Source organism: Candidatus Acetatifactor stercoripullorum (genome assembly GCF_944382095.1).
Taxonomy (GTDB): Bacteria; Bacillota; Clostridia; order Lachnospirales; family Lachnospiraceae; genus Acetatifactor; species Acetatifactor stercoripullorum.
Map to the genome: position 1 here is coordinate 1 of NZ_CALWMU010000012.1, position 57,671 is coordinate 57,671.

The 57,671-nt window shown below is 44.9% G+C and carries 52 protein-coding genes, 1 pseudogene and 1 other annotated feature (1 of these 54 running past the window's edge); of the genes and pseudogenes, 4 read left to right on the forward strand and 49 right to left on the reverse strand.

Annotation, left to right across the window (positions count from 1 at the left end):
* From SHK35_RS05150 to SHK35_RS05225, 16 genes are all read right to left on the reverse strand, one after another.
* The coding region (locus SHK35_RS05150; protein WP_318708921.1) for a GTP-binding protein at positions 1 to 466 on the reverse strand (466 nt) is incomplete at its 3' end.
* Between the two features lie 152 nt (positions 467 to 618).
* The gene (fusA, locus tag SHK35_RS05155; RefSeq protein WP_318703279.1) at positions 619 to 2,781 is read right to left on the reverse strand and encodes an elongation factor G; all 2,163 of its coding nucleotides are present in this window, start codon (positions 2,779 to 2,781) and stop codon (positions 619 to 621) included.
* Positions 2,782 to 2,825: 44 nt separating this feature from the next.
* Positions 2,826 to 3,296, reverse strand: coding sequence for a 30S ribosomal protein S7 (gene rpsG / locus SHK35_RS05160; RefSeq protein WP_318703278.1), 471 nt, complete (start codon positions 3,294 to 3,296; stop codon positions 2,826 to 2,828).
* A gap of 158 nt (positions 3,297 to 3,454) precedes the next feature.
* Complete coding sequence (gene rpsL / locus SHK35_RS05165) at positions 3,455 to 3,877, reverse strand: 30S ribosomal protein S12 (protein WP_318703276.1); 423 nt, start codon at positions 3,875 to 3,877, stop codon at positions 3,455 to 3,457.
* Positions 3,878 to 3,986: 109 nt separating this feature from the next.
* Positions 3,987 to 4,829 carry a dTDP-4-dehydrorhamnose reductase gene (rfbD, locus tag SHK35_RS05170; protein ID WP_318708923.1) on the reverse strand — a complete coding sequence of 281 codons (843 nt, stop codon included), beginning with the start codon at positions 4,827 to 4,829 and terminating at the stop codon, positions 3,987 to 3,989.
* Between the two features lie 87 nt (positions 4,830 to 4,916).
* Positions 4,917 to 8,627, reverse strand: coding sequence for a DNA-directed RNA polymerase subunit beta' (gene rpoC, locus SHK35_RS05175; protein WP_318708924.1), 3,711 nt, complete (start codon positions 8,625 to 8,627; stop codon positions 4,917 to 4,919).
* Between the two features lie 21 nt (positions 8,628 to 8,648).
* Complete coding sequence (gene rpoB, locus SHK35_RS05180; RefSeq protein WP_318703273.1) at positions 8,649 to 12,503, reverse strand: DNA-directed RNA polymerase subunit beta; 3,855 nt, start codon at positions 12,501 to 12,503, stop codon at positions 8,649 to 8,651.
* Positions 12,504 to 12,683: 180 nt separating this feature from the next.
* Positions 12,684 to 13,058: a 50S ribosomal protein L7/L12 gene (rplL, locus tag SHK35_RS05185; RefSeq protein WP_318703272.1), complete on the reverse strand. Its 375-nt coding sequence runs from the start codon at positions 13,056 to 13,058 to the stop codon at positions 12,684 to 12,686.
* Positions 13,059 to 13,120: 62 nt separating this feature from the next.
* Positions 13,121 to 13,654, reverse strand: a complete 534-nt coding sequence (rplJ, locus tag SHK35_RS05190) for a 50S ribosomal protein L10 (protein ID WP_318703271.1) — start codon at positions 13,652 to 13,654, stop codon at positions 13,121 to 13,123.
* 21 nt (positions 13,655 to 13,675) lie between these two features.
* Positions 13,676 to 13,816: a sequence feature (ribosomal protein L10 leader region), on the reverse strand.
* 61 nt (positions 13,817 to 13,877) lie between these two features.
* Entirely contained in the window at positions 13,878 to 14,567 is a 690-nt protein-coding gene (gene rplA / locus SHK35_RS05195) for a 50S ribosomal protein L1 (RefSeq protein WP_318703269.1), read from the reverse strand.
* Positions 14,568 to 14,629: 62 nt separating this feature from the next.
* The gene (rplK, locus tag SHK35_RS05200; protein WP_318703268.1) at positions 14,630 to 15,055 is read right to left on the reverse strand and encodes a 50S ribosomal protein L11; all 426 of its coding nucleotides are present in this window, start codon (positions 15,053 to 15,055) and stop codon (positions 14,630 to 14,632) included.
* 163 nt (positions 15,056 to 15,218) lie between these two features.
* Complete coding sequence (gene nusG / locus SHK35_RS05205; RefSeq protein WP_318703267.1) at positions 15,219 to 15,737, reverse strand: transcription termination/antitermination protein NusG; 519 nt, start codon at positions 15,735 to 15,737, stop codon at positions 15,219 to 15,221.
* 15 nt (positions 15,738 to 15,752) lie between these two features.
* Positions 15,753 to 15,956 carry a preprotein translocase subunit SecE gene (secE, locus tag SHK35_RS05210; protein ID WP_318708926.1) on the reverse strand — a complete coding sequence of 68 codons (204 nt, stop codon included), beginning with the start codon at positions 15,954 to 15,956 and terminating at the stop codon, positions 15,753 to 15,755.
* 28 nt (positions 15,957 to 15,984) lie between these two features.
* Positions 15,985 to 16,134, reverse strand: a complete 150-nt coding sequence (gene rpmG, locus SHK35_RS05215; RefSeq protein ID WP_318703265.1) for a 50S ribosomal protein L33 — start codon at positions 16,132 to 16,134, stop codon at positions 15,985 to 15,987.
* Between the two features lie 182 nt (positions 16,135 to 16,316).
* Positions 16,317 to 16,616, reverse strand: coding sequence for a type II toxin-antitoxin system RelE/ParE family toxin (locus SHK35_RS05220; RefSeq protein ID WP_318708927.1), 300 nt, complete (start codon positions 16,614 to 16,616; stop codon positions 16,317 to 16,319).
* A 3-nt stretch (positions 16,617 to 16,619) separates the two neighbouring features.
* Positions 16,620 to 16,868, reverse strand: coding sequence for a type II toxin-antitoxin system prevent-host-death family antitoxin (locus tag SHK35_RS05225; RefSeq protein WP_318703263.1), 249 nt, complete (start codon positions 16,866 to 16,868; stop codon positions 16,620 to 16,622).
* 173 nt (positions 16,869 to 17,041) lie between these two features.
* Between SHK35_RS05225 and SHK35_RS05230 the strand changes: the two genes are divergently transcribed.
* Positions 17,042 to 18,337, forward strand: a complete 1,296-nt coding sequence (locus SHK35_RS05230) for a flagellar filament capping protein FliD (protein WP_318708928.1) — start codon at positions 17,042 to 17,044, stop codon at positions 18,335 to 18,337.
* On the opposite strand, the gene SHK35_RS05235 is transcribed toward SHK35_RS05230, so the two are convergent.
* The 7 genes from SHK35_RS05235 to SHK35_RS05265 form a co-directional block, all read right to left on the reverse strand.
* Complete coding sequence (locus tag SHK35_RS05235) at positions 18,334 to 19,959, reverse strand: acyl-CoA carboxylase subunit beta (protein ID WP_318708929.1); 1,626 nt, start codon at positions 19,957 to 19,959, stop codon at positions 18,334 to 18,336. The two genes, SHK35_RS05230 and SHK35_RS05235, sit on opposite strands and share 4 nt — an antisense overlap.
* 97 nt (positions 19,960 to 20,056) lie before the next feature.
* A complete protein-coding gene (glf, locus tag SHK35_RS05240; RefSeq protein WP_318708930.1) occupies positions 20,057 to 21,181 on the reverse strand; it encodes a UDP-galactopyranose mutase in 1,125 nt (374 codons plus the stop codon).
* Positions 21,178 to 21,528: a helix-turn-helix domain-containing protein gene (locus SHK35_RS05245; protein ID WP_318703259.1), complete on the reverse strand. Its 351-nt coding sequence runs from the start codon at positions 21,526 to 21,528 to the stop codon at positions 21,178 to 21,180. Before SHK35_RS05245 ends, glf begins: the two co-directional genes overlap by 4 nt.
* A gap of 119 nt (positions 21,529 to 21,647) precedes the next feature.
* A complete protein-coding gene (locus tag SHK35_RS05250; RefSeq protein ID WP_318708978.1) occupies positions 21,648 to 22,034 on the reverse strand; it encodes a nucleotidyl transferase AbiEii/AbiGii toxin family protein in 387 nt (128 codons plus the stop codon).
* Positions 22,035 to 22,038: 4 nt separating this feature from the next.
* Positions 22,039 to 22,296 carry a nucleotidyl transferase AbiEii/AbiGii toxin family protein gene (locus tag SHK35_RS14175; protein ID WP_318708932.1) on the reverse strand — a complete coding sequence of 86 codons (258 nt, stop codon included), beginning with the start codon at positions 22,294 to 22,296 and terminating at the stop codon, positions 22,039 to 22,041.
* Between the two features lie 23 nt (positions 22,297 to 22,319).
* Positions 22,320 to 22,946, reverse strand: coding sequence for a DUF6088 family protein (locus SHK35_RS05260; protein WP_318708934.1), 627 nt, complete (start codon positions 22,944 to 22,946; stop codon positions 22,320 to 22,322).
* A gap of 58 nt (positions 22,947 to 23,004) precedes the next feature.
* Positions 23,005 to 23,865, reverse strand: coding sequence for a hypothetical protein (locus SHK35_RS05265; RefSeq protein WP_318708935.1), 861 nt, complete (start codon positions 23,863 to 23,865; stop codon positions 23,005 to 23,007).
* Positions 23,866 to 24,111: 246 nt separating this feature from the next.
* Here SHK35_RS05265 and SHK35_RS05270 point away from each other — a divergent pair, with 246 nt between their 5' ends.
* Positions 24,112 to 25,431 carry an ATP-binding protein gene (locus SHK35_RS05270; protein ID WP_318708936.1) on the forward strand — a complete coding sequence of 440 codons (1,320 nt, stop codon included), beginning with the start codon at positions 24,112 to 24,114 and terminating at the stop codon, positions 25,429 to 25,431.
* A 95-nt stretch (positions 25,432 to 25,526) separates the two neighbouring features.
* Here SHK35_RS05270 and SHK35_RS05275 read toward each other — a convergent pair whose 3' ends face one another.
* Positions 25,527 to 26,687: a glycosyltransferase family protein gene (locus SHK35_RS05275; RefSeq protein ID WP_318708937.1), complete on the reverse strand. Its 1,161-nt coding sequence runs from the start codon at positions 26,685 to 26,687 to the stop codon at positions 25,527 to 25,529.
* Positions 26,684 to 27,784, reverse strand: a complete 1,101-nt coding sequence (locus SHK35_RS05280; RefSeq protein ID WP_318708939.1) for an FkbM family methyltransferase — start codon at positions 27,782 to 27,784, stop codon at positions 26,684 to 26,686. Before SHK35_RS05280 ends, SHK35_RS05275 begins: the two co-directional genes overlap by 4 nt.
* Positions 27,785 to 27,860: 76 nt before the next feature.
* Between SHK35_RS05280 and SHK35_RS05285 the strand changes: the two genes are divergently transcribed.
* Positions 27,861 to 28,877 carry a hypothetical protein gene (locus SHK35_RS05285; RefSeq protein WP_318708940.1) on the forward strand — a complete coding sequence of 339 codons (1,017 nt, stop codon included), beginning with the start codon at positions 27,861 to 27,863 and terminating at the stop codon, positions 28,875 to 28,877.
* On the opposite strand, the gene SHK35_RS05290 is transcribed toward SHK35_RS05285, so the two are convergent.
* The 8 genes and pseudogenes from SHK35_RS05290 to SHK35_RS05320 form a co-directional block, all read right to left on the reverse strand.
* Complete coding sequence (locus SHK35_RS05290; RefSeq protein WP_318708942.1) at positions 28,863 to 29,795, reverse strand: DUF6492 family protein; 933 nt, start codon at positions 29,793 to 29,795, stop codon at positions 28,863 to 28,865. The two genes, SHK35_RS05285 and SHK35_RS05290, sit on opposite strands and share 15 nt — an antisense overlap.
* Positions 29,796 to 29,985: 190 nt before the next feature.
* The gene (locus SHK35_RS05295) at positions 29,986 to 30,390 is read right to left on the reverse strand and encodes a hypothetical protein (RefSeq protein ID WP_318708943.1); all 405 of its coding nucleotides are present in this window, start codon (positions 30,388 to 30,390) and stop codon (positions 29,986 to 29,988) included.
* Between the two features lie 21 nt (positions 30,391 to 30,411).
* Positions 30,412 to 31,027: pseudogene (locus SHK35_RS14270) on the reverse strand (transposase); the annotation flags it as partial.
* Positions 31,028 to 31,130: 103 nt separating this feature from the next.
* Positions 31,131 to 31,370 carry a hypothetical protein gene (locus tag SHK35_RS05300; RefSeq protein WP_318708945.1) on the reverse strand — a complete coding sequence of 80 codons (240 nt, stop codon included), beginning with the start codon at positions 31,368 to 31,370 and terminating at the stop codon, positions 31,131 to 31,133.
* 240 nt (positions 31,371 to 31,610) lie between these two features.
* The gene (locus SHK35_RS05305; RefSeq protein WP_318708946.1) at positions 31,611 to 32,729 is read right to left on the reverse strand and encodes a DegT/DnrJ/EryC1/StrS family aminotransferase; all 1,119 of its coding nucleotides are present in this window, start codon (positions 32,727 to 32,729) and stop codon (positions 31,611 to 31,613) included.
* The gene (locus tag SHK35_RS05310) at positions 32,726 to 33,298 is read right to left on the reverse strand and encodes a GNAT family N-acetyltransferase (RefSeq protein ID WP_318708947.1); all 573 of its coding nucleotides are present in this window, start codon (positions 33,296 to 33,298) and stop codon (positions 32,726 to 32,728) included. Before SHK35_RS05310 ends, SHK35_RS05305 begins: the two co-directional genes overlap by 4 nt.
* Positions 33,299 to 33,318: 20 nt before the next feature.
* Entirely contained in the window at positions 33,319 to 34,017 is a 699-nt protein-coding gene (locus tag SHK35_RS05315; RefSeq protein WP_318708948.1) for a WbqC family protein, read from the reverse strand.
* Positions 34,018 to 34,061: 44 nt separating this feature from the next.
* Entirely contained in the window at positions 34,062 to 37,241 is a 3,180-nt protein-coding gene (locus SHK35_RS05320; protein WP_318708949.1) for a glycosyltransferase, read from the reverse strand.
* A gap of 540 nt (positions 37,242 to 37,781) precedes the next feature.
* Between SHK35_RS05320 and SHK35_RS05325 the strand changes: the two genes are divergently transcribed.
* Positions 37,782 to 38,285, forward strand: coding sequence for a hypothetical protein (locus SHK35_RS05325; RefSeq protein WP_318708950.1), 504 nt, complete (start codon positions 37,782 to 37,784; stop codon positions 38,283 to 38,285).
* On the opposite strand, the gene SHK35_RS05330 is transcribed toward SHK35_RS05325, so the two are convergent.
* The 16 genes from SHK35_RS05330 to flgK (SHK35_RS05405) form a co-directional block, all read right to left on the reverse strand.
* Complete coding sequence (locus SHK35_RS05330; RefSeq protein ID WP_318708951.1) at positions 38,254 to 39,414, reverse strand: CgeB family protein; 1,161 nt, start codon at positions 39,412 to 39,414, stop codon at positions 38,254 to 38,256. The two genes, SHK35_RS05325 and SHK35_RS05330, sit on opposite strands and share 32 nt — an antisense overlap.
* Positions 39,395 to 40,591 (reverse strand): CgeB family protein, encoded by a 1,197-nt coding sequence (locus tag SHK35_RS05335; protein WP_318708953.1) that lies wholly within the window; start codon positions 40,589 to 40,591, stop codon positions 39,395 to 39,397. Before SHK35_RS05335 ends, SHK35_RS05330 begins: the two co-directional genes overlap by 20 nt.
* A gap of 1 nt (position 40,592) precedes the next feature.
* On the reverse strand, positions 40,593 to 41,387 hold the full coding sequence (locus SHK35_RS05340; protein ID WP_318708954.1) for a glycosyltransferase family protein: 795 nt from the start codon (positions 41,385 to 41,387) through the stop codon (positions 40,593 to 40,595).
* A gap of 8 nt (positions 41,388 to 41,395) precedes the next feature.
* Positions 41,396 to 43,255: a CgeB family protein gene (locus SHK35_RS05345; RefSeq protein WP_318708955.1), complete on the reverse strand. Its 1,860-nt coding sequence runs from the start codon at positions 43,253 to 43,255 to the stop codon at positions 41,396 to 41,398.
* A 75-nt stretch (positions 43,256 to 43,330) separates the two neighbouring features.
* Positions 43,331 to 44,143, reverse strand: a complete 813-nt coding sequence (locus SHK35_RS05350) for a flagellin N-terminal helical domain-containing protein (RefSeq protein WP_318708956.1) — start codon at positions 44,141 to 44,143, stop codon at positions 43,331 to 43,333.
* A 248-nt stretch (positions 44,144 to 44,391) separates the two neighbouring features.
* Entirely contained in the window at positions 44,392 to 44,865 is a 474-nt protein-coding gene (locus SHK35_RS05355) for a flagellar protein FliT (protein ID WP_318708957.1), read from the reverse strand.
* Positions 44,865 to 45,251, reverse strand: coding sequence for a flagellar export chaperone FliS (gene fliS, locus SHK35_RS05360; RefSeq protein ID WP_318708959.1), 387 nt, complete (start codon positions 45,249 to 45,251; stop codon positions 44,865 to 44,867). The genes SHK35_RS05355 and fliS overlap by 1 nt, the downstream gene beginning before the upstream one ends.
* A gap of 4 nt (positions 45,252 to 45,255) precedes the next feature.
* On the reverse strand, positions 45,256 to 47,388 hold the full coding sequence (gene fliD, locus SHK35_RS05365; RefSeq protein ID WP_318708960.1) for a flagellar filament capping protein FliD: 2,133 nt from the start codon (positions 47,386 to 47,388) through the stop codon (positions 45,256 to 45,258).
* A 20-nt stretch (positions 47,389 to 47,408) separates the two neighbouring features.
* Positions 47,409 to 47,831, reverse strand: a complete 423-nt coding sequence (locus tag SHK35_RS05370) for a flagellar protein FlaG (protein WP_318708962.1) — start codon at positions 47,829 to 47,831, stop codon at positions 47,409 to 47,411.
* A gap of 179 nt (positions 47,832 to 48,010) precedes the next feature.
* The gene (locus SHK35_RS05375) at positions 48,011 to 48,667 is read right to left on the reverse strand and encodes a hypothetical protein (RefSeq protein ID WP_318708963.1); all 657 of its coding nucleotides are present in this window, start codon (positions 48,665 to 48,667) and stop codon (positions 48,011 to 48,013) included.
* A complete protein-coding gene (locus SHK35_RS05380; RefSeq protein ID WP_318708964.1) occupies positions 48,664 to 51,552 on the reverse strand; it encodes an HsdM family class I SAM-dependent methyltransferase in 2,889 nt (962 codons plus the stop codon). The genes SHK35_RS05375 and SHK35_RS05380 overlap by 4 nt, the downstream gene beginning before the upstream one ends.
* Before the next feature lie 367 nt (positions 51,553 to 51,919).
* Positions 51,920 to 52,138 (reverse strand): carbon storage regulator CsrA, encoded by a 219-nt coding sequence (gene csrA, locus SHK35_RS05385; RefSeq protein ID WP_318708965.1) that lies wholly within the window; start codon positions 52,136 to 52,138, stop codon positions 51,920 to 51,922.
* A gap of 1 nt (position 52,139) precedes the next feature.
* Entirely contained in the window at positions 52,140 to 52,598 is a 459-nt protein-coding gene (locus SHK35_RS05390; RefSeq protein ID WP_318708966.1) for a flagellar assembly protein FliW, read from the reverse strand.
* Between the two features lie 21 nt (positions 52,599 to 52,619).
* Positions 52,620 to 54,173: a flagellin N-terminal helical domain-containing protein gene (locus tag SHK35_RS05395; RefSeq protein ID WP_318708967.1), complete on the reverse strand. Its 1,554-nt coding sequence runs from the start codon at positions 54,171 to 54,173 to the stop codon at positions 52,620 to 52,622.
* Positions 54,174 to 54,176: 3 nt separating this feature from the next.
* Positions 54,177 to 56,096, reverse strand: coding sequence for a flagellar hook-associated protein FlgK (gene flgK, locus SHK35_RS05400; protein ID WP_318708969.1), 1,920 nt, complete (start codon positions 56,094 to 56,096; stop codon positions 54,177 to 54,179).
* Positions 56,097 to 56,111: 15 nt separating this feature from the next.
* Positions 56,112 to 57,671 carry the 3' portion of a flagellar hook-associated protein FlgK gene (gene flgK / locus SHK35_RS05405; RefSeq protein ID WP_318705344.1) on the reverse strand. It continues 159 nt past the right edge of the window, so the window shows 1,560 of its 1,719 coding nt (coding positions 160–1,719); the start codon falls outside the window, past its right edge — the gene reads right to left on this strand; its stop codon occupies positions 56,112 to 56,114.

The following is a 57,671-nucleotide window of genomic DNA, read 5'->3' on the forward strand; positions in this document are numbered from 1 at the left end:
TAACTTCCATCTCAACCAGCTCGATCAGCTCAGGATCGTCTACCATATCACACTTGTTCAGGAAAACAACAATATAAGGAACGCCTACCTGACGGGACAGAAGGATGTGCTCCTTGGTCTGAGCCATAACGCCGTCGGTTGCAGCAACAACCAGAATAGCGCCGTCCATCTGTGCTGCACCAGTGATCATGTTCTTTACATAGTCAGCATGGCCAGGGCAGTCAACGTGTGCGTAATGTCTCTTCTCGGTCTCATACTCAACGTGTGCGGTGGAAATGGTGATACCACGCTCTCTCTCTTCGGGAGCCTTGTCGATGTTCTCGAATGCCACTGCCTCACCAGTGCCAAGTCTCTCATGAAGAACCTTGGTAATTGCAGCGGTCAGAGTGGTCTTGCCATGGTCAACGTGACCAATGGTACCAATGTTACAATGGGGCTTAGTTCTTTCAAATTTAGCTTTAGCCATTATGAATGTCCTCCTTAAAATGATAACACATATTATTTTTCCTGCCGGACCGTCATTTTCCGTATCCGGCAATCGTTAACTCGGCTACCTCTGATTATATTAAATAATCAGAGGTTTTTCAAGTTATTTTTCATATATTTGCCTGCTTTTATTTACTTGCTTTTTGCAGCCAAAACCTTCTCCTGTACGTTCTTGGGCACGGGCTCATATTTCTCGAAGAACATGGAATAGTTGCCGCGTCCCTGGGTTCTGGAACGAAGGTCTGTGGAGTAGCCGAACATCTCAGCAAGGGGCACGAAAGCTCTCACCATCTTGCCGCCTCCGATGTCATCCATACCCTCCACGCGTCCACGGCGGGAGTTTAAGTCACCGATTACATCGCCCATATATTCCTCAGGCATGGTAACCTCAACCTTCATGATGGGCTCTAAAAGCACAGGATTTGCTTTCTGCATTGCCTCTTTAAATGCCATGGAACCTGCAATGTGGAACGCCATCTCAGAGGAGTCAACCTCGTGATAGGAACCGTCGTACACATTTGCATGAATGCCAAGCACGGGGAAGCCTCCCAGGATACCTGCGCGGGCAGCTTCCTGGATACCCTCGCCAACCGCAGGAATATATTCCTTGGGAATGGCGCCGCCCACAACAGTGGATTCAAACAACAGAGTAGGCGGATCGTTGATCAGCACATTGGCCTTGGGATCAAAGTCAAACTTCTCGCAGTTTGCCTCCAGGGGCTCAAATTTCACCTTACAATGTCCATACTGTCCACGTCCTCCGGACTGCTTTGCATACTTGGAGTCTACCTCCACAGCCTTGGTAAAGGCCTCCTTATAAGCAACCTGGGGAGCGCCTACGTTTGCCTCCACTTTAAATTCGCGAAGCAGACGGTCAACGATAATCTCCAGATGCAGCTCTCCCATACCAGCGATAATGGTCTGTCCAGTCTCCTGATTTGTATGGGCACGGAAAGTGGGATCCTCCTCTGCAAGCTTTGCCAGAGCTTCACCCATCTTGCCCTGTCCTGCCTTTGTCTTAGGCTCAATAGCCAGCTCAATAACAGGCTCAGGGAATTCCATGGACTCCAGAATCACGGGATGCTGGTCGTCGCAGATAGTATCGCCGGTGGTGGTAAACTTAAAGCCTACTGCCGCAGCAATGTCGCCGGAGTAAACCTTATCCAGCTCTGCCCGCTTATTTGCGTGCATCTGCAGGATACGTCCCACACGCTCCTTCTTGTCCTTTGTAGCGTTCAAAACGTAGGAACCGGAATTCATGGTTCCGGAATATACACGGAAGAACGCAAGCTTTCCAACAAAGGGGTCCGCCATGATCTTAAACGCCAGTGCGGAGAAAGGCTCCTCGTCGGAAGAATGTCTCTCCACCTCATTACCGTCTAAATCCACGCCCTTAATAGCCGGGATATCGGTCGGTGCAGGCATATACTCCAAAATAGCGTCCAGAAGCTTCTGTACGCCCTTGTTGCGGTATGCGGAACCACAGCATACGGGAATCGCGGCACACTCACAGGTGGCCTTGCGAAGCACTCTCTTCAAATCTTCAACAGAAGGCTCCTCGCCCTCCAGATACTGCATCATCAGATCGTCATCCAGCTCGCAGATCTTCTCAATCAGCTCAGAGCGGTACAGCTCTGCGTCGTCCTTCATATCACCCAGATCATCGGTTACGGTAATGTCATCGCCCTTGTCATCATTGTAGATATATGCCTTCATTTCAAACAGGTCGATAATTCCCTTGAAGTCATCTTCTTTACCGATGGGCAGCTGAAGGATAATCGCATTTTTTCCAAGTCTGGTTCTGATCTGTTCCACTGCACCGTAGAAGTTTGCACCCAGAATGTCCATCTTATTGATGAAAGCCATACGAGGCACATTGTAGGTATCAGCCTGACGCCATACGTTCTCAGACTGGGGCTCAACACCGCCCTTTGCGCAGAACACGCCAACAGCTCCATCCAATACACGGAGAGAACGCTCTACTTCTACAGTGAAATCAACGTGGCCAGGAGTGTCAATAATATTGATACGGTGCTCCAGCGCGCCAGGCATGGGCTTGGTTTCTTTTTCCAGTGTCCAGTGGCAGGTGGTAGCAGCTGATGTGATGGTAATGCCTCTTTCCTGTTCCTGCTCCATCCAGTCCATGGTCGCAGTACCCTCATGAGTATCACCAATCTTGTAGTTAACGCCAGTATAATACAGAATACGCTCGGTCAATGTGGTCTTACCCGCATCGATATGAGCCATAATACCGATATTTCTGGTTCTCTCTAAGGGATATTCTCTTCCAGCCAAGATTTTTTCCTCCTATATTTTTAAAAAACCTGAAAATCTCCGCCCTAAAATCTGTAATGAGCGAAAGCCTTGTTTGCTTCTGCCATCTTGTGCACGTCTTCTTTTCTCTTAACGGCTGCACCGGTATTGTTGGCAGCATCCAGAATTTCGTTGGCCAGTCTGTCCACCATGGTCTTTTCACTTCTCTTGCGGGCAAACATAGTCAGCCAGCGCAGACCCAGAGCCTGACGTCTGTCAGCTCTCACCTCGATGGGCACCTGATAGGTAGCGCCACCGATACGTCTGGCCTTAACTTCCAAAACAGGCATGATATTGTTCATTGCCTCTTCAAATACTTCGAGAGCCGGCTTGCCGGACTTCTCTTCTACCTTGGCAAATGCGCCGTATACAATCTTCTGGGCAACCCCTCTTTTGCCGTCCAGCATAATGTTGTTGATCAGCTTGGTTACCACCTTGTTGTTGTATAAAGGATCTGCCAATACATCTCTTTTTTGAATATGTCCCTTACGCGGCACGTTTCTTCCCTCCTTATCAATGCGGCCGGCCATTTTGGCCGACATGAAATAGATCATCGGTACTCACATGTGTTTCCCCAAGTGTTCGCGCTGTTATATCTGCATTACAGAATTCCAACACTTTTCTTAGTTTCGTTGTTGTGGTACTTCATCATACCTTATTTCTTAGCGTCCTTAGGTCTCTTAGCGCCGTACTTGGAACGAGCCTGCTTTCTGTTGGCAACACCTGCGGTATCAAGGGTACCACGAATGATGTGGTATCTGGTACCGGGAAGATCCTTAACACGGCCGCCGCGGATCAAAACAACGCTGTGCTCCTGCAGATTGTGGCCTTCGCCGGGAATGTAGCTGGTAACCTCGATTCCGTTGGAAAGACGTACTCTGGCAATCTTTCTAAGAGCTGAGTTAGGCTTTTTAGGAGTCGCTGTCTTAACGGCAGTACACACACCACGCTTCTGAGGAGCGGAAACATTCGTCGTCTTCTTGTGAAGGGAATTGTATCCTTTCTGCAGGGCAGGTGCGGTAGACTTCTTTACAGATGTCTGACGTCCTTTTCTTACTAACTGGTTAAATGTTGGCATTCTGTTTCACCTCTTTCTGATTGTAATATTGGTTTATTGTTTGCGGCACACGAAAAAAGAATGCAGCCGCGTGCACACTATGATAGTATACTTGTTTGAGAATATGTTGTCAACTGATTTTTTTCAGAAACCGCTCTAACGCATCCTGCCAGGAAGGCAGCCTTTCAAATCCGTTCTCCGTAAGCTTTTCCTTGCTCATACGGCTGTTATGGGGTCTGGGAGCCTTGGCACCATACTCTTCGGTAGAAACAGGGATCACATTGACCTGCACTTTGGCCTTTCTGAAAATCTCACAGGCAAATTCATACCAGGAGCACACGCCCTCATTGGTAGCGTGATAAACACCGTATTTTTCTGTCTGCACCATGTCCGCCAGCAGCTTTGCCAGATCATAGGTGTAGGTGGGTGACCCGAACTGATCGTTTACCACTCTTATGGTGTCATGGGTTTTGGCAAGATTCAGCATGGTTTTGATAAAATTCTTTCCGTTGACGCCAAACACCCAGGCAATACGCACGATAAAATACTTGTCCAGGGTGTTTTTCACAGCCAGCTCCCCTTCATACTTTGTCTGCCCGTACACGCTCTTGGGATCGCAGGCGTCCTCCGGCTCCCAGGGTCTTTCCCCTTCTCCGGAAAAAACATAGTCCGTACTGATATACAGCATTTTTATATCCAGCTCTTTGCATATATTAGCTATATTCTGGGTTCCCTCCGCATTGACCCTGCGGCAGCTCTCCTCATTTTCCTCCGCTGCGTCCACCGCAGTATAAGCGGCGCAGTGAATCACTGCATCCGGCCCTGCTTCCTTGATCACCTTGTCCACGCTGGCCGCATCGGTGATATCCATCTGGTCGATGTCCACCCCCACGGCCTCAATGCCTCTTTCCGTAAGCTCGTTGACTACATCAAAGCCAAGCTGGCCCTTTACGCCGGTTACCAAAACCTTCATCCTGGTCTACCTTCCTTTCCCATAAGGCAACACTGCGGCAGTGTTTCTAACCTCCTGCCGCAGCGTTTCTCATTTTTTGTTTCCCTATTAAAGATTTTCAAGTGTGGACTCCAAAACAGCGTCCTCTGCCTCCGCAGTCTCATACTCATCCAGATCGGAAGGCTCCTGATTTAAGTCCAGACCATCGTCAAAGTTTAAGGTCTCCTCTTCCTCCGACAGATTTTCGTCAAACAAAATGGTATCTGTCTCGTCTGTGCTGAGTCTTGTATTGCGATATCGCTTCATGCCGGTTCCCGCCGGAATCAGTTTACCGATAATCACATTTTCCTTTAATCCAATCAACGGGTCTACCTTGCCCTTAATTGCTGCTTCTGTCAGCACCTTTGTGGTCTCCTGGAAGGAAGCGGCAGACAGGAAGGAGTTAGTGGCAAGCGCCGCCTTTGTGATACCCAGCATCACCTGCTTTCCTTCCGCAGGCTCCTTGCCCTGTGCAATCAGCTCCTCGTTCATATCCTCAAACTCCAGCACATCCACCAGGGTTCCGGGGAGGAAATCCGTGTCGCCGTTGCTTTCCACACGGATCTTCTTTAACATCTGACGCACAATCACTTCAATATGCTTGTCAGCGATATCAACGCCCTGGAGACGGTAAACTCTCTGCACCTCTCTGAGCATATAGTCCTGAACTGCGCGGATTCCTTTGATTTTCAGCAAATCATGAGGGTTTACGCTTCCTTCGGTAAGCTCGTCACCTGCCTCCAGCACCTGGCCGTCCACAATCTTAATCCGGGAGCCATAAGGGATCAGATATGCCTTGGTCTCTCCCGTCTCTTCGTTTGTAATCACGACCTCGCGCTTTTTCTTGGTGTCGCGAATCTCCGCCTTGCCGCCAAACTCTGCAATAATGGCAAGTCCCTTGGGCTTTCTGGCCTCGAAAAGCTCCTCCACGCGGGGAAGACCCTGAGTGATATCGCCGCCGGCCACGCCGCCGGTGTGGAAGGTTCTCATAGTCAGCTGGGTACCGGGCTCTCCGATGGACTGGGCCGCAATAATACCTACAGCCTCACCCACCTGCACTGCCTCTCCGGTGGCCATGTTTGCACCGTAGCACTTCGCGCAGATACCGTTGCGGGAACGGCAGTTCAATATGGTACGAATCTTGACTGCCTCCACAGGCTCTCCCTTTTCATCCACACCCACGCTCAATATCTTTGCAGCGCGGCTGGGGGTGATCATATGGTTGCGCTTCACGATCACATTGCCGTCTCTATCCTTAATCTCCTCACAGGAATATCTTCCGGTAATTCTGTCCTTCAGGCTTTCGATGGTCTCTTTCCCATCCATGAAGGCCTTCACCACCATGCCCGGAATCTCCGCCTTTCCTTCCGCACAGTCAACCTCACGGATAATCAGCTCCTGAGATACGTCAACCATACGTCTGGTCAGATAACCGGAGTCAGCGGTACGAAGAGCCGTGTCGGACAGACCCTTGCGGGCGCCGTGAGCCGACATGAAGTACTCCAGTACGTCCAATCCCTCACGGAAATTGGATTTGATGGGAAGCTCAATGGTCCGTCCCGTAGTATCTGCCATCAGACCGCGCATGCCTGCCAGCTGCTTGATCTGCTGGTTGGAACCACGGGCGCCGGAGTCCGCCATCATAAAGATATTATTATATTTATCCAGACCGGACAAAAGAACCTCTGTCAGCTCTTTATCCGTCTCATTCCAGGTTTCCACCACCGCACGGTATCTCTCCTCCTCGGTGATCAGACCCCTTCTGTAGTTTGCAGAAATCTTGTCAACCGTGGCCTGGGCAGCCGCCAGCATTTCAGGCTTCTTCTCAGGAACCGTCATATCAGAAATGGAAACGGTCATAGCTGCCTTGGTTGAGTACTTGTAGCCGATGGCCTTCACGTCGTCCAGAACCTCTGCAGTCTTGGAAGCGCCATGGGTGTTGATGACCTTCTCCAGAATCTGCTTCAGGCCCTTCTTTCCCACATGAAAATCCACTTCCAGCTTCAGGAAGTTCTCCGGAATGCTCCGGTCTACAAATCCCAGATCCTGGGGCAGTATCTCATTAAAGATAAATCTTCCCAGAGTGGATTCCACATTGCCCGTCACAGTCTCCCCGGCGGCATTCACCTTGGAAACACGCACCTTGATTCTGGAGTGCAGTGTAAGGGCCTGATTTTCATAGGCCAGAATGGCTTCATTCACATTTCTAAAGCTCTTTCCTTCTCCCAGGGCACCAGGTCTTTCCTGAGTCAGATAGTAGATTCCCAAAACCATATCCTGAGAAGGAACGGCAACGGGGCCGCCGTCCGAGGGCTTTAACAGGTTGTTGGGAGACAAAAGCAGGAAACGGCACTCCGCCTGAGCCTCCACGGACAGGGGAAGATGCACTGCCATCTGGTCTCCGTCAAAGTCTGCGTTAAACGCAGTACACACCAAAGGATGCAGCTTGATTGCCTTACCCTCTACCAAAATGGGCTCAAAAGCCTGTATACCAAGTCTGTGCAGAGTAGGAGCACGGTTAAGCATCACAGGATGCTCTTTGATCACCTCCTCCAACACATCCCAAACCTGGGTGTCAAGTCTTTCCACCAGCTTCTTTGCATTTTTAATATTCTGGCTGATGCCTCTGGCAACCAGCTCCTTCATCACAAAGGGCTTGAACAGCTCGATGGCCATCTCCTTGGGAAGGCCGCACTGGTAAATCTTAAGCTCCGGCCCTACCACGATAACGGAACGTCCGGAGTAGTCCACACGCTTTCCTAACAGGTTCTGGCGGAACCGTCCGGATTTTCCCTTTAACATATCAGAAAGGGATTTTAACGCCCTGTTGCCCGGTCCCGTAACGGGACGTCCTCTTCTGCCATTGTCAATCAGGGCGTCCACTGCCTCCTGAAGCATTCTCTTCTCATTGCGCACGATAATATCAGGCGCGCCCAGCTCCAAAAGCCTCTTCAGACGATTATTTCTGTTGATAATTCTTCGATACAGATCGTTTAAATCGGATGTGGCAAACCGTCCGCCATCCAGCTGTACCATAGGGCGGATATCGGGGGGAATCACCGGAATCACATCCATGATCATCCACTCCGGCTTATTTCCCGAGCCGCGGAAGGCCTCCACTACCTCAAGGCGCTTTATGATTCTGGCCCGCTTCTGACCGGAGGACTCTCTCAGTCCCGTCTTTAATTCCGCCGCTTCCGCCTCAAGGTCGATGGCCTGCAGAAGCTCCTTGATAGCCTCCGCTCCCATGCCTACACGGAATTTATTGCCCCAGGTCTCCCTTGCGTCCTGATATTCCTTCTCCGACAGCACCTGCTTGTACTCCAGATTGGATTCTCCGGCGTCCAAAACGATGTAGGATGCGAAATACAAAACCTTCTCCAGCACTCTGGGGGACAGATCCAGAATCAGTCCCATGCGGCTGGGAATCCCCTTGAAATACCAGATATGGGATACGGGAGCCGCAAGCTCGATGTGGCCCATTCTCTCTCTGCGGACACTGGACTTGGTCACCTCAACGCCGCAGCGGTCACAGACAACGCCCTTGTATCTGATTTTTTTATACTTGCCACAGTGGCACTCCCAGTCCTTGCTGGGTCCGAAAATCCTCTCGCAGAACAGACCATCCCGCTCAGGCTTCAAGGTTCTGTAATTTATGGTTTCCGGCTTCAGCACCTCGCCATGGGACCACTCACGGATTTTGTCCGGTGAGGCCAAGCCGATTTTTATGGCATCGAATGTCATGGGCTGATAGGTAGATTCATTCTTTGTTTCTGGCATTAATGGCACTCCCTTCTGATTTTAAAATTCGTCCTCATCGCCTGCAAAGCTGTCGTCCTCGTAGACTTCTTCAAAATCATCCTCGTCAGCATTTACAAGCTCTCCGCTCTCTTCGTCGAACTCCTGCGCCTGATAACCCATCTCGCCCAGGGAGCCGTTATCATAATCATCATATTTGCGGTCACCTTCCATCTCATAACGGTAATCCGTATCACCGTAATCAATGGTTTCCATAATTTCAACCTCGGTCTGGTCCTCTCGGAGCACTCTCACATCCAAGCCCAATGCCTGCAGCTCCTTCAAAAGCACCTTAAAGGACTCGGGAATGCCGGGCTCCGGAATATTATCGCCCTTGATGATGGCCTCATAGGTCTTTACACGGCCCACCACATCATCGGACTTCACCGTCAAAATTTCCTGCAAGGTGTAGGACGCACCGTAGGCCTCCAGGGCCCAAACCTCCATCTCTCCGAAACGCTGGCCGCCAAACTGGGCTTTTCCTCCCAGAGGCTGCTGGGTCACAAGGGAGTACGGTCCCGTAGAACGGGCGTGGATCTTATCATCCACCAGATGATGCAGCTTTAAGTAGTGCATATGACCTATGGTTACAGGGCTGTCGAAGTATTCTCCCGTACGTCCGTCCCGCAGGCGCACCTTTCCGTCTCTGGAAATAGGCACTCCCTTCCAAAGCTTTCTATGCTCCCTGTTGTCATACAGATACTGCATTACCTCAGGCAGAAGCTCTTCTTTATGCTTTGCCTCAAATTCTTCCCACTCCAGATTTACATAATCATTTGCCAAATCCAGAGTGTCCATGATGTCATTCTCGTTTGCGCCGTCAAATACCGGTGTGGCAACGTTAAAGCCCAGTGCCTTTGCCGCAAGAGAAAGGTGAATCTCCAGCACCTGTCCGATGTTCATACGGGAAGGCACACCCAAAGGATTCAGCACGATATCCAGGGGACGGCCATTGGGCAGATAGGGCATATCCTCCACGGGAAGCACACGGGAAACCACACCCTTGTTGCCGTGACGGCCTGCCATCTTATCGCCCACGGAAATCTTTCTCTTCTGTGCAATATAAATACGAACCGACTGGTTTACACCGGGGGACAATTCATCGCTGTTTTCTCTGGTGAACACCTTGGCGTCCACCACAATGCCGTACTCGCCGTGAGGCACCTTTAAGGAGGTATCCCTCACCTCTCTGGCCTTCTCGCCAAAGATCGCCCGAAGCAGTCTCTCCTCTGCGGTAAGCTCCGTCTCGCCCTTAGGCGTCACCTTGCCCACCAGGATATCTCCAGCACGGACCTCCGCTCCAATACGGATAATGCCTCTGTCGTCCAGATCCTTCAGGGCGTCGTCACCCACGCCGGGCACATCCCGGGTAATCTCCTCGGGTCCCAGCTTGGTGTCTCTGGCTTCCGCCTCATATTCCTCAATGTGGACGGAGGTATATACATCCTCCTGCACAAGTCTCTCACTTAAAAGAACCGCGTCCTCGTAGTTATAGCCCTCCCAGGTCATGAAACCGATCAGCGGATTCTTGCCAAGAGCAAGCTCTCCCATGGAGGTGGAGGGACCGTCCGCAATCACCTGTCCCGCTTCCACATGATCGCCCTTGCACACAATAGGCTTTTGGTTGTAGCAGTTGGACTGATTGCTTCTGGAAAACTTGGTCAGATGGAACTCTGCCTTTTCCCCATCGTCACAGGTCATTCTGATCAGATTGGAGGAAACATAATCCACCGTGCCCGCCTTGGGAGCAACCACACAGACTCCTGAGTCCACAGCTGCCTTCACTTCCATTCCCGTGCCTACCACAGGCGCTTCCGTGGTCAGAAGGGGCACCGCCTGACGCTGCATGTTGGAACCCATCAGCGCACGGTTTGCATCGTCATTCTCCAAGAAGGGAATCAATGCGGTAGCCACAGAAAATACCATCTTAGGGGACACATCCATATAATCGAACATTGCCTTGGGGTATTCCTGGGTTTCCTCTCTGTAACGGCCGGAAACGGTATTCCGCACAAAATGCCCGTCCGCATCCAGAGCTTCGTTTGCCTGTGCCACATGATAATTGTCCTCTTCATCGGCAGTCATGTAGACAACCTCTTCCGTTACCCTGGGGTTTGCCGGGTCTGATTTATCAATTTTACGATAAGGCGCCTCCACAAAGCCATACTCGTTGATACGGGCATAGCTTGCCAGGGAGTTGATCAGACCGATATTAGGTCCCTCAGGCGTCTCAATGGGGCACATTCTTCCATAGTGGGAATAATGCACGTCCCGGACCTCAAATCCTGCCCTGTCTCTGGACAGACCGCCGGGGCCTAACGCCGACAGACGCCTCTTGTGGGTCAGCTCACCCAGAGGATTGTTCTGATCCATAAACTGTGACAGCTGGGAGGAACCAAAGAATTCCTTCACCGCAGCGGTGACAGGCTTAATATTAATCAAAGACTGGGGCGAAATGTCCTCAGCGTCGTGGGTTGTCATACGCTCTCTGACAACTCTCTCCATTCTGGAAAGACCGATTCTGTACTGATTCTGCAGAAGCTCGCCCACAGCACGGATACGTCTGTTGCCCAGGTGGTCGATATCGTCGTCATTGCCCAGGCCATATTCCAGGTGCATGTTATAATTGATGGAAGCAATGATATCTTCCTTTGTGATATGCTTAGGCACAAGCTCATGCACGTTCTTTTTGATAGCCTCCGCCAGCTTCTCGGCGTCGTCTCCAAATTCCTCAATAATCTGTGCCAGAACGGGATAATAAACCCGCTCATGAATCCCAAAATCCTTGGGATTGCAGTCTACAAAGCTTGTGATGTCAACCATCATATTGGAGAGAACCTTTACGTTTCTTTCCTCGGTCTGCACATAAACAAAGGGAACAGCCGCATTCTGGATGGTGTCAGCCAGCTCCGCACTCACCTTATCTCCCGCAGAAGCAAGAACCTCTCCTGTGGAAGGATCCACCACATCTGCTGCCAGAACCTGATTCCTGATCCGGTTTTTCAAGGCCAGCTTTTTATTGAATTTATATCTTCCCACCTTGGCCAGATCGTATCTGCGGGGGTCAAAGAACATAGCGTTGATGAGACTTTCCGCACTTTCTACGCTCAAAGGCTCTCCGGGACGGATTTTTTTGTATAACTCTAACAGACCCTCCTGATAATTCTCAGCAGTGTCCTTTGCAAAGCTTGCTTCAATCTTGGGCTCGTCGCCGAATACCTCTCTGATCTCGTCGTTGGTTCCAATTCCCAGCGCTCTGATCAGCACAGTGATAGGCACCTTACGGGTCCTGTCCACTCTTACATAAAAAACGTCATTGGAATCCGTTTCATATTCCAGCCACGCGCCACGGTTGGGGATTACAGTACAGGAAAAAAGTCTTTTCCCGATCTTGTCATGCCCGATGGCATAGTAAATACCGGGGGAACGAACCAGCTGGCTTACAATGACACGCTCTGCGCCATTGATGATAAAGGTACCGGTGTCTGTCATCAAAGGAAGATCGCCCATAAAAATTTCATGCTCGCTGATTTCCTCTTTCTCCTTGTTGTAGAGGCGAACCCTGACCTTCAGGGGAGCGGCATAATTTGCATCTCTTTCCTTGCATTCCTCAATAGAATATTTTACATCGTTCCTGCACAGTTCAAAATCTACAAATTCCAAACTCAAAGAGCCGCTGTAATCGGCAATGGGAGAGATGTCGTCGAAAACTTCCTTCAAGCCTTCGTCTAAAAACCACTGATAGGAATCCTTCTGGACTTCGATCAGGTTGGGCATCTCCAAAACCTCTTTTTGTCTTGAATAACTCATACGCATAACCCGGTTGCCGGCAATCGGACGTATTCTGTTTTTTTCCATTGACATTCACCCCGTTCTTTCTGATAAGCATAGCACCGCACAATAGTGCACCATCCATACTAACACAAAACAAAAACTGGGTCAAGGAAAATTTTTGAAATAAATATAACAAAAAGCAGTTTCCACGCTTTTGAGAAACTGCTTTTTGTTATATTTATTATTACCTTGATGGCAGACCGATTACTTAAGGGTAACCTTAGCGCCAACTTCCTCAAGCTTCTTCTTGATCTCCTCAGCCTCTTCCTTGGTTGCTGCTTCCTTCAATACCTTAGGAGCGCTGTCTACCAGATCCTTTGCCTCCTTCAGGCCAAGTCCGGTTGCTTCACGAACAACCTTGATAACCTTAACCTTCTCGGAGCCGATCTCAGTCAGCTCTACGTCAAACTCGGTCTTCTCCTCTGCCGCCTCAGCAGGGCCCGCTGCAGCTGCAACTACCACGCCTGCTGCTGCAGATACGCCGAATTCCTCCTCGCAAGCCTTTACAAGATCATTCAATTCCAATACGGACAACTCTTTGATCGCATCAATCAGTTCCTGCGCTGTTAATTTAGCCATTTTCATTTCCTCCATTTTATTGAATCTCTGTTTGTTTTACTTGGTTCTTCTTTCAAATCGCATTATTCTGCTGCAGGCGCTTCCTCAGAAGCAGGCGCTTCGCAGGCAGCTGCTCCGCCTTTTTCCGCCAGCTGGTTCATAACGCGTGCGAAATTGGTAATAGGGCTCTTCATGCTTCCCAGCAATCTGGAAAGCAGCACGTCTCTGGAAGGAATTTCCGCAATGGAAGCCATTCCGTTCGCGTCATATACAGTGCCTTCCACCATGCCGGCCTTAATTTCAAGCTTGTTGGCCGTCTTTGCAAACTGTGCCAGTATTCTGGCAGGCGCCGTTGCGTCGTCTGTGGAGATTGCCACTGCGCTGGGGCCTTCCAGATACTGCAGCAGGCCTTCGCAGTCTGTTCCCTTGAACGCAAAGTTCATCAGGGTGTTTTTGTAAACCTTGTAGGTCACTCCTGCTTCGCGAAGATTCTTGCGCAGCTGGGTATCCTGCTCCACAGTAAGCCCGCGGTAATCAACCAGCACGACAGACTGTGCGTCTTTGATGCTGGATGAAATTTCTTCCACAATGGGCTGTTTTAATTCAATCTTTGCCATTTCTTTACCTCCTTTTAGATTTAAGAGCTAAAAAAAGCTCCCTGAAGACTCAGAGAGATAACGTAATCGATGTACTGCAATCAATGTGTATCCTTCTCCTCGGCAGGACTTACGCTCGGTCTCCCTCGCACCTGCTGTCTTCGGTTCGGTTTCTAACCTTATAGAGAATACCACAGGGGCTGTCTTATGTCAACCCCCTGTGGCGCTTCTTTTACTATTACGCTTAGTACCCAGCTACGCTTACCTTTACGCCAGGTCCCATTGTGCTGGTAAGGGTAATGCTTCTTAAGTACTGTCCCTTCACTGCGCTGGGCTTTGCCTTCACAATGGCCTCCATCAGTGCATTGAAGTTTTCCTGAAGAGCCTCCTCTGTAAAGGAAACCTTTCCTACGGGAACATGCACAATGTTGGTCTTGTCCAGTCTGTACTCAATCTTACCTGCTTTGATATCGGCGATGGCCTTCGCCACATCCATGGTTACCGTACCAGCCTTGGGATTGGGCATCAAACCCTTGGGTCCAAGCACTTTACCCAGACGACCTACAACACCCATCATGTCAGGGGTTGCCACCACTACATCAAAGTCAAGCCAGCCATCGTTCTGGATTTTGGGGATGAGCTCCTCTCCTCCCACATAATCAGCGCCAGCCGCTTCTGCTTCACTTACTTTATCACCCTTTGCAAATACAAGAACGCGCACCGTCTTGCCGGTTCCGTTGGGCAGCACCACCGCGCCGCGGATCTGCTGCTCTGCATGACGTCCGTCGCAGCCGGTTCTGATATGCACTTCAACGGTCTCATCAAATTTCGCGGTTGCAGTCTTTTTTACAAGCGCAATTGCTTCCGCAGGCTCATATAATGTTGTGCGGTCTACAAGCTTTGCAGCCTCAACATATTTCTTACCATGTTTCATTCTTTTACCTCCTAGGTTCCAACGACAATCATTCAATTGTCTCCCAAATTATTTTGTTTTCACTAATCCTCTACAGTAATACCCATGCTGCGCGCGGTACCTGCAATCATGCTCATGGCTGCCTCGAGGCTGGCCGCGTTTAAATCGGGCATTTTCAGCTCGGCAATCTCCTGAAGCTTTGCCTTGGAGATGGAAGCCACCTTGGTCTTGTTGGGTACTGCGGAGCCTGATTTCAGGTTGCAGGCCTTCTTCAAAAGTACTGCTGCAGGCGGAGTCTTGGTAACGAAACTGAAGCTTCTGTCTGCGTACACAGTAATCACTACAGGGATGATCACATCACCCTTGTCTGCTGTTCTTGCGTTGAACTGCTTGGTAAATTCAACGATGTTCACGCCATGCTGTCCAAGTGCGGGACCAACTGGCGGAGCCGGTGTTGCTTTGCCGGCAGGAATCTGTAATTTGATGTATCCTTCTACTTTCTTTGCCATTGCGGCACCTCCTATAATGTGGTAATCCGGCGCAGGGTCTTTTTTTGCTGCCCTGCTCCCACTGCCGCCGGGCGCAAAGCCCAGCCATACGGCGGCCTTTTCAAGCGCCGTATTTATACTTTACCGGTCCGGCTTTTCGCCGAAAACCGGGAAAATATCAAAATTAAAGTTTTCTGACCTCCGCAAAGCTGATCTCCACAGGGGTCTCTCTGCCAAACAGCTCCACGTTGATGGTAGCCGTCTGCTTGCCGTAGTCCAGCTTCTGCACCACGCCCACGGTATCCTTCCAGACACCGGCCACCACTGCGATACTGTCTCCCTCTGCGAAATCAATGGAGACATTTTCCGTCTTGATGCCAAGAGGCTTCATCTCAGCCTCAGTGAGCGGGACTGCCTTGCTTCCCGGTCCCACAAAGCCCGTAACGCCGCGGGTGTTGCGCACAACATACCATGTGTCGTCGTTCATTTCCATATTGAGAAGCACATAGCCCGGAAACATCTTCTTGGGAACGGTCTTTTTCACACCGTTCTTGATTTCCACCACATCCTGCATGGGAACTCTGACTTCCAAAATCTGTTCTGCAAGGTGCTTGTTGTTCTCGATGGTCTTCTCAATATTGGCTTTGACTTTGTTTTCATATCCTGAATAGGTATGCACTACATACCATTTTGCCTCTGCCATACAATCAACCTCGCTCTATAATGATGTTAAGAAATTCACACCGTTCTGGATCACGAAATCCAGTATGGCAATGATAACTCCCAGTACCACCGAAATTGCAACAACCGCCACAGACTGCTTTAACAAAGACTGTCTGTCCGGCCATGAAATTTTCTTGAATTCAGCTTTGACGCCCTTAAAAAAGCTGGGACGTGCCTGCTTTTCTTTGGAATCTCCCATTTCGACCTCCCAAAATTAGAACGGCTGATTATTTTGTTTCCTTGTGCAGTGTATGGGTTCTGCAGAATCTACAATATTTCTTGATTTCCATTCTGTCGGGATGAGTTTTCTTATCCTTGGTAGTATTGTAGTTACGCTGCTTGCATTCTGTACATGCTAAGGTGATTTTTGTACGCATTTTTGCTACCTCCACGTATTTTCTGTTCTTTTTTAATCAAGTATGCTTTATAAATTTAAGCATAAAAAAAAGACCTAAATCTTATCTCGTTTGAATACTATAACACAGCAGGACGCTTCCGTCAACTGTTTTTTCAGGGCAATCCCCGCTTTTGATATCCATCCTGCCATACATATAGGTACTTATTCAAAAATCCTCATAATATCCCTATACCGATTTACCACCCGGTAAATCTCAACATACTCTTTCCCTGCCTTATAAAGGATCACATAATTTTTCCAAACCGCGTACTTATAATCTGTTCGAAAACTGACTCTTTTGGAGAGATCAGCACCTATTTCCGGAAACATTTGAATATTCTCAAATTTACCATAAATTTCTTTGATCGTATTTGCAGCGTATTCCGGATTATCTTCAGCAATATAATCACGAATTTCTTTTAAATCCGTTGCAACTAACGGGTTGATTCGTAATTTCAGCATAGCCTATTCCCCCACAAGTGCTTTTAATTCGTCCAGGCTGAGCCAGCCTTCACCGTCTTTCACTGCCTCTTCCGCCTCCTGCAGCTTCATTAACAGCTTTTTCTCTGCACGATCACGCTCATAATCCTCTATATCAAGCACCACAAAACGCCCTCTGCCATTTTTCGTCAAAAACACCGGTTCCCCAATCCTGCAATTCTTTAGAACTTCATTATAATTTCTCAAATCAGATACTGGTAAAATATTCGCCATGTAACCCGTCTCCTTTCCTGATGCACGCTTTTACTACATTTAGTATATACAAAAAAACTGTAAAATTCAACTTAAAATTTTACAGCGCTGCTTTTTCGGGGCAATCCCCGCTTTCCCTTGTTTCTTCTTATATTTTATGCTAAAATCAGATTATGAGGAAAGGAGGCACAGCCATGGGAGCAGCTCTTGCGGCAGTTTACAATCACTATCTTGCATCTTACGCCCCAAAGGGCCTGACGCGCTTTGACGCCCACAAAAGCAGTGAGCTGAGGAGCATTTATAATTCCATGGTTAAGCTCAACAAGGAAGCTCCGTGGTATCTTCCCACCACAAATCAGGAAACGAAGCAGTATGTGGTGGCTTTAAAGGAAAACGCCCGCCAGCTGCACAACACCATTGCGCTTCTGGGGGGCTTGGAGGAAGGCGGCCTTCTGAGCAAAAAAAGCGCATTTTCTTCCAATCCGGAGCTTGTCACCGCCTCCTATATCGGCCCCCATGATTCGGAAGCCGAGTCGCCCTGTTTTGAAATTGAGGTACACGCGCTGGCTTCCCCCCAGCAAAACACGGGGCTGTTTTTGGAAGATACAAAGATTTCCTTTTCTCCTGGCACCTATTCCTTTGACATCACTGCCGGAGACATGAGCTATGAATTTCAATTTACTCTGGATGGCACGGAAACCAACAGGCAGCTGCAGGAACGCATTGCCCGCCTGATCAACAATTCTGCCATCGGCGTAAAAGCCTCTCTTGCGGAGTCGTCCTCCCGGACCTCTCTTGTGCTTACGTCGGAGGCCACCGGCATTCCCCAGGGAAAAACAGATATTTTTAAAGTCAATGATGACCATACCAGCAAAACCCCCGGCACAGTAGCCTACCTGGGTCTTGACAATATTTCCAGCAAGGCTGCAGACGCAGTCTACTCCATAAACGGGCAGAGACAAAGCTCTCCCACAAACCATTTTCACATTGAAAATCTTTTTGAGGTCAATTTAAAGGGCGTCACATCAGAGGCCGAAAGCGTGCGCATTGGATTGAAAACAGACATTGATTCTCTTACTGACAATATCACACAGCTGATGGGCGGATACAACGCTTTTCTTCGGGCTGCTGCCTCCTTCCAGAACACCCAGGCAAAGAGCAGCCAGCTGATACACGAGTTTGAGGGAATTGCTTCCGACTATGAAAGCTCCATGAAGTCCTCCGGCCTGAACCTTACGCCGGACGGCACTGTCCAAGTAAACCGTCAGCTTCTGCATGAGACGGCAGGGCAGTCCCCGGACGCAGCACAAACCTTTGCCTTCCTTAAAAGCTTCTGCAGCCGTCTCCTTCGAAAGAGCAATCAAATTTCCTTAAATCCCATGCAGTATGTGGAGAAAAAGGTGGTGGCCTATAAAAATCCAGGCCATAATTTTATCAGCCCCTATAATGCCGCAGTCTACAGCGGCATGATGTTCAACGGATATTGTTAAAGCGGAATATTGCCGTGCTTCTTCTGCGGCTGTTCCGCTTTTTTCGTCCGAAGCATCTTAAGGGCATGCTTTATCTTCTCTCTGGATTCCTCCGGCTTGATCACTTCATTCACATACCCTCTGGAGGCTGCCACATAGGGATTCAAGAAGCGTTCCTCATATTCCTTCTTGCACTGGGCGCGCATGGCCTCAGGGTCTGCGGATGCCTTAATCTTCCTTTTAAAGGCAATATTCACGGCGCCGTCCGCCCCCATAACTGCAATCTCCGCAATAGGCCATGCGAACACCATATCCGCTCCCATCTCCTTGGAATTCATGGCAATGTAGGCTCCGCCGTAGGCCTTTCGCATGATCAGGGTGATTTTGGGCACAGTGGCTTCCGAATAAGCGTAAAGCACCTTGGCTCCGTGGCGGATGATGCCGTTATGCTCCTGTGCGGTTCCCGGCAGGAAAGCGGGTACATCCACCAGCGTAATCAAGGGAATGTTAAAACAGTCGCAGAAACGGATAAAGCGGGCCATTTTGTCTGAAGCATGATAATCCAGGGAGCCGCACATCTGGTTGGGCTGATTGGCCACAAAGCCCACGCTTTCTCCATCCATTCTGGCAAAGCCCACCACAATATTTGGGGCAAACTCCTTCTGCACCTCGAAAAAGCTGCCCTCATCGGCAATGCAGCCAATCACCTTCTTGACATCATAGGCAATTCGGGAATTGTCCGGAACCATATCAGTCAGGCAGGCACAGGGATTTTCCACATCCTTCTCGGAATGCCTTTTGCGCAGCTTGATCTTTTCAAACACCTTGTTCACTGAAAATCCGGCGGACTCCTTATGGGTCTCCCGATTGATCACAGGGGCCTTTTCCAGATAGCTTCCCGGCAGATAGGTCAAAAGCTTCCGCACAGCCATCAGGCACTCTCCCTCTGTAGCAAAGGTGAAATGAGACACGCCGCTTTTTTTTGCGTGCACCTGGGCCCCTCCCAGCTCTTCCACGCTCACCTCCTCATTAATCACGGTTTTTACCACATTGGGGCCTGTGATAAACATTTTGGAGGTATCCTTTACCATAAAAATAAAATCACAGATAGCCGGGGCGTAGCAGGCGCCTCCCGAACAGGGCCCTAAAATCACCGCAATCTGCGGAATCATTCCCGATGCCTTCGTGTGACGCAGGAACATGCCGCTGTAGCCGCTCAGGGAAGAAATTCCCTCTTCGATTCTGGCGCCGCCGCTGTCGTTGATACAGATCAAGGGGGCCTTCATCTCCATGGCCATGTCCTGTATCCTGGTAATCTTAAAGGAGTGATACTCTCCCAGGGTTCCGCCGATCACCGTAAAATCCTCGCTGGCAGCAAACACAAGACGTCCGTCAATCTCACCGTAGCCTGTGACCACACCGTCCCCCGGCACTCGTCTCTTATCCAGATCAAAATCGTTGATTCTGGACTCCACAAAGCCGTCCACCTCCACAAAGGTACCCTTATCAAACAATATCTCAAGCCGCTCTCTGGCTGTCAGCTTTCCCTGTGCATGCTGCTTATCGATTTTCAGCTGTCCGCCGCCCAGGGCCGCCTTTCCTCTTCTTTCGTCCAGATCCAGCAATGCCTGTTCCCAATTCATACTCACTTCACTCCTCAAAATATTTGAATTTCAATTCTTTTGATTATCAAATTATTTAACATGATAACAGCATTGCACAAAAAAGGCAAGCAGATTTTTACATCTGCCCGCCTTCTTTCTCAGCCAGCGCAAGAGCCGCCTCTATCACTTTGTCCATATCATAATAACGGTACTGTCCCAGCCTGCCGCCAAACACTACGTTCTTTTCCTCTTTGGCAAGCTCCTGATACCTGGCAAAAAGTCTGGTGTTTCGCTCATCGTTTACAGGATAATAGGGTTCGTCCCCTTTTTTCCAGGCCGCCGGATATTCCCTTGTGATTACAGTATCCGGCTGGGCGCCAAATTCAAAATGCTTATGCTCAATGATTCTGGTGTAGGGAACCTCCCTTTCCGTGTAGTTGACCACCGCATTTCCCTGATAATTGGCGCAGCCTTCCAGTATCTCCTCCTCAAAGCGAAGGGTTCTGTACTGCAGCTCTCCCAGCCTGTAGTCAAAGTACTCGTCAATCATTCCGGTGTAAAGCACCCGTTCAAAGGTATCCGGCTGCTCCTTTGCGGCATTCTCCGCCAGAAAATCCCGGTAGGAAATCCCCAGCCGCACAGGCATATCCCCTATCAGTTTTTCTACGATCCGGGTATATCCCCCCACGGGAATCCCCTGATATCGGTCCGTAAAATAATTGTTATCGTAGGTAAACCTTACCGGAAGCCGTTTGATAATAAAGGCCGGGAGCTCCCTGCAGTCCCTTCCCCATTGCTTTTCCGTGTAACCCTTCACCAGCTTTTCATATACGTCCCTTCCTACCAGGGACAAGGCCTGCTCTTCCAGGTTCTGCGGTTCTTCCACAAAACAGTCCCTTCGCTGCTCTTCAATGATATCCATAGCCTCCCTGGGAGTGCGTATCCCCCACATTTTGCTGAAGGTATTCATATTAAAGGGCAGATTATACAGCTCGTCCCGCCAGATTGCCACGGGGGAGTTGATATAATTGTTAAATTCTGCAAATTGATTCATATACTCCCATATATGTCGATTGGAGGTGTGAAAAATGTGGGCGCCGTATTTATGCACCTGTATCCCCTTTTCTTCACAGGTATAAATATTGCCGCCGATGTTTTTTCTCTGATCAATGAGCAGGCAGGCCCTTCCCCTCCTGTTCATCTCATGGGCAAAGACGGAGCCAAACAGGCCCGTGCCCACAATCAGCCAGTGATATTTCATTTGCTTTTCTTCCCTTTTGCCTTGTATTTATCGATTTGTACAAAGTCATCCATCAGCTCCAGAACCTTGTCCCGCCCGGTCTGGTTGAGCTTCACATAATACTGCATCACTCTGTTTTCCAGAAGCTGCGCGCCCAAAGGCGTATCCCGCTCCAGGGAGGAGAAATCCACAGGGTTTAAGCTCAGCTTATCGCACATCTTAATCACTGTGCCATAAGCCATTCCTTCGATTCCGCGCTCCAGAGCCGTAACCAGGGTGCTGTAGGGGATGTTCATTTCCAGCGCGAACTGGCGCACACTGCGGTATTGCCGCAAAATCTCTTTCTTCAAAATCTCTGCTTTTGTCATCTTCATTTCCTCCATTATGCTGTCATTTATGCTGTCAAAGTAGTGCATAAAGTTAATATACGATATTCCGTCTGCCATTGCAAGACAAAATCTAAAAATTAAGATTCTTCACAAAACCTTTAGAAATTCCAAATTCCACTATCTGCAAGCTGCTTAATACTCTGAATTACTGTTTCATATGTTTCCGGTACAAAAAGCAATCCCAGCGTTATATCATTGTAATCATTTCTGTAAGCTTGGCTTTTGATCATCTCCTTCAAAATATCTGCCACGCGTACACCCGCCTTAGCAGATGGACAGATAGTTAATTCTGAACGCACTGCTCTTACCTGTGGAATCAGCTTTGCCAATTCATCGGTAATACCGATAGAGCTTACAATTTTATAAATATCGTACAAATGTCTTGAATGATGATCTATCTCGCCTTGCATATAGTAATCACATAATGCAAAAACTTTATCTGCAAGGGTTCTTTCTATGGATTGTGTCGTAATTTCAAAAGGCATCAAATCATAAGTTTCTGCTAAATCTAGGCGATTTAAATTCAGGCTTCAATATATTTAACTGCTCATACATAGATGGATAAATTGCTCTATAACAGTTGTAATGTCTGCGGCTTCTTGTCATATCAAGATTGGCAATCTGGAAGCCAAATTCCTCCATGACAGCAACAACAGCCTTTTTTAACTGTCTTTTTCTGGCTTCCCCCGGTATTCCTGATTCTGCCGTATAAGATAAATCAATGTCCTCTGAAAAACGATCCAACAATCAATTCTTCAAATGCTTCTTTATCATGATGTAAATTCATAAATCACCCCCCATTCAATCATTTTTTTTGCAGTTGCACCAGTTAAAGCAGATGATACCTCTGATAACTGTTCTTTTGTAAAACGCTTTTTTCTCATATAAGAAATCAAGGTTTCTATCGTCTCTTTCATCGGAAGCTCGGTATACTTTTCAGCCTGTCCAATGCTGTCTAATAGCTGCAAAAGCGCTGCATTGGAAGCCGAAATAGTAATTGCAGGCTTCTTAATTCTAACTTTCTGCGTTCCCACCGTAATCATGCGTCCGTTCGTTGCTTCACGATTGGTAACAACCTCTATCACTGCAGGCATTTGAGTTGTTAATCCTAATTGATTGGCAAAAGATATTCCTGTAACATATCCGTAAATCTCTGATTTATTTTGCACATATCTACGCATAATAACTACAGATGGGTCAAGATAGCTCTTACCCAGCAGGCCACCGCGCCTTGGTATATAGTAAATCCCGTTATCATATCTCTCTAAAAAGCCGCTTGCGGCAAGTCTTTTTACAGACTGGCGAACTGCATTATCAGACAGGCCTTCAACGGACAAATTGTTTAAAAATATAGGCTCATCATATCCATAATTTTCCATTAGATAGGTCTTTAACATTCTCTCACCTCCATGGATATCGTACTATATTTATATTATATTTGTCAATATTTGTGTCTTAAGGAGGAGCCATCCCGTATATCTGCACCACCTCAAGCAAAGGACTCTCGTATAGATCTCTGGGCGTCACAAGCCTGCCCCCGTCACTGTCCAGGTCATATCCAAAGAGGCTGTAAACATACCATACCAAATGGGCACATTGGGTGCCGGTGAGTGTCTCTTCTTCCTCCTGCATGCTGCCCGCCGTATAATAGGTTTCCTTCTCCGAGTTTCCCAAGGGCCATAGTCCCGCCGTGAGCTGGTAGGGGATTCCCGCCAAGTTTTCTTCGGCATACTCTGCAATTTCTTGGCGCTCCTCTAACGGAACGTCCTTCAGCCGCAGAATGGCAAAGGAGGGATACCGTTCCCAGTTGTCCAGGCTTAAGATGGCTGTATCCGTCCCCAGCACTCTTGCCTCCAGAGTGAGACGCTTTTTTGCATCCGTCACAATGGCTGCATGCCCGTTTCGCCAGCCAAAAAAATGGCAGTTAAAATTGATCAGGATATCTCCCTCCTCCACCACAGGAATCTCCTGCCCTGATTTTTCTTCTCCCGCCAGGTATTCCGCTCTGGAGACAATAGTGTTTGGAACGCATTCCAGCTCCACCGGAGCGAAAAAACGCTCCTGTAGAGTAAAAAGCTCCGCCTGCCGCCCGGTGCTTTTTAAGGCGTCCACGCCTGCTTTGGACAAGCCGGTCTGCCGGAAGAGCAGCTCGTAATCCGCCTGGCTCAGGGCTTCTTCCGCTTCCTCCACGTAGCAGGAAATATCCGCCATAGGATAATCAGGTGTAATATGGGCGTCCGCTTCCGCCTCCTTCGTCCAGAAAAAAAGAAACAGTACCGCGCAAAGGGAAAGCTCCGCCGTATAAATCCGTCTCATAAGCTTTTTCTTTTTCAATGCAATGCACCTTTTTTAGGTTTATTTTGTCCGGGAGGAAAGGTTTTATGCGCATTCGCTGGGCTCACTTGCGGAAACAAAATTTTTTGTGGTTTATCTGTTACGAGAAATTTAGGGGAAAGTTGACGCTTGCTTTGAAAAGTCGCTCTAAAAAGTTTTGATTTTCTCTTGAAAGTCCCTTGAAAAAATTGATCGTTTCGTATATGCTAAAGAAAAGAGGTGCATGAAATGTTAAAAAGAAAAATCGAACAGCAGCTGCTTAACTGGAAAAATACAGCGGGACATAAGCCTTTGATTCTAAAAGGATGCAGACAATGCGGAAAAACCTTTTCCGTCCTGGACTTTGCAAAGAAAAATTATAAGCACGTTGTATATCTGAATTTCTTTGAAAATCCAGATTATGCTTCTGTATTTGCCGGTTCACTGGAGGTTGACAACATCATTATGATGCTGTCTGCTTTGTTGGGAAAAAATGCTGTTTTTGAAGCCGGTGAAACAGTCTTAATTCTGGATGAAATTCAGGACTGCCCGGATGCCCGGACGGCGCTTAAATTCTTTCGGCTGGATGGACGTTTTGATGTGATTGGCACGGGGTCTTTATTGGGAGTGAAGGGCTATGGGAAGGAACCGAAATCAATCCCCGTTGGGTCAGAAACTGTTGTAGATATGTATCCTCTTGATTTTGAGGAATTTTTGTGGGCAAATGGGATTGCGGAACCAATCATTGCGTTACTGAAAAAGAATTTAGACACAGAAACTCCCATTCCGGAAGCGCTGCACCATCGGATGCAGCAGCTTCTTTTGCAGTACACCGTGGTTGGAGGAATGCCGGAGGCTGTACAGTCTTTTGTAGATACAAAGCAGATGGATCAGGTGCTTTCTATCCAGAGGAATATTATTCGCACCTATGAGGATGATATGGTGAAATACGCTGATAAGAAGGATAAGTCCCGCATTAAAGAATGCTTTCAATCCATTCCAAGGCAGTTAAGCAAAGAAAACAAGAAATTTCAATATTCCGTTGTGAAGAAAGGTTCTACCGCTTCCAAATATGAGGGCAGTCTGCAGTGGATTGAGGATGCCGGAATTATCTCCCGATGCTATAACCTTTCCATCACGGAACTTCCTTTAGACGGAAATGCCGAGCAGGATACGTTCAAGGTGTACATGAAGGACTGCGGGCTGTTTGCCAGTATGCTGGAGGACGGTACACAATACGATATTCTGCAAGGCAATCTCTACGGCTATAAAGGCGCCATTTTTGAAAATCTGGTTGCGGATATTTTTGCCAAGATGGGACGAAAGCTCTACTATTTCCGCAAGGACTCCGGGCTGGAGGTGGATTTCGTGATCCGGTACAAGGGAGAATGTACCCTGGTGGAAGTAAAAGCTTCTACGGGAAACACAAAAAGCACAAAAACAATTCTGCGGCATCCCGAAAAATATCATGTACACAGCGCAGTCAAGCTGGGAAATTATAATATCGGCAGATCAGGGCAAATTCTGACGCTCCCTCTTTACATGGCATTTTTGCTGCGGGCACTTTGACCTGATTATGCACAGCGTCCCGGCCGATGTGTTTTCCTCCGAGGCCAGCACGGCCCATGCAAAGAAATTCATCCAAGGGCTGCAGAATTGGTGTTTTATGCCAACTCTGCAGCTTTAAATATTTTTTCCATACATTCCTGCAGGCTGTGTTCCTCCAAGGTCTTTTTTCTGCCGTTTTCTGCAATTTTACATCTGATATCCTCGTGATTCAGGTAAAATTGTATCTTTTCTATGGCATCCCCCATGCTTTCATAAATAACCATATCTGTCCCATTTTCATAATATTCCACAAGCTCTTCCTGGTAATTGGATATTAAGAAACCGCCTGCCCCCATAATGTCAAATGCCCTTAACGGAATTCCGGTCTGTATAATCCGTAAGGAAGGGTTCAAACTGACCTTGGAGCATGCAAACACCAAAGGCATCTCCCGGACGTAGTCTACCGACCGGCATTTGGTGACATTTTTTATGAGTGTACTGTCATCATAAGAATAAAATTTTGTGTCAAATCTCTTTCCGCACAGATTCAGTAAAATCAATCGCTCATTTCTGGTAATTTCGCTGGCCATGGCAAAAGTCAGCGCCGGTTTGCTCAGGCGCAGCCTGGTATCCGGGTTCTGTTTCAGATACTGCTTATTGATATTGTCAATAAGCTCCTCCGATATTGTCTTATCAAATATGTACTCTCCATATATTTGCGACTGGACATTCATCAGAGCTTTCAGATAGCCCTTTGTATAATCATCCATTGGCTCCATCAGCTCGTGAAGCAGAGACTGGTATAAATTACCCACAAAGGAAACCTCTGCAGCATACTTTGCATAATCCCCATCCTTCACCTTCAGCTTCATCAATCTGGTTCGATTCACTCCCAGGGGCAGGTGATAAACCGTCTCAAATCCTTTTTTGGCATACTGCAAAAATTGGATTTTATCAAAAAGAAATACATAATTAACGGGATTTCCCAGGGTTTCTTCTATCCTCTCTACATTCAGGGGATTGTCATAGCACCATGCAATGTACTTTAGGCCTTTTTCCATACAGGCATCTGATAAAACCGGATAATAGTTTACGCTCAGCAGCGCGTCATATTCACCAGTCTGTATTGTGTCACTGAACCATTTGCTGAATTTCTCATCACGATGCTTGTCTGCAAACCGCCATTGAAACGTGCAAAAGCTGATGTTTTTTTCCTTGCAAATCTCAGATATATCGTACTGCAGATAAGCAGTCCAATGATAGATTAAAAGCTTCATTCCTTCATCCTCTTTTTGCCGAAGACAATTCCCCGGCGCAGCTCTGCTTCCAAATACGCTTCCACCGTCCAGTCCGGGCACATGAACCCATCTGACACGTCTGTGTCAAAATTACGCATCTGCAGAAAATTGCGGATCCACTCTTCATCCTCCCTGCAATGGTAGGAGCAGATTGCACACTTCAATCTTTCACATTCCCTGAAAAGTCTGTCCGCCCCCTGTAATGCCGCTTTCTCACTTCCTTCAACATCCATTTTTATATAATGAATCTCTTCTGTGAACAATGTATCCAGCGCCAGTCTGTCACCATCTGTAGCAGAATCTGCAAACCCATAAATAATCCGGACTTTTTCGCTATCATTCCGAAAGGTCTGCTGCAATGCCTCTATCCACTCCTCATCCGCTTCAATCAGATATACCTTTTGGGCAGTATCTATGATATCAAGGGTAAAAATTCCCTCTGCTGCCCCCACATCTACCACAACATCTCCTTTTTCCACATCATAACCGCTGTGGCGGTAACAATGGGGAGACCTTGAATCTTGTTCCGCTGCCAAAGAACGATAGTACTGTACAATTCTGTTTTCATCCCAATTTCCCGGAAAAAACATACGGCGTCCTTTATAAGGCACATATGGCATCTTGCAGGCCTCATCAAAACATACAGACACCGGAAGCGTCTCATATTCATCAACAAAATCATAATTCAGCAAATTTATTTTATGGTTTTTGTCAATATAACTTATCATTTCCTGTACTTCAGGATGATCCAGTTTGTCCGGATGCTTATATTCCCAATACGCTCTGTTCGCAAGCGTATATATCACATCGGACAACATATCGATACACAAAATCATCGCATCCAGCAACATAATGATCTTGCTGACATCCCTCTCCTGCTCCGGAATATCTGCGCAAAGCCTTTGAAAGTTCTCTTGAATGCTTCTATATCTGCCATAGGTTACTGTATTCCTATGCAGTTCCATTTCAAACCTGACGCTTTCCTTTATATCGCCGATTGGAACATTTTCTGCAGACAGTCTGCCGCTAACAACCGCTGCTCTTATCTTCAGCAGCAATTCCTTGGTCTTGTTCATGTTTCATCCGCCCTTATCTTGTACAAAAAAATGAATTATGTTAAAATTACTATATTAAATCCATTGGGAACCTAATATGAAAACATTAGAAATTATACTACGGCTTATCAATATAATACAAAGCAATCCATCTTCCATTCAGCAAATTCCATGGGAAGATTTAAAATTGTGCATTATTACAGAACTTGAATGTCGAAGGGATTTATATCCATCCGATCAATTTCACTCCATAAAAGAGCTCATTCAAACTCGTTTTATTACCTTGAAGAAGCTTCTGTCTATTCCAGATGTTCCAGCCGCTATCAATCTGCTGAATGAATTTTTCTTTGCAATACAATTTCTTCCTAATGCAGAATATACAAATGCAATAGCAGAAGAGGCACGCTATAACGAAGCTTGCCTGAATCATTACCTAAATAATACCATCATTGTGCTGGGAGATTCTCATGTCAACTTTTTCAGTGGCAATGAAACCTTGTCATTCCTTTCTATCGGAAACGGCATCGATATTTGCCCCAATATCACAAGCAATCCTTTCACCGTTCTTCATTTAGGTCCCTGCCTCGCTTATAACTGCAATAAATTAAATACCTCTACTCTCTTCCACGAGAAAGTAGATTTTTTGTGCAACAATTTTATAAGACCTAATGCCTATATTTTATGCTGTCTCGGTGAAATTGACCTTCGGGCACACGTATTTCGTCAAACTGAAATACAGCACAAAACATATAAGGAGATTGTGGATGATATTCTGGCCGAATACCTTTTCTTCCTTGTATCGCTGAAAAAACAAGGGTATCATGTTTTTTGCTGGGGGCCCATTGCTTCTCAGAAAGAAATATGTCCAATAGACCCATCCTTTCCCAGAACTGGCAGTGAAACAGAACGGAATATAGCAACCGCCTATTTTACTCAGCAGTTGAGTCTTCAATGCCAGCAACATGATATTGTATTTTTATCTATATTTGACCAGATGATTACTGATGACTTCCACACAATAGAAGAATATCTTTCTGCAGATCACTGCCACCTAAGCCAGCATGCGCTGACACTGGCAATGCCTGTGTGGGAAAAATATTTACCAAGCTTCTAAGTAGCCCTCTTCAAATTCCTGCTGTGCCAGCTCCAATATCTTTCTTGCCGAGAGCTTTTCCTGATATTCCTTCTTCGTAAACACATCCTTATGGTCTTCCCTGACCGTATGCCCTTTCTCAAATGAAACCGCATCAAAATCCCTGGAAAGCCACTCATAATCAGAATCGCTGATTTTATCGGAATCAAAAAAGTTTCCTGCATACCGGAAGGAATGCCAGGTTCTCATGCGGTAGGAATTGAAATACTGAAAGCAGGTATAGGTGCCATAGGTCTCAAATTCACTGAAGCTGTTGGAGACTAATTTATCCACATCGATGCATCTGATAATCCGTTCAAAAAAGCTCCCACCCTTCAGATTATCATTTTTCATGATATCCCCAATCAGATTTCTCATAATATCACATCTGAGCAGCATATGCTCCGAAATAAAGGAGGGGCCAATACATTTTTGCATTCCCGGAAAAAGCTTGCCTATCGTTACAAAATACTCCTCGTGATATTCCTGTTTCAAATCGAAAAAAGGAGTGGCGCCATCCTCATGAAACATGGTAAAAGGCTTACAGGGAATGGTATCTCCGTCCCATACCAGATAATAATCATCCTTGCAGAGAAAGCTGTACTGCATTTTCAGAAACTGCTGGTAATACCAGCCTGTCACACCTCTCGGCACATCCCTCCGCCTTAAAACATCCTGCATAATGGAATGCACATCTCCAAAAGGAAGAAGCTCATCCTCATTGATAAAGCCTACACGCTCCCCCAGATTAAGCTGGGCCGCCAGCTCTCCAACCTCTGCATTTCCCACGAAAATCAACCGTCTTGCAGGCATATTTTTTACCAAACGATGATAATTATTTTTTAACCGCAAAAAATCCTTTGCTATGGTCATTATGAGTGCGTCGTATTTTGGCTCCACTTTTACTCCTTCTCCTAATGCCTCTTTGTATTTTTTACACAAATTCACACTGACAGTATTAGAACAATATCAAAATAAAAAGAAACTTGCATATTTTAATACCGTTCTTGGCTGATAGACTACTTGCAAAATTTGCTACATTCAAATGAACTAATGAGCAAATCGCAATCTCATTAGACGTAATGCTAAATTAAGACATTATAATGCTGTTTATGATTCTTGTTGCTTTTAATGCCCCTCTATCATTTAAATGATCTGTGTCATTAAAATCTTTTTCAAAAAAGCTTAAGATGCTTTCAGTATTCCACACACTGTCGTTTCTTTCAACTACTGTTTCTGTTATTTCCTTCGCATTATGTACATCTCCAAAAATAGGTTGATATACATCATAAACTCTTCTTAATTCTGAAGTATTCCGTATTTTAGATAGGTCTGAGTAAAAATAGTAATATCCGCACCCTATTGTAACAACTTCTATTTTACTATTTCTCTTTATTACTTCTCTTGTAATCAAATACACATAATATATGTCCTGAGACTGAAGTGCAAGATTTTTAAATGGGAAGCCAAACTGGATATCTTTATGGGGAGACATTTCCTCAAAATGGGCGCAATATACTGTACACCCTATAAAGTCTTTTATGCTGCCGGCTCTGCTACACATGATTAGATTTGCACTGACAAACAACATATAGAATCGATGCATGTTTTTTTGCGATTCCACGATATATAGCTTTTGAGTATCCCATTTGTTTCTTTACAATGAGAAACGGATGCTCAACTTTACAGCGAACTGCGGATTTTTCATATTCCATCTTTTTGTCCCAGTTAAAACCTTTGAAATCATCCGCCATTTTGAGACTGGAAGGGCTGGTTGACGACTCTAGTATATCTGGATTCACCATATACTGTCTCATCATCTTCCCTAATGATATTTACAGTTTCTGAGACATCATGCATATTTGTAGATGTACCCGTTATTGTATGAACATATCAACTGCCTGCATCAGCACCGGCATGTACCTTCATTCCGCAGCACCATTCATTGCCCTTCTTAGTCTGATGCATTTTAGAATCACGTCTTCCATCTTGATTTTAGTGAATCTTGGTATTGCTATAAGGCTGGGAGCAACAGTAGTGCCACCATGCATCATAAGGCCTGCTTTATCAAGGCGGGTGTTTACATCAGGAAAAATTTTCTCGCCAAGTTTGTTTGCTTCAAGCATATGTCTCGGTACTTGTTATGTGAAGTAAGGTTTCAATACCAATAGGTTTGCGTCCACGCTTGGTTTTCTTCTTGCGGCTGGCATTTCCCTAGCCCATTCTTCTAAAAATTTACTTAATCCCCAAAGCAAAAATATAATGCTGCATACCCATTTTTATTGTCTCATTATCTAAAGATAACATATAATCCAATAGATAGCTGTTTTCTTCTATGTTAATCAAAATATCATTCAAACACAAATGGTATATAAGTCCTCCTGTTTGTACTATAAAAGGCTCTTTAAATGTCCTTTCAATTGCAGGAATAATCGCAGATGAATCTGCGGCCTCCGAGGGATCAATTTTATTCATTTCTTCCACACTTGCCCGGAATATTCTTCTAGGTATTTCCCATCTTCCCTCATTATTGCAAAATTGAAAAATTTCATCCGGTAGAAATAATCTTATTCACGTAACGTATAATTTGCGGCGACTGCCACCAACGCGTTCTCAAAGCTTTCTTTGATCTAGTGTACTGCTCAGACCAATATGCACCAACTTTACTTTTAGACTCATCATTCATTACCTTTTCCCTTCCTATCTTGTATCACTCTAATCCCGGCTTTCCCTTTTAGATAGCACCTCTTTGACAATAGCACATATTTCTTCTACTTCTTCACGCTTAAGTTCCGGATACAACGGAAGCACTAAAATGGATGCTGAAATCTTCCTTGCCCGTTCCAATGACAGCGCATCATATTTTCCTTGAAAACATCCAGCATCTGAAGTGAGTGGATAAAAATATTTTCTTGCATATATTTCATGTTCTTTAAGTTTTTTATAAATCTCATTCCTGATTTTTTCTGTTTCAAATTGCACAGGAAAATAACCATAGTTACGAGAATACTCTTTTTTTCTATAGTCTGGCAGTTTCAAATTTTCCCCTCTCAGTGCATTTATGTACCATTCCGTCCGTTCTCTGCGCAGTTTGATATTTTCCTCTACATGAGGAAGATTGCAAAGTCCCATTGCAGCGCAGAATTCATTCATTTTTGCATTGGCACCAACATCTACCACTAATTCTTCTCCCCGAATACCAAAATTTTTTAAATTATACAATTTATCGTATAATAGTGGGTCTGAAAAAGTGGTTGCTCCACCTTCAATTGTGTTAAACACCTTGGTTGCATGAAAACTAAATACTGAGGCATCTCCATAATTGCCAATTCCACGCCCTCTCACCTTTTCTCCAAAAGCGTGGCAGGCATCATATATCACCTTAAGCCCATGCCGATCTGCAATTTCTTGAATTCGATCTACATTGCAGGCATTTCCGTATACATGAACAGGCACAATAGCTACCGTTTTTTCTGTTATTAACTGCTCTATCTTTTCTTCATCAATAGTATAGTCATCTAATTTAATGTCACAAAAAACAGGCTTTAAACCGTTTCTGACAATTGCATGAGTCGTGGAGATAAATGTAAATGGGGTAGTAATTATTTCGCTTCCTTCTGGGAATTCAAACGCTTGAATTGTCATTTCAAGAGCCATGTGTCCATTAACCATTAAAGATATATAGGGTACATCTAAATATTCCCGAAGAGCCTTCTCCAGCTTTTGATGTACAGGTCCCATATTTGTAAGCCACCTTGTTTCAAAAACTGGCTCCAATGCATTGGTATACTCTTCCAAAGAAGGCATGGAAGGACGAGTAACATTTATTCTCATATATTATGTCCCTCTTGCCAATAAGACTCTCTTTCTAATAATTTTTCATAATCTCTTTTTAAAATACCCACCATAATCAAATCATGATAGGAACCATTTTTATAAACAAACTCTCTTTTTCTTCCCTCCACCTGCCAGCCGCATTTCTCCACGTACAGCTTATAGGATGGCTTATTATATTCAATTATAAAACCTTCCAATCTATTAAGATTCATCTCTTCAAAGCAAAAACGCATAATAGCCATCACCGCATCTTTTCCAAGACCTCTATTTCTATATTCACTATTGAAAATTTTTATTCCTGTATGAGCCACTCTGTTTTTCCAGTCTATATTCAGAATATTAGTATAGCCTATAACTTTTTTTTCAAATTCTATTATTAACTTTATATTTTTAGAATTACTACTACTATTTTCTTCATACCACTTTCTTTGCTCCCTAAAAGAAATAGGAAAGCAAAAACCATTTTCCATTCTTTCCAATTCAGCAGAATTAATAGCTAACTGCATTACCTCAAGGTCTGATTCTTCTATTGCTCTAATAATAACCTTCTTTCCTTTAATATTCATAATTTCTTCCTCCGCATACTTTATTTTAGACGATATCTTTCTAAAAACTGTCTCGTTCTTTCTTTTCCGCAAAACATCAATACATCCATAATTGACAAAGAGGGAACAAATGTGTCTCCAAATTGCAAATAGTGAATATTTTCTGATTCCAAAAAGAACAATCTAATATTTTCTTTTTGAAAAACACTTTTATCATATAATCCCAATCCGCCTATCGGGTTATAATAAGTGTCTGCTCCCAACCTTTTGCAAATATCTATAATTTTATCCTGCCCACATAACCATTCGTTCTTTTTAACGTCAGAAGAGTTGCAGATGGTTGTTTTGATTTGCAGATATTCCGCCACCATGCAAATTGATGTCTCCAGATATTTTGAAAGTTTATTTTCTTTTTCCATTACAATAGCATTTATTAATGGATAAATCTCTTCAAAATATGGTGCTTTGTGATAACAAGTTGTTATTCTTCTAAGCAACTTGCTTTCTTCATTTTCGTCTAATAATCTATATGTGTCGTTGATATGCCTATTCTGGCTGGCACTTTGTATAATAATATTAAAATAGGCTGCTTTCCCATTTTCTAACAATCGGTTTCGGTTTATCCATCCCCTTTTTATATAATTCACATCATCAAATAATACAAAAGTGTCTACAGCATTTAATAATTGCCAATACCCTATATATGGCAAAAAATAAGGTTGCATAATTGCCACTATCACAATGTTTTCAGTCCTCCTCGACAAAAATATATTATACATATATCCTATAATTTCACCAAGCCGACAAGTCCTTTTTGTACCATGTCAACTTTAATTTGCTTAATTGTATAATTATATTTTTTTTCTAAAACTTCCGACACCTCTGAATATATCTCACATAAATAGCACAAAGCACTATTTTGCACAAACATATTACTGTGATGCAACATTAGAAAATACTTTTCGCATAAAATTTCTTCCTGGGTATCGGCTTCTGGATGAATCATCATATCCGCAAAAGCTTCCTTGAAAAAAGAGGAATCCATGTCTCTAATAACACAAATCCAATTACATCCTTCTTCTGCTAAATGTCGTATAATATTTTGTGGGATTACTGCACTGCTGTTCACTGCTTCCTTCTTCTCATACCTACGCATTTCTATTAAAACTTTGGGTATGATATGGAATTCACAATCTTGAATTAACTCCACCCATTCAAAAAAATCTGGAAGTTGCCAACAGATTCCTCCATATTTTACTGGGCGGTTCCTTAATTCTCTTTTTACCAGAGAAGAAGGATTGCATAACGCATTCCCGTATACCCAAAAATATTTCATCCACTCACTTTGCTTTCTATTTTTCTGAATAAAGGAATCATCTTCAACTTTCATTAAATTTTCATCTACATAGGAGCACCACGTAAAACAAGCACCGCATTCTTCATGCTTTTCCATATATTCTACCTGAAGAGCCAACTTATCCGGTTCCCATATGTCATCTGAATTCATTAACGCGATATACTTCCCTTTTGCCTCTCGCATTAACTGTCTTTGCCGGCCTCCTATATTATCTTTGTAATAGTATGCTTTGGTAAAGTAATTTGAATATCTCTGCATAATTGCTACAGAATTATCACTGGAACCATCATCAGCAACTAGAAACTCAATATTTTTATAAGATTGACCAATCACACTTTCAATCGCTGCTCCCACAAAATCTGCATGATTATAGCAAGACATAACAACACTGACTAAAGGACCGTTTTTACACATATCCTGATTAACTTCTATCTTTTCACTGACATCCAATACCACATCCGCGTCTTTTGTGAGAACATAAAGGACACTTGTATCAGTAAGTCCCTCTTCGTAATACAATTCTTCTCCAAAATACTCTTTTCCGAGAGAATGTACATAAAACCGACTTTCCAATCTCTGTAAGAGTCCTTTTTTGTCATACCTTCTGCAATGGTCACCTTGCCCAAATCTTCTCCAGTTTTCTTCTTCGGTCAATCCCCACTCTTCATCAATGAAGCCTGCATTCAAATCTACTGGTACAAGAAAAACAATTAACCCTTCCGGCTTTAATATACGCTTTAATTCGCTTAATGCAGCTATATCGTTTTTAACATGCTCAAGAACATGAGAACAAATTATGATATCATATGACTCATCCTGCACCATAGACATATTCTGAATATCAGATTGAAATGTTACATTTTCCATCAATAAATCGGTAGACTCATATATAACTTGAGGACACTTAGCCAAAATCCAATTCTCTATCACCCTGGATGGTGCAATTTGTAATATCTTCGTTTTTTCTCCCGTCTCTTGTAGTCTTACCTTCTCCAAAAATGCCACAATCATTCTGTCCCTGTCACTAGATCCACAAACAGGACAACTATATTCATCTTTATTTAAAGTTTCGTCTTTTGCAACATAAGTTCCCACATATTTTTGGTTCATATTTGTGTAATATGCGGGCAATGGAAGATATACCACCTCATTGCCGCAGCAGATACACTTTTTCTTTCTAATGTGGCATTCATTTTGCAAATTCTCTAGGCACTCCCCCAATAAATCCAAAGAGGATATCATAGTATCCATATTCTTTAACAGAAAATCCACCCTTTCACATTGCTGGCAAAAAATTATAAAATTTTGGAAAAATTCTTTATAATTTTTATACAGGATAGCAGGAATAACCTTCTCCAGGTTTCCCATAATCGTTACCAGACCCGTTAATCTATTTCTAAATTCTTCTTCATCAATCTGACCGTTCTCCAGAATCCTCCTCGTTTCTTCCACATATTCTTTTATCTGTATCAATATATATTCAATTTCATTTTTACATTGATATAGCTTTCTTTTTACCTTCTCGATGTCTATTATACTATGGCTTGCAATGCTTAAAACCGCTTGTCTGGAAATCTCTCCGTTTTTGATCATACGAACCAGCACCTCTTCCTGCTCTGGTGCAGTGTCATTTTCCATATGCCTCACAACAAATTTCACCGCAATATACTTTTGCTTTGCCTCATTCCACTGAAGGCCACCCTCAAAAAACCCCACCGTTTGAGCAGAACGCGTTCTCTCCATCTCGTAAATTTCCGTCAAGTTCATAGCATATAAAAGATTATTATCCTTTACTTTATCCCTTTCCTTTTGTACAGTACTTTTGATTTGGGATGCACGTTCAAATTCGCCTTTTTCTATACTTTCTTTTAATTGTGAAAAAATCTCATCCTGCAATTCAAGCAACTCATTATAACCATCGAACATTGGAACAAATTTCTCAGGAAAAAATTCGCCATATTCTCTCAGCATCACTTGTCTGGCTTCATCATAGTGTTTCAATTTAGAAATTCCGCAGTCATGCATGCACCATGGCTCACTCTGGAAAGGAATCCCTACTTGATATCCTTTCCTTCTGAACTCAAGAGATTGCGAAACATCATAAAAATCAAACCCTAAATTCAAATCTTCTCTCCAGGGAACATCATACTGAGTTGCCATGAGCATTCCGTCAATTGCTTCAACTTTGGTGTAAGGAGCATCCTTATCCTGTTCCAAAAACAGCTTTAAAGCATTGAAATAATTGCATACATAAGCTGCTCCTTTATTCCAGGCATTAAACACCACAGCATTCGCAGGCAAATTTGTGCCTCCCACCACACCAAGCATCCCCAAACAATCATCTGCTTGAAATACTCTGATGATATCTTCTATAAATCTTTTATGGTAGATAAAAACATCTTGATGAAGATATACCTTGTACTTAGCGTCACTGCTTTTCATTGCAGCATTATAAGCAGCAGCCATACTCTCTGCTTCAGTCACTGCAATAATTTCCTTTTCATAATCTTGTGGAAGATATAATGAGTTGATATAATAAAGGCACTCCTCATAATACTGATTATCATTTACACATATTATAAATGCAATTTTTCTCTCATTTACCATTTGATTTATTTCCTTCCCTCTTCTATTGTGTTTGACTTCAAGTTATTGATTTTTAACGGTATCCATTACAATGTTTCTATTTTCTTAGCCCTTTCAAGTGTATTCAGCTTTTTATATTAAAAACAAAAAGCAAAACAGAGACTCTGTTTTGCCACGTACTGAAACCTCCCTGTTCATCACATATTTCTTCCTTGAAATATTTTCAATTTATATCTATATCGGCTGATTCATATCTTGACTTAACCTTTTATTTTCGTATGCTATATTACCTCTAATATAAAATTCCATGTTTTCTTCCGATATAATGTGCATAATTTTGTCACACAAAAGATGATTATAAGGAAGAATCCAAAATGAATTCTCATAAATTTCGTTCTTGTTATCCATAAACTTTGCTTTTCATATTATTTTTTGATTTTACCTTTCCGATATATTCTTATAATTTAAACATCAAGGTATCTATGCAAAAATATCACAATTTGCTGGAAAAGCACTACTCTGACTTTCCCCAATACAAGAACACCCGATAGGAGATTTGCCATGTGGAAAATCATTATTTTAACGGAATCAGCAAAATATTCTTACCATACCACTGCCAGCCATCAGATTCAATCTACTTTAGAATCTGATGGTCATTCCGTAACCATTCTTGATATCAGCTTTTGCATGCCTGACCATAAATACCTGCAAAAGATAAACGAACTGCAGCCTGATGTCCTGATTACATTGGATTTGGCAGGCTTCCAGTTTCGTACACAGGCGGGAGAAATTGCTCTCAGCATGCTCCCCACCAAAAACCTGAACCTCATATGGGGAAACAAACCGGAATATGCCGGACTTCTTCATAAGAAAATCAGCCTGTCCATGCTGTTTTATGATGTCACCGGCATGAATCATCATCTACCCGTTCTTTACCCGGATTTGCTTTATTACAAGGTTCTGGGAGCAATTCCACCCGAAGTGCCAGATTCCCCCCAGGCAAGAGAGTCCTTTGCGCTGATATGGGCTGATTTTACACGAGAAGTCCTGCTGTCCGAAGGATAGTACGAAGTCTGTCTTCATAGCCAAACTGCTCACATACCTTCCGGTAACCGTTCTGCGCAATCTGTCTGCGCTCCTCTTCATGTTCCAAATAGTATATACATTTTTCTACTGCTTCTTCAAGACTGGTATATACCGCCAAATCTTCGCCATCCACAAAATACTCTGCCAGCTCCGGTTGATAATTCGTAAGCAAAAATCCCCCGCAGCCCATAATATCCAGCGCCCGTAGGGGAATGCCGGACTCTGTGCACTTTAAGGAAACATTCAGATTAATCCTGCTTTGCTTAAATATCCGCGGCATTTCATCAAAATATCCCGCTGAGCCACGCCATCGTACCCTAGAAAGCTTCTCCGGATTGTCCGGCCCGTACAGCTGTACCTGGTAATGCTCGCTTAAAACATCCAGCAGCAAAAGCCGCTCCATGTGCGTAATATGCTTTGCCACCGATAAAATAAGCCCTTCCCGGCCCAGCTTAATATTCTTCTGCCCCAGCGCTTCGTATCTGTCATTTATTCTAGTTAAAAATTCTTCTGTAAGAACCTCCGGCAGAAAATAACAGCCATATAGCCGCATCTGTGCTTCGATGATTCCGGTCAGATAGCCCTTCTCATAATCGTTCAGAGGCGTCATCAGTACCTCCAGCTGTGCATCATACAGCTGTCCCACCATGGAAATCTCTGTACGATATTTTTGCTTCTCTTTTTCTGTCAGCTTTATTTTATCAAGCCGTCCGGTATTTACAGCCAGCGGCAGGTGATAAACATTCCCATATCCTTTTCTCCAATATTTCACGCACTCTGCTCTGTCGAAGAAAAAAGCATAATTTGTCTTATACCACAGCGTTTTTTTTATCTTTTCATTGCTCAACGGGCTGTCGTAGCTCCATGACAGATAGAGAAGCTCCTTCTCATGACAAATCTCAGCCAATACCGGATAATAATTTACGCTCAGCACCGCGTCATAGGAATCCTGCGCCAGCAGCTCCTTTACCCGCTTTTCAAAATAAGCATCCCTGGAAACATCTTTTAGTTTATAAAGGATATTTTTATAAGCTATGCCCATGCAATCCAGTGTTTCCATGATATCATGCTGGGTATAAGCTCCCATGTCATACAGCAACAGTCTCATTTCCCTCTCCCGTCATAATATCCAATATACTTTGCACCCGCAGCCTCAGATTATGCTGCTCACGCACCTTCCTGCAGCCATTCTGCGCAATCTGCTTCCGTTCTTCCTCATGCAGCAGATAATAATCCACCTTTTCCGTCAAATCCCCATAATCCGTATAATATACAAAATCCTTATCCGCCTCAAAATACTCAAACAGCTCCTCCTGATAATTGGTCAACAGGAATCCACCGCTGCCCATAATGTCAAATGCCCGAAGAGGGATACCTGTTTTGATGCTGCGCAGTGTGATGTTCAGGTTGATTTTGGAATTCATAAATACATATGGCATCTCTGTATCATAGTCCACCGCACCTTTATTTTCTACGCCGGAGATGCAGACGCTTCTGTCATAGGTAAACAAATTTACACTGTGCTTCTCTCCCAGCTTTTCCAGAATTTCCCGGCGCTCTATGGACGTTACCTGTCTCGCCAGCACATAATCCGCATAGATTTCCTCTGGAGACATGGCTGACTCTGCATTGGGATCCGTGGGATAGGCTTTCTGCATCTCCGCCACAATATCTCTGGAAAGCATCTCCCGCAGGAAATTGTATCCCTGTACATGCAGCTGCGCCTGTATCAGTCCATCCAGATAACCCCTGGCATATCCGCTGATGCTTCGGAATTTATCGTATAACCGGTTTTTCGGCTCGGTATACAATGAGCCCACAAAGGAAATCTCTCCTGCATACTTCTTTCTCTGCTCCAATCCGTTCTGCAGGGCGCCCAGTTTTACATCATTGACTGCAAGCGGCATATAATACACGGTCTGGATTCCGGCGCTCCGTAGTTCTTCATACATGGCATAGTCAAAAAGGAAGATATAATTGCAGGGATTGAGTACCGTATAGGAATACACATGAATATGGGGGCTGTCATAAACCCATGATACATATTTCACATGATGGCTTGCGCAGTATTTAGATACAGCGGGAAAATAATTAAAGGAAAAAAGGAAATCGCAGGAGGATTGTCCCAGACTTGTTTCCAGCAGTCTCTCGACTTCTTCCTCTTTCATCCGGTATCCTTCAAAGTGTATTTTGATTACATTCTGTCCCAGCCCTCGCAATACAGCGGGCATATCCCTATCGCAGAAGCTGTTCCATTCCAAATAGCAAATATTGAATCTGTCCATTTCACTCATCCGTCAATCCATCCAATAATTGCAGTAGTCGTTCCCGTTCCACTTCTGAACCATGAAAACCTTTTGATACCTTTACCCGTACCTGTTCTAAGTAATCTTCCCATGTCTGATTCTGACGGCCTGCCATATACTCTGCGTAATTCTCCAGGAATTTTCTGCGCTCCTTGCTGTAGTTGGACAAATTAGGAACCCCACAGTCATGAATATACCACTCCGGATTCTGGCTGGGCACCACCACTTTATAACCGGCCTTTAAAAATTCAAAGCTCTGAGACACATCATAGAAATCCCATTTTTGAAAGAGATCCTCCCTCCATGGGATATCGTACTGCGTTGCCATCAGCAGACCGTCTACAGCCTCCATCTCCATATATCCCTCATCAAAGGGATAAAAGCGATGAACCAGATCCTTTTCCACAAGCTCCCTCAGTCTGTAGAAAAAGCCAAACCGGACTCCCTGCCACATGGTGCCGTCCTTTATTAGATAGGGTGTTCCAACCATACCTGCCATGCCAATAGAAGCATCCTGCTGAAACACTGAGAGCAAATCGATTAGAAAGCTCTTGTTTATCAGAAAAACATCCTGGTGCATGTAAATTTTGTACTTCGCATCCGTTTTCCGCATTCCCTCATTATAGCCTGCAGCCATGGATTTGGCCCCGGTCACTTCCACCACATTCACTTCATATCCGTCCGGGATAATTAGTTCGTCCAAATAAAGCCTGCACTCCCGCATATAATATTCATTGTTGGTGCACATAATAAAGCTGATTTTTTTCTCATCCATAGTCTTCTCTATCCATTCACTCCATACAAGGCCTCAGAAAGCTCTCTGATAACCTCCGCCACCTCCCCGTCGGGCTCCTCTATCGCCTGCAATGTCTTCAAGGCCTCTTCCCACAGGTTCAGCTCCATCAATAAATCAGCCTTCTGCATTAGCAGCTTCTGGCTCTTTTCCAGAAACAGCAGGCCATAGGTCAGAAGCTCTATGGCCTCCACCTTGCTATATTCCGCCAACAGTCCGGTGGTTTTCACAAAGGTATCCTCCCGCTCCCGCAGGTTGGCACAAATCATCCATGCAATAAAGCACTTTGAGATTCCTTTTTGTCTCATGGTTTTTACAGCTTCCACACATTTCTCATAGGGAAGTCCCTGCTCAATTCTCCATAACGCATGCTTCAGGCTTACATATTTGTGCTCGGCCTGGTGTATATTATCTACATCTTCAAAAATCCATCTCTTGCCGCCTGTCGCCTCATTCCGGCTGAATTCCGCCATCAGCCGCACTGTGTGCAAATCTGTAAATTTCCTGATTGTAGTATCATATTTCCTATCCGTGAGAAGCGTATACAGACGCTGATATCTCTGTTCCTCCTTCTGTGCCAGGAGCTGATTCACCTGTTTCCTCAATTCCTCAGCCTGTATGTCGATATAGCTTTCCTGCCTGTCTCTCTCTTCCTGATTCACGTATTGAAAAACCTTCGCAAGCGCCCCTTTGAAATCATACTTCTGCAGTACCTTTTCCCGTCCTTTTTGTGCAATCCGCTCTCTTTCCTCATCATGAGCCAGATAATAGGCCACATATTCCATCAGCTCTTCTTCATTGTGATAGAGAACAATCTCCTCCCCGGGAACAAACATCTCCTCCAGCTCTTCCTGATAATTGCTCAGCATAAAACCGCCTGCGGCCATCACGTCCAACACCCGCTGGGGCACCCCCGTTTCTATGCAGTGAAGGGTCATATTCAGATTGATTTTGCTCCTTCGGTAGATATGGGATAAAACATCATAGGTCATCCCCGGTTTCACTTTGACCCTATCGCTCAGCTGCTCTGTATTCTCATCATTGGTATAGAAAATAACTTCATAGTGTTCCGCCAGCTTATTTAAAACATGAACCCTCTCCCGGTTGGCCAGGATTCTGCACACAAAAAGGGCTTCATAAAAAAACTGCTCTGACATATAAGGATAATAATACTGTACCTTATGCCCCTCTATCTCTCCCATTGCTGCAGCGCATTTTTCACTCAGTAGCCCATACACACTCGCACTCTTATCCCATTTCAGAAAGCAAGCGTCTATGGCCTGATTCACCTGCTGCTGGCAATCCTCATCCGTTTGTTGTAAATAGCTCTCATCGTACCCCTTATTATATAATTGTCCGATAAAGGTAATCTGGCTCTGATATCCCTTTTTCATTTTCTTTCCAATGGTGTCCGTCACCATTTTTACTTTTTCCCCATCCACTGCCAGGGGCATATGAACCACATGCCTGATTCCAATCTCTTTCAGTCTGCGTACCTGCATTTTATCGAATGCAAAAATATAATTACATGGATACATGGCATAATGGGTATACAGCTCTTTTTGGGGCGCATCGTACACCCATGATGCATAGGGAATCCCTGCCTCAAAGCAGGCCTGGGCAATGGTAATGATAAAATCATAAGAAACCACGCACTGGATATTTAAATCCTCTATAGCAGCTATAATCCTCCTGCAGCCTGCCGCCTCATACTTCTGCGCATGAAGTCCAAAATTTCCCTGATAGACCTCATATCCCTGAGTATCCAGAACTCTGGGGATATCTAATATTGAAATTTCATTGGTTTGAATATGCAAGATTCTGACAATCTCATCTGTCACTTGTTTCATAATCTGTTCCTGGTAGTTTTATACAAAAAATGGAGCCGACATTTAGCCGACTCCACCAATGATTTACATAATCTCTTACTGCAGCAAAGCCAATACACCCTGATTAGCCTGATTAGCCTGCGCCAGCATAGCCTGTCCTGCCTGAGCCAGAATCTGGTTGTTGGAGTACTGAACCATCTCTGAAGCCATATCTGTATCACGGATACGGGACTCTGCAGCCTGGGTATTCTCAGCCACATTGTCAAGGTTATTGATGGTGTGCTCTAATCTGTTCTGAATAGCACCAAGGCTGGAACGGAATCTGGAAACAGACTGAATTGCATCGTCAATCACCTTAATTGCATCACCTGAGCTAATATGATTATTGGTGGCCGTCAACTTACTAACACCAATACCATTTGCATCCATCTTACTCAAGTCGAACGTAATCATCTGTCCGGACTCTGCACCAACCTGAAGTGAAACAGTAGTACCACCTGTCAGCAAGCTCTTTTTATTAAACGTGGTGTTTTGAGCAGTTCTGTCAATCTCGGAAACCAACTGTTTAACCTCATCATTAATGTAGGTAATATCTTCCGACTGCAAGGTACCATTGTTTGCCTTCACTGCCAGCTCATTCAGTCTCTGCAGCATATCGTGAACTTCATTCAGAGCGCCTTCAGCGGTCTGCACCATGGATACACCGTCCTGAGCGTTAGTAGAAGCCTGAGTCAGACCACGAATCTGACGTCTCATCTTCTCGGAAATGGAAAGTCCTGCCGCATCATCTGCTGCACGGTTAATCCTGTAACCGGAAGACAGCTTCTCAGTAGACTTAGACAGAGTAGAAGTGTTAAGGCCTAACATTCTGCTAGAGTTCATTGCCTGTAGATTGTGTTTTACTACCATAATTTATTCCTCCTTGAATATGACACCGCTTCCATGCGGCCATTTGCTTTCTGCCGTTTGCACGATTCGCACACATCGCCTCCCGGCAATTTACTGTAATCCCTCTGCAATTGTGCGGATTGCTTCGAAACTACATTTTAAAAAGCTGGGGCGAAACCCCTTTGCTTTTCTTGATTTAGTTATCGGACAATTTTGAAATTACTTTAGGGCTATTTCAAATTTTTTATAACTTTTTGAGCCCCTTTCCTCTACTTCTTATCGTCAATAAACTGTGGCTGCGCAAAATTCCCGCCGCTCATGCTTTTATAATAACCGTAAGCCGCCTTGGAGGTCTTTCTGTTTTTGCCGATCTGCGCCTTCTGTCCGGCAAAAAAATCCTCCACCAGCTTTTTGTTCCGCTGCTCCTGAGACTGGATGACAACACTCAAGTCCGTCACCTGAGCCACCTTCTGCTGCAAAGCCTTGATCTGCCGGGCATACTTTTGTCTGTTATCCTTTAATTCCTGGCTTAACCTTTCATACAAAAGCTCAAAGCCCTCATCCAGCCGGTTAAGCTCCTCTATCAGTCTGCCCTTTTCTTCCACCGCTTCGTCAAAATCCTGCAGCTTTGCCTGGCCATTCTGGAAGCTTTGCTCCTGAACCTTGTTGTATTCCTGTATTCTTTTCAGAACCAGAAGCTTTTTATCCAGCGTTTCCGATAAAATATCCAGCTGTGTCTCCACTATACGATTCCTTTCTCCCTGTTAATACGCATAACCTCTTTCCACGTATCCCGCATAGAATGCAGATGCGTATTGATCTCTGCCAGTATCCCTTTATCCTTCTTTATGTTTGCCTCCACCAGGCGCTGCTCCAGGTACACGTATACCCGGTCAAAGTCCTGGGCTACCGGATATTTCATATCAAGAGTCTGGCGCAGATACTCTATGATCTGCTCTACCTTGCGAATATTGGAATGAGCCTTGGGAATGTCCTTCTGCTCTACGGCTGTTTCTGCAATATTGCAGAATTTGATAGCCCCCTCATAAAGCATCAGGGTCAATTCTGCCGGAGACGCCGTCAGAATCTTACTGTTATTATATTGGGCATAAGCATTGGGCAATGCCATATGGTCAACCTCCTAGTAAACTTGTCACAGCGCTGACGTTACTTTGCAGTTTTGCCAAAGCCGTCTCCATCGCTGCAAACTTAGCATACCACTTATCCTCGTAATCTGCAAGCTTTTCCTCAAGCTCCGCAATCTGAGTGGTATAGTCGTCATAGTCCTCCTTCATCTTCTTGTCGTCATAAAAGCTGCCATAGCTTCGGTAGCCGTCCACCGAGGAGGACAGTTCCGTCATCTCGGAATAAAGGTTTCTGGACAGCTGTGAGAAGAAGGAGATTACCGTATCCGGATCGTTGGAAATCATGCCAAGAAGCTTATCTGCATTGGCTGAGGTATATTCATCATCCTCATCTCCATCAATATGATAAGCATTCTTCTCATTGTCTGCCGCCTCAAAATAGCCCAAAGTGCTGATGCCAAAGTCAGACAGATACATAGTCTTTCCATTCACTTCGATGCCCGCAGACATGATAGATTTCAAAGCAGAGCTTACACTGGAGAGATTGGAATCCCTGCGCAGAAGGGCGTCCTTGATCTTGGTCTCCCAATCCTCAATCTCACTCTCAGACATGGCGTCCTTTTCATCGTCCGTCAAGGGCTCATACCCGGAGGCAGAATCCGCGTTGTACAGCTTATCCATCTCGTTGATAATAGAATTATATTCCGTCAGGAAATCCTTTATCATATCGTAGATGCCTTCTGTATCGTCCTGAGTAGTGATGGTGACGCTCTCTCCGTCCTTTGTCTCGCTTAACGCCGTAAAGGTAAGGCCATTAATCTCAAACACATTGGTATTATTGGTAAACACAGCGCCGTTTAAGGTAATCTCCGCATCCTGTCCGGACACCTTGGTAGCTCCGGTATCAGCACTTCCATTAAGTTCATAATCTTCTATCACCTCATGGGCATAGGCAGCCTTGTTATAATAAGAATCCTCCACCTCTGACCTGAGCTTAGCCGTTTCCACTGCGCTGTAGGTAGGATTTCCTTCACTGTCCACTCCCTCCGTAATCGTCACGTACTTCTCGATCTCATTCATCTGATCCTGAATATCGCTCACACTTTTCTGCTGGGCAGCCAGGGTTTCCGCATCCGTCTTTTTGGCAGTGATTTCCTCTGCCTCTTCCTTCAGAGCATCCAGCTGTTTCTGGGCATCTGCAAGGTCATCCCCTTCCATATTCTTCATACTCTCTTCCAGCTGTGCTATCTGCTCATTCTTTTCCTCCAGCTGAGAAGCATACTCATCTGCGAGTAAAAGAGTAGTGCCCGCATATTTGTCGTTAATCTCCTGAATCTTTTTTTCCGCCGCATCCCGGGAGGCCGCCAAGCTCTTATACTGTTCCAGATAGGAGTTTACCCGGGAAGCCACTGCTTTGTCAATTAACTTGTTTTTATTGATTTCAGCAAGAGTTGCAGCTTTATCTCCCTTATAGTAGGCGGCCCATTCTGTATACTCTTTCAGAGTAGCCTCATCGCTGTTTAAGTTTACCTTCAGTCCCAAAGCGGCAAGGGCCTTATCTCCGTTTGCATCCGACGCAGTGATGCTGAAATCATTGCTTGCGCCGGACTCCTTGGAGCTGATAAAAAACCGCTGCTGCTTTGCGTCAAAGTTTGCATTGAGCCCAGCATCCTGAATCTGGGTTAAAAGATCAGAAATCGTGGTCTCACTGTTTATGGTGATCTCCACGCTTTTGTCTCCTGCCGTCACTGTGATCACGCCGGTCTCTCCCGCTGCAAGACCTCCATCAATGTCTCCTACCTTGGAAAGGGCCGTCAGCTCCGAGCCATCCGCTCCCGCTATGTCCTTTCCAGTAAGATATCCGGTTTTCGCCAGCTGGTTCACCTGCAGGGACTGTACGCCGTTTACCGCATTATCACCGGTAATCACGCTGACAATGCTGCTGTTGGACACCGATGTAGTGCGCTTGCTGTAAGAGTCTGAGAAACGCATAACACTCAGATATTTTGACTGAAGATTCTTTAATTTTGTATTCAGTGCCTTCCAGGCGTCCTGCTTCCAAGAAAGCTTGGTCTGTGCTTTTTTTGCATCATCCACCTTGGTCTGCTTTGCAGCCACCAGCTCCTGAATGACACTTTCCGTATCAATTCCAGACATCAGTCCGGTTAAACGCAATGCCATATTAAAATCCTCCTGTTCTTTTACCTTCTTTCATCCACCAAAAGTCCCGCCAGCTCCCACACCTTGGCAATCATATTCAATGTCTTTTCGGGTGGCAGCTCTCTAATCACTTCTTTCGTGTCTTTGTCTATGATTTTGATCATAACCCGGTTGGTTCCCTCATGGATGCCATACACAGCCTCCGCATGATCCATGCTTTTATTGAGCTTTTCCAGGGCCTTTTTGATCTGCTCCATATTGGTTTGCTCCTGCCCCTGGGAAGCAGTGTTGTCTGCCTGCCCCTTGCTCTGGGAATTTTCCACCACCGCCGTGGTTTTGTCTACCTTTTCCACCGGCTGCACGTTGTTCGCCGTCATCTCCGGTCTCTCTGTGGTGGTCTGCTTCTGCACCGTCGCACTCTGCGCCTGCACACTCATTACACTTCCTAATGGTTCAACTGCCATTTTAGTCACCTCCGTGTGAAAATACGGTGCTTTCCGTTTACACCGCTTGTTCTGTAGTCCATAAAAAGTCAAAACCAAGTTTCTACAGATTTTATCGGAAAATCTTCTCAAAAAATTAATAGAGAAGTGCAAAAAAATCACACTTCTCCTTTCTCATTTGCAATTACTTTAGAACCGTTTCAATGCTGTATAATACTTGAATAGTCTGAAAATATGTGACGCAGCTCTATCTGGCCAGACTGTATCTGATACATGCATTTATAACTTTCTGTCGCGCCTTCCTTTCCAACAAGCTGAAAATTACCGTGCATATGCTGGTTTGAATCTGAATTTTGAATCTTTTCAATCAGCCTGGCATTGGCAGACACATCAAGCTTTTTTACAACAAATCCCAGCATTATATTTCTGCCATAATAAGAAGAGTATTTTTGATTAACAAATCGGGCAACACCTTCTTTTACATACTTTTTATTCAATTCGGCTGTTCCGTCAATTCTCTTACATTCTATAATATAGTACGCGTCTTCCTTTTCAAAATCACTTTTTAAGAGAATACGAATATCTACTCTTCCGACATGCCTCCCGTTTCCGGCATAATGCTCAGGCACTTCGAGTTCAAACCTGTAACTCGACATCCCATAATTATATTTTTGTTTTTTCATATATTCTTCAAGCATGATACTTCTGATCATATTCTCTTCATTGGGCAGCTTTAACTGCTTTTTCTCATAATCCTGTGCAACCAGCTCACATATTTCAAGAATATAATTTGTGATTTTCTCAAAATTTGCCCGATACAATTTCTCTAAAATTTTCCTATTTAACGTACCGCTCATTTACAGTCCTCCTTTCCCAGAAGCACTGTATTTAAAACCTTATAGCTATCCTTTACAGCCATTGCCGGATGCCAATTCTTAGCCTCTATCGATTTTACAATCACAAAAGCGTCATCAGAAAATTCTATAATATTTTTCGTTTGATAAAAACAATCATTCAACTGATAGATCATAAAATCAGTAAGCAGGTCAATATCATCGTCAACACTATCAACAATGTAAATATTCGCTGCTGTTTTCTCAAAAGTAAATTTTACTTCCAGGGCTGCAAATTTCCCTTTTATATCCGGATAAATGTTTACAGCATAATACACCTCACTTTGCCCAAAATGTTCATCCCATATGTGAGATAAAATGGAAGCATACTCTCTCATCATGTTTACATCGCACCTTTTCTCTTGGTACGCTCCGCAAAGCATGGGAATTTGCACAGTCAGAACATAATCAACAAACCAATTATCCTGTAAGCCATACATTTTCATAACACATTTGTTTAATTTAGCCTGCAATTCATCTTTATGCCCATGGCATGCTTCCCTCTGCATTTCCTGAACCAGTTCGACAAGCTCGTCACTATATGTGTATGGATAATCGGCTAATTCTTCCAGGAAAACCTGTTCTCTCTCTATCCCCGCCGAAGACCCCAGCATTAAATTAAAATAGGAAAACAGAGATGAATTAAGCAAACCGCATAAATTTAATAAAACATTTTTATCGGCCTCTGAGCCCTTTATGCAGTTTATTGTCTCACGATAAAGGAAATCTTCTTCCACATATACTGCCTTTATAGAATAATCTGCACAATCTAATCCCTTTTTAAAAAGAACATATGGTGCTATATATATCTCTGGTGTTCTAGGGCGATGTATTTTATCTTTCCTGAAAATCGAACATGATCTATCATTAAAATAAAAATGATCTATCGACTTGTCAGAATCCAGAATTTTTTTTCCAACTAAATGTGAAGCATCCTTCCTATCACCGTCATTATCCTGAAGTCCTTTTTTCATTATCAGATTATGCTCAGCTGCAATATCCTTAATAGTTCTGAATCTTTCACGCATACTGCTGAGCAATTCAAAATCCCAATACCCACCGTAAACCAATATCTTCCATAAATCATCATTTTCCAAGAATAACGTCTGTTTTACATACTTAACATCATCCGGTTCCACCATAATTATTCCAAATAACTTCATGTATTTATTAGGCTTTAGACTGATATATTCCACTTTATGATTCGGGGAGCTTTTTTTACACAAAAAAGAAAGCACAGCTGCCGGAGCGATTGCACCCTTAAAAATTTGTTTTCTTACCGCCGAAATTTCCAGTACCTGCTCCAGCTGTGTGTTGGTTAGCAGGCTTTTTCTTAGAGCCACAGAAGGACTTTTCCCCTTATACAATATTTTCGAAGGAATCACTAAACTGCATTCTGTATCTGTATCTCCGATTTCCTGAGTTTTAAGCAAAAATGCGACACAAATTTCACCGTTTTGCGCAATAACCTTTCTCTCTTCACAATACTTTTTATAATTCTGCTGTTTAACACTTCCCCATGGCGGATTTCCTAAGATAAACTTGAACCTTGTATTTTGAATTGGTTCCATCTTCTCTTCGTCAAAAAAGTCTCCGAAAAGAATGTTTTCATTTTTTAACAAAGGTAATCTAAACTCTTCCAGACTCTTAGGGTCCTGATAGTCAAAGAGCGTAATATAAATAGAGAAAATTGTAACATCTACAGCTTCCTCATTATAGTCTACACCATATATATTTTCTTTCACCAGCGCATTGATTCTGTCCCTATCCTGCAAAAAACCATTGGAATCAGCATTACGTTCCAATATTTTTTGGAGCGACTTAACCAGAAAAATGCCCGACCCACAGGAAGGATCCAGCACCTTGCACTCACTCTCACTAGCAAGATATTTCCCAACTGTTCGATTTACAATGTAATCTGCCAGATACTCCGGTGTGTAAAATGCTTTATCCTTATTTTGCTTTTCCCTGCCCAACAAAATCTCATATATGTTGCTTATTAATTCAATGGGAATTATATTAAAGTCATAAAAGGGAAATAAACACAGCTGTCCTGTTTTCATTTCTTCCTTAGCTGCCAAAAAATCATGCAGCATACAAAGAGCAGCTTCTGTTATTTCGTCCTTTTCCGTTTGCTCATCCACTTCAAAGAGGTTTCCATTAAACCTTTCCTTTAAGTATTTTACCAGCCCCAAAAATTCATCCTTATTTTGAATCATATTCAAAAGCGCCGCTTGTGAATGTTTCACATCAGCACTAAGCCCCTTATATCCAATATTAACGCCCCTGTCAATCAAATATCGAATAAACAGTACCCTCAGCATCAGCTTATTTGCAAAGGAGATTTTATATTCATCTTTCAGCTTTTGGGTAATATATGTAAGATTGTCTATTAATAATTCATTTAAATTCTTTTTACCCATACTTTTTCCGTAAAGGTCTGATGCCAAACTGTTAGTCACATTCCAATACGAAAATGCGTTTCTTTCATCACACTGACTCAAATCATATGCAGTAATATCCCGCAATCTGATTTTCTTATTAACATCCAAAACCATACTTTTCCCATTATAAATTTTAACGCAGTTTCCCTCATCGGAAATAACAACCGGCATTTGCGCATTCCATATTTTTCCCTGAATTTCCGCATCTGCCCTGTTGTGCAGATCATCAAAAAAAACTGCAAGCACACTGCCCTCTACAATATAAAAAGCATAAGGAGCCAATTCACGCATCACTCTTCTATCATGCCATGATAAATCAACACATTTGTCAATATCAGATGAATAGAACAATTTTTCCGATCTGTTATACCCTAGTCTCTGGATGATAATTTCAATCGTCCTCATATCATGGTCTCCTTATTTTACAGCTCTCATTTTTCCAAAATTCCAATCCGCACCTTTGATTCCTCAATCTGCCTTCCATTATCCACAGCAATGCAGCAGGCTTTCGCAGAAGAAACCGAAATGCACCTTCCGCCTGCTTTTTAATTTTATTGATACTTTGGCGAAAAGCCGGAATCATGTAAGAAAGTAGATGAAAGAAATCCGTTTTCCAAAGATTTGATGACTTCATCATACCAGAAAAGAAAAAAGAATGCAATATCAGAAAGGCGCCGTCGTGACAGAATTTCTCATCTGCCAGAACAACGCCTCTGTGTCTGTTTTCGTTATTGCTTATCGTTAAAGGCTTCCTTATCAGGTTCGTCTGCGGTCAGCTTAAAAGGTTCTGCAGCGCCTCCATGCCCTCCACATTCACAGCATCCTCATTTGCCTGCTGTATCTGGGCATATACCTCTTTCCGGTACACGGGCACCTCCCTGGGAGCCGAAATGCCTATTTTCACCTGGTCCCCCTTTACTTCTAAAACCGTCACCTCGATGTTATTGTTAATCACAATCGCCTCGCCCTTTTTTCTGGATAAAGCAAGCATACTACTCACCCGCCTTTCTCGTCCGCAGAATTTCATAGACAGGGAATTTTACGGGATAATCCTGCCCCTCCACAATCACCTGGCAGGCCTTGCGTTCCTCCGCATTGATGACAAAGGGGCCTTGCAGGTTCACAGTCATCTTGGTCAGATCCTTAGGTATCGTCACCGTCACCAGCACCACAAGATTCTCCGGGGTAATTTCCCCCGCAGCGGCAAGCAGTTCATCGTTTACCTCCGGGTCATAATCCGGCTTTACTATCAAGGGGTCCATCACCGGCATGGCAAAGCCCGGTTCCTCAATAGACTGCAGAAAGCGGATGCCCGCATCCGTCCCTCTGGCCTCATCGTGCAGCAGGGTAAACCGCTTCAAATCAGGAAAACCGATAATGCCATTTTCAAAGGTAATGATTTTTTCCTCTGCAATTTCTATCTCTCCAAAAATTCTTGTATGAATCTTCATGTGCACTCCTATCCGCTTTGATTAAATAAAGTTCAACAGACTGGTCTGCACCACCTTGCCGGTGGCCATCAGTGCCGCCTCATATGTCAGCTCCGCGCTGGTAAGCTGAATAACCACTTCCGTGATATCAATGTCCTCATTTTCACTCTTCAACGTCTCAAAGGTGGTTTTCTGGTTCTTCATCCTGTTATCGATCAGCTCCAGCTTACTGCTTCTGGTGCCGCAGTTGGTGATGCACAGGTTTGCATCATCCAGATATCCCTGAAAAACGGTAATGCCTTTCTCAAACAGCTTCTGGCATTTATCCTTAGAAAGGGCCAGTGCCTTATTTGCCGCATCCAGCTGGGTCTGCAGCTTCTCCGCATCGGCTCCCACAGCCGTCTCCTGCAGCTTCTCCAGATCGGTGATCAGCGTTTCGATATCAATGACCTCCTGAAGGGAATTTACCAGATCGTCCACATCCCTTCCGATTCCATGCTGAAAACACTCATCCGCCGTGGAATTTACCTTTATGGTCTGATTAAAACCTACATCATACTCAATATCCTGGCGCACCGCATTTCCTGTCAAGTAGTCTGCATTGTAAGTAATCCCGTCCGCCTGGCAGTAGAAATAATGCTCCGGTCTTAAATCCCCCTTCTCCCAGTTTTCCTTCTGATAACTGACACGGATTTCTCCCTCGTTGGCCACAGTGGTTCCGTCATCCTTCACAGCCATCAAAGTTTCATGACGGTTACTTCCCAAAAGCAGCTCGCCCGTTTCCGGCACATAGATAACCGCATCGGGATCATTGGCCGCCTGTGTATAGGGATCCGGATTCTTGTCGCTGGCATGCATAATGGTAATCTCGCCACCCGCAGCATCCCAGGTCTCCCAGTTGTATTGTCCGGTAGCCCGATCCAGCACCTGAAAGCTTATGGAGGGAGCAGCGTCCGCTCCGGAATAACAGTCGTCATAAGACAGCTGAATCCGATAAACCTCCACCGAAGAAATGTCATTTTCCGTTACGTTCATATTATTGTAATTACCGGAATTGATATTCAGCAGATCACCCATGTTCACCTTAGTCATGGACTCCAGCGCCGTATTATCGATCTGTTCTGTGATATCATAGCGAAGGGTCTGCTCCTCCGTAAAACTCAGGGAGGTGTCCGTGCGGTAGCCGGTAAACACATACCTTCCCGCATAATCCGCATCTCCTGTGCTGTACACTTCCTCACTGAGAGCCTTAAGCTGCTCCAGGATGATTTCCCGGTCGGAGCTGGTTAGATCACCATTGGATCCTTTGGTGCACTGGGAAATCATATCTGTGAGGATATCTGTCAAATTGTTCAGCGCATCCTCTGTCACATTCAGCCAGCTTTCCGCATCAGGAATATTTTTGCTGTAGTACTGTGTGACCTCCGTAACACTGCTTCTCAGCCGTAAGGCTCTGATGGCCACCACAGGATCGTCGGAAGGACGGTTGATCTTCTTTTGAGTGGACATCTGGGTGCTCAGCTTATCCTGGTAGATTTTATTTGTGTTGATGTTGGAAAGATTATTTCTCTGTATGATTTTATTGGTAATTCTCATATGCTACACTCCTGTTTCCAATATGAGCCTGTCGTAAACCTCTGTCAGCGTCTGTATCATTTTAGAGGCCAGATTGTATCCATTTTGGTATTTTACCAGGTTTACAGCCTCCTCGTCCTCATCCACACCGGAAATAGACAGCCTCTGATTTTCAATGGTGTTTGCCACCCCGGAATAGCTGCTGTAGAAGGTGTTTGCGCGGCTTGCGTTTAACGCCACATCCGCAAGCACGCACTGCAGGAACTCGGCTGCGGAGCAGCCTCTGAAGCTCATTTTGTCCTTATCGTAAGCCATATCCTTTAAATCCTGCAAAAGATCACTTTGCTCCACACCGTCCGCTATATCATACTTGGTGGCAAGAAGGCCGGGATCAAGCTCCATCGCCTCCAGGACATCAAAATTGGAAGCCGTTATACGGTAGTAGCTGTCATCCGCCACATTTACCGTAAGGGCGCCGTTATTCAGGAAATCCTCATAGGTAAACTTGTCATAGCGGGTGTCATCCGGAAAATCAAACTGCTCGTCATCCGTAGCCAGATTGCCTGTAAACATAGGCACACCGTTTTCATTGTCCGCAGTGTAGCCGCTTGTGAGAATATCGTTAAACTTTTGGGAAAAGGTTCTCAGCCACTCATTCATCTGATTCATATAATAAGGAATTCCCTGATAGGAAATGGAAGAACCGATGCTTGCCGTTTTCCCCACCCTGTCATTGGTGATCCTGTTTGCATTTTTCTCACTGTCAGACAGGGTAAAGGTATAAGAGTAGACCGGATTGCCCTGGCCGTCATAGCTGATGGTAAATTCCCAGGAATCGTAGTAAAATTCCTGATTGCCCAGATTGATGATGCCTCCCTGGTCAGACAGATTGCATTTGTTTAGATCCTGCAGATACGCCTGACCCACCTCAATGGTCACCGTGTCCTGCTGTCCGCCGTTTGTGGTGCCCACTGAAACCACCTGGCCGGTGAAGTTTTCTCCATTATTGCCGTCCCGCAGCTGAATCAGCCCCTGCAGCTGCCCTCCCATGGACGCGTTGTACAAATTAAACTTCTGTCCGTCCTCCCAGTAAATCTCATACAGTCCATCAATGTCCGTCTGATTCACTTTTTCGTAGGAGGTTCTGGCAACACATTCCAGGCCATTATACTCGCTGGAATCCACAAGAACCTGTCCCCCGGCTATCTTTACCACATATCGGTTTGCGCCGGTTTCCCGATCCGGGTTATTGGTGTCCACAATGGGTGTTTCCGACACTTCCACATCCACAATCTGCGACAGCTGATCAATAAGAAGGGATCTTCTGTCTCTTAATTCATTTGCGGTGCCTCCCGCCAGCTCTATGGTATTGATCTGCTTGTTCAGGGAAGCGATCTCTCCCGCCAGAGAATTGATCTCATCCACCTTCAGCTTGATCTCCTGATTGACGTCCTTTTGCAGCACCTCCAGATTTCCCGCCAGACCGTTGAAGTACTCCGCCAAAGCTCCCGCATATCCCACAAACTGTGATTTTGCGGTGTCACTGCTTGGGTCCTTTAAAAGCTCCTGCATTCCCGTTATCATAAGCTGGTCGAAAACCGTTTTAAAACCTGCATTGGTGCCGTTGTCCTCAAAATACGTCTCCAGCTGCTGCATATAGTACTGCTTCATCTCATACTCGCCAAGCTTGGCATTGGTATTCCAGAGCCGATAATCATAAAATTCGTCCCTGACCCGCTCTATGGCCAGGGTTTCCACGCCTGCTCCCGCACAGCCGTAGGTCTGAAACACCCGCAGCGCATTGCTTGCCTGCTGTACCACCTGCTGTCTGCTGTATCCTTCCGTCTGCACATTTGCAATATTGTTGGAGGTAGTGTTTAATGCGGCATTGCTTGCCAAAAGCCCCGTATATGCAGTATTTAATCCAAAAAATGTCGATGGCATCTTGTGTCCTCCTTGCTACATTCCAAGGGTAGTTATGATATGCTCCAGCATTTCGCTGATCACATTAATGTAACGGCTGGAAGCATTATAAGCATTTTGAAACTTAATCATATAAGACAGTTCTTCGTCGGAAGCAACACCTATCACCTGTTCCCTTGCGCCCTGTGCGGCCTCCACTGTGCTTTCCTGATTTGTGTAAATGCTTCTGTAAATAGAACCCGAATTGGCTACCTGCGCCACAAGATCCGTATAATAATCCACAAAGGTAGTCTTTTTCTGCACATTGGGGTTCAGTGTATAGTTCTCCTCCGTAAACGCCGCCTTCAGCGCTTCCGCAGTGTCATAATCCACAGACCCGTCAGGCAGCATAAAGCCCAGCTTTGCAGGCTCCTGCATCAGACCCTGGTCAATCTGCAGATTCTTAATGGAATAAAGGCTGTCCGGCATTGCTGGATTTTCCTCCGCATACACCCAGTATTCCTTTCCGTCCTGGCCCTCCACCTTCTGGTATCCTGCCGTGGTTACCTTGGTAAAAAGCTGTATGGGGGAACCGTCCTCATTACGCATATATCCATCCGCATCGGACTCACAGTATCTTACACCCGTAAGCACCGTTCCATCCGCCAGGGTCAAATCCCCTGTCTGCAGTCCCGCCGCCTCAGCCAGTATTTCGTTGACGCGGGTGACCACATTATGGATCAGCTGGTCGAATTCCGCCTGAATATTCATCACGATGGACTGGGAGACTTCATCATAATTCCCGCCGGTAATATCCGTATAGTCTGCCCTGTGATCTCCCCTGGCCAAAAGCATGGCCTTCAGCCCGCCGATATCCGTGTTCAGATCAGAGGATATCTCTCTGGTCAGGTCAAACACCTCTGCACCGTCGATATTATAAGATTTTGTTCCATCCGCCAGAATCACATAGGTTGCATTCTGGGGCCAGTAAGGCGTATAAAAGCCTGTGGCCTCATCCACATCCAGGCCGATCTCATAGCAGTTGCCGCCCTTTACAAAGTCCACTCCCTCTATCTGCACGGACACGTTTCCGTACAAATCCTCGGAGTAGGTAATATCCGCCAGCTCCGCCAGCTCATCCAGTATCTGGTTTCTGGCGTCCCTAAGATCATTTGCCTGTTCAATTCCTCCGCTTTCAATGGCTCTGATCTTATCATTCAGGGTCAAAAGCTGCTGCCCGTAATTGTTGATCATGTCCACATGCTGCTTTATCTTGGTATTCAGATTGTCCTGATAGGAGGAAAGTCCTTCATACACAGCCCATGCCCGCTCCACAAACTCCGAAGCTCTCTGAACCAGAACCCCCTGGGTCACCGAGCTGCTGGGGTCCTTTGCCAGCTCCTGCACCGCCGTCCACAAATCAGTCACGGTTGTCTGGAAAGCCTCGCCGTTTAACTCGCCCAGCTGGCTCTCCACCTCCTCCAGCACCTCCGTAGACACCTCATAAAACATACTGCGCCCGGATTCCCTGCGGAATGTCTTATCAAGAAAATAATCTCTTACCTGTTTTGCTCTGGAATAAACAACCCCGAGACCTGTCTGTTTGTTGGAAACAGC

Coding starts and splice junctions, on each gene's coding strand:
- rpsL (WP_318703276.1), bottom strand. CDS start 3,877: ATGCCAACATTTAACCAGTTAGTAAGAAAAGGACGTCAGACATCTGTA.
- rfbD (WP_318708923.1), bottom strand. CDS start 4,829: ATGAAGGTTTTGGTAACCGGCGTAAAGGGCCAGCTTGGCTTTGATGTA.
- rpoC (WP_318708924.1), bottom strand. CDS start 8,627: ATGCCAGAAACAAAGAATGAATCTACCTATCAGCCCATGACATTCGAT.
- rpoB (WP_318703273.1), bottom strand. CDS start 12,503: ATGGAAAAAAACAGAATACGTCCGATTGCCGGCAACCGGGTTATGCGT.
- rplL (WP_318703272.1), bottom strand. CDS start 13,058: ATGGCTAAATTAACAGCGCAGGAACTGATTGATGCGATCAAAGAGTTG.
- rplJ (WP_318703271.1), bottom strand. CDS start 13,654: ATGGCAAAGATTGAATTAAAACAGCCCATTGTGGAAGAAATTTCATCC.
- rplA (WP_318703269.1), bottom strand. CDS start 14,567: ATGAAACATGGTAAGAAATATGTTGAGGCTGCAAAGCTTGTAGACCGC.
- rplK (WP_318703268.1), bottom strand. CDS start 15,055: ATGGCAAAGAAAGTAGAAGGATACATCAAATTACAGATTCCTGCCGGC.
- nusG (WP_318703267.1), bottom strand. CDS start 15,737: ATGGCAGAGGCAAAATGGTATGTAGTGCATACCTATTCAGGATATGAA.
- secE (WP_318708926.1), bottom strand. CDS start 15,956: ATGGGAGATTCCAAAGAAAAGCAGGCACGTCCCAGCTTTTTTAAGGGC.
- rpmG (WP_318703265.1), bottom strand. CDS start 16,134: ATGCGTACAAAAATCACCTTAGCATGTACAGAATGCAAGCAGCGTAAC.
- SHK35_RS05220 (WP_318708927.1), bottom strand. CDS start 16,616: ATGCTGAAATTACGAATCAACCCGTTAGTTGCAACGGATTTAAAAGAA.
- SHK35_RS05225 (WP_318703263.1), bottom strand. CDS start 16,868: ATGGCGAATATTTTACCAGTATCTGATTTGAGAAATTATAATGAAGTT.
- SHK35_RS05230 (WP_318708928.1), top strand. CDS start 17,042: ATGGGAGCAGCTCTTGCGGCAGTTTACAATCACTATCTTGCATCTTAC.
- SHK35_RS05235 (WP_318708929.1), bottom strand. CDS start 19,959: ATGAATTGGGAACAGGCATTGCTGGATCTGGACGAAAGAAGAGGAAAG.
- glf (WP_318708930.1), bottom strand. CDS start 21,181: ATGAAATATCACTGGCTGATTGTGGGCACGGGCCTGTTTGGCTCCGTC.
- SHK35_RS05245 (WP_318703259.1), bottom strand. CDS start 21,528: ATGACAAAAGCAGAGATTTTGAAGAAAGAGATTTTGCGGCAATACCGC.
- SHK35_RS05250 (WP_318708978.1), bottom strand. CDS start 22,034: ATGCCTTTTGAAATTACGACACAATCCATAGAAAGAACCCTTGCAGAT.
- SHK35_RS05260 (WP_318708934.1), bottom strand. CDS start 22,946: ATGTTAAAGACCTATCTAATGGAAAATTATGGATATGATGAGCCTATA.
- SHK35_RS05265 (WP_318708935.1), bottom strand. CDS start 23,865: ATGAGACGGATTTATACGGCGGAGCTTTCCCTTTGCGCGGTACTGTTT.
- SHK35_RS05270 (WP_318708936.1), top strand. CDS start 24,112: ATGTTAAAAAGAAAAATCGAACAGCAGCTGCTTAACTGGAAAAATACA.
- SHK35_RS05275 (WP_318708937.1), bottom strand. CDS start 26,687: ATGAAGCTTTTAATCTATCATTGGACTGCTTATCTGCAGTACGATATA.
- SHK35_RS05280 (WP_318708939.1), bottom strand. CDS start 27,784: ATGAACAAGACCAAGGAATTGCTGCTGAAGATAAGAGCAGCGGTTGTT.
- SHK35_RS05285 (WP_318708940.1), top strand. CDS start 27,861: ATGAAAACATTAGAAATTATACTACGGCTTATCAATATAATACAAAGC.
- SHK35_RS05295 (WP_318708943.1), bottom strand. CDS start 30,390: ATGTCTCCCCATAAAGATATCCAGTTTGGCTTCCCATTTAAAAATCTT.
- SHK35_RS05300 (WP_318708945.1), bottom strand. CDS start 31,370: ATGAATAAAATTGATCCCTCGGAGGCCGCAGATTCATCTGCGATTATT.
- SHK35_RS05305 (WP_318708946.1), bottom strand. CDS start 32,729: ATGAGAATAAATGTTACTCGTCCTTCCATGCCTTCTTTGGAAGAGTAT.
- SHK35_RS05310 (WP_318708947.1), bottom strand. CDS start 33,298: ATGAATATTAAAGGAAAGAAGGTTATTATTAGAGCAATAGAAGAATCA.
- SHK35_RS05320 (WP_318708949.1), bottom strand. CDS start 37,241: ATGGTAAATGAGAGAAAAATTGCATTTATAATATGTGTAAATGATAAT.
- SHK35_RS05325 (WP_318708950.1), top strand. CDS start 37,782: ATGTGGAAAATCATTATTTTAACGGAATCAGCAAAATATTCTTACCAT.
- SHK35_RS05330 (WP_318708951.1), bottom strand. CDS start 39,414: ATGAGACTGTTGCTGTATGACATGGGAGCTTATACCCAGCATGATATC.
- SHK35_RS05335 (WP_318708953.1), bottom strand. CDS start 40,591: ATGGACAGATTCAATATTTGCTATTTGGAATGGAACAGCTTCTGCGAT.
- SHK35_RS05340 (WP_318708954.1), bottom strand. CDS start 41,387: ATGGATGAGAAAAAAATCAGCTTTATTATGTGCACCAACAATGAATAT.
- SHK35_RS05345 (WP_318708955.1), bottom strand. CDS start 43,255: ATGAAACAAGTGACAGATGAGATTGTCAGAATCTTGCATATTCAAACC.
- SHK35_RS05350 (WP_318708956.1), bottom strand. CDS start 44,143: ATGGTAGTAAAACACAATCTACAGGCAATGAACTCTAGCAGAATGTTA.
- fliS (WP_318708959.1), bottom strand. CDS start 45,251: ATGGCATTGCCCAATGCTTATGCCCAATATAATAACAGTAAGATTCTG.
- fliD (WP_318708960.1), bottom strand. CDS start 47,388: ATGGCATTGCGTTTAACCGGACTGATGTCTGGAATTGATACGGAAAGT.
- SHK35_RS05370 (WP_318708962.1), bottom strand. CDS start 47,831: ATGGCAGTTGAACCATTAGGAAGTGTAATGAGTGTGCAGGCGCAGAGT.
- SHK35_RS05375 (WP_318708963.1), bottom strand. CDS start 48,667: ATGAGCGGTACGTTAAATAGGAAAATTTTAGAGAAATTGTATCGGGCA.
- SHK35_RS05380 (WP_318708964.1), bottom strand. CDS start 51,552: ATGAGGACGATTGAAATTATCATCCAGAGACTAGGGTATAACAGATCG.
- csrA (WP_318708965.1), bottom strand. CDS start 52,138: ATGCTTGCTTTATCCAGAAAAAAGGGCGAGGCGATTGTGATTAACAAT.
- SHK35_RS05390 (WP_318708966.1), bottom strand. CDS start 52,598: ATGAAGATTCATACAAGAATTTTTGGAGAGATAGAAATTGCAGAGGAA.
- SHK35_RS05395 (WP_318708967.1), bottom strand. CDS start 54,173: ATGAGAATTACCAATAAAATCATACAGAGAAATAATCTTTCCAACATC.
- flgK (WP_318708969.1), bottom strand. CDS start 56,096: ATGCCATCGACATTTTTTGGATTAAATACTGCATATACGGGGCTTTTG.